Origin of the sequence: Pseudomonas sp. BN417 (genome assembly GCF_029871205.1) — a bacterium.
Taxonomy (GTDB): domain Bacteria; phylum Pseudomonadota; class Gammaproteobacteria; order Pseudomonadales; family Pseudomonadaceae; genus Metapseudomonas.
This window is the reverse complement of the sequence record NZ_SSOJ01000114.1, coordinates 56,864-114,392: the sequence shown is the minus strand read 5'-3', so window position 1 is coordinate 114,392 and position 57,529 is coordinate 56,864. Positions and strand designations below refer to the sequence as shown.

General features: G+C 63.2%; 48 protein-coding genes and 3 pseudogenes (1 of these 51 only partly in view). 25 read left to right on the top strand and 26 right to left on the bottom strand.

The features are described from left to right. Positions 1-19 precede the first annotated feature (19 nt). The 5 genes from E8F11_RS14005 to E8F11_RS13985 all read right to left on the bottom strand — a co-directional run bounded on the left by E8F11_RS14005 (position 20) and on the right by E8F11_RS13985 (position 4,554). Positions 20-991, bottom strand: a complete 972-nt coding sequence (locus tag E8F11_RS14005; RefSeq protein WP_280287409.1) for an IS110 family transposase — start codon at positions 989-991, stop codon at positions 20-22. 386 nt (positions 992-1,377) lie between these two features. Continuing rightward, positions 1,378-2,592 (bottom strand): pyridoxal phosphate-dependent aminotransferase, encoded by a 1,215-nt coding sequence (locus E8F11_RS14000; protein ID WP_280289410.1) that lies wholly within the window; start codon positions 2,590-2,592, stop codon positions 1,378-1,380. Further along, positions 2,589-3,227 carry a 4-carboxy-4-hydroxy-2-oxoadipate aldolase/oxaloacetate decarboxylase gene (locus E8F11_RS13995; RefSeq protein ID WP_280289408.1) on the bottom strand — a complete coding sequence of 213 codons (639 nt, stop codon included), beginning with the start codon at positions 3,225-3,227 and terminating at the stop codon, positions 2,589-2,591. Before E8F11_RS13995 ends, E8F11_RS14000 begins: the two co-directional genes overlap by 4 nt. Beyond that, positions 3,224-3,889 carry an RraA family protein gene (locus tag E8F11_RS13990; protein WP_280289407.1) on the bottom strand — a complete coding sequence of 222 codons (666 nt, stop codon included), beginning with the start codon at positions 3,887-3,889 and terminating at the stop codon, positions 3,224-3,226. The genes E8F11_RS13995 and E8F11_RS13990 overlap by 4 nt, the downstream gene beginning before the upstream one ends. After that, positions 3,886-4,554 carry an RraA family protein gene (locus E8F11_RS13985; protein ID WP_280289406.1) on the bottom strand — a complete coding sequence of 223 codons (669 nt, stop codon included), beginning with the start codon at positions 4,552-4,554 and terminating at the stop codon, positions 3,886-3,888. Before E8F11_RS13985 ends, E8F11_RS13990 begins: the two co-directional genes overlap by 4 nt. Before the next feature lie 105 nt (positions 4,555-4,659). Between E8F11_RS13985 and E8F11_RS13980 the strand changes: the two genes are divergently transcribed. The 3 genes from E8F11_RS13980 to E8F11_RS13970 all read left to right on the top strand — a co-directional run bounded on the left by E8F11_RS13980 (position 4,660) and on the right by E8F11_RS13970 (position 8,256). After that, positions 4,660-5,553, top strand: a complete 894-nt coding sequence (locus E8F11_RS13980; protein WP_280289405.1) for a LysR family transcriptional regulator — start codon at positions 4,660-4,662, stop codon at positions 5,551-5,553. A gap of 295 nt (positions 5,554-5,848) precedes the next feature. After that, the gene (locus tag E8F11_RS13975; RefSeq protein ID WP_280289404.1) at positions 5,849-6,667 is read left to right on the top strand and encodes an alpha/beta hydrolase; all 819 of its coding nucleotides are present in this window, start codon (positions 5,849-5,851) and stop codon (positions 6,665-6,667) included. A gap of 131 nt (positions 6,668-6,798) precedes the next feature. Next, the gene (locus E8F11_RS13970) at positions 6,799-8,256 is read left to right on the top strand and encodes an alanine/glycine:cation symporter family protein (protein WP_280289403.1); all 1,458 of its coding nucleotides are present in this window, start codon (positions 6,799-6,801) and stop codon (positions 8,254-8,256) included. A gap of 220 nt (positions 8,257-8,476) precedes the next feature. Here the strand turns inward: E8F11_RS13970 and E8F11_RS13965 are convergent, their stop codons facing one another. The 5 genes from E8F11_RS13965 to E8F11_RS13945 form a co-directional block, all read right to left on the bottom strand. Next, entirely contained in the window at positions 8,477-8,923 is a 447-nt protein-coding gene (locus tag E8F11_RS13965) for an FCD domain-containing protein (protein ID WP_280289402.1), read from the bottom strand. Between the two features lie 467 nt (positions 8,924-9,390). After that, positions 9,391-10,515, bottom strand: coding sequence for an agmatine deiminase family protein (locus tag E8F11_RS13960; protein WP_280289401.1), 1,125 nt, complete (start codon positions 10,513-10,515; stop codon positions 9,391-9,393). A 38-nt stretch (positions 10,516-10,553) separates the two neighbouring features. Beyond that, entirely contained in the window at positions 10,554-11,657 is a 1,104-nt protein-coding gene (locus E8F11_RS13955) for an extracellular solute-binding protein (RefSeq protein ID WP_280289400.1), read from the bottom strand. 2 nt (positions 11,658-11,659) lie between these two features. Continuing rightward, complete coding sequence (gene aguB / locus E8F11_RS13950) at positions 11,660-12,568, bottom strand: N-carbamoylputrescine amidase (protein ID WP_280289398.1); 909 nt, start codon at positions 12,566-12,568, stop codon at positions 11,660-11,662. After that, positions 12,565-13,623 carry an agmatine deiminase family protein gene (locus E8F11_RS13945; protein WP_280289397.1) on the bottom strand — a complete coding sequence of 353 codons (1,059 nt, stop codon included), beginning with the start codon at positions 13,621-13,623 and terminating at the stop codon, positions 12,565-12,567. The genes aguB and E8F11_RS13945 overlap by 4 nt, the downstream gene beginning before the upstream one ends. A gap of 133 nt (positions 13,624-13,756) precedes the next feature. Here E8F11_RS13945 and E8F11_RS13940 point away from each other — a divergent pair, with 133 nt between their 5' ends. The 3 genes from E8F11_RS13940 (at position 13,757) to E8F11_RS13930 (ending at position 16,043) form a co-directional block, all read left to right on the top strand. Further along, positions 13,757-14,629, top strand: coding sequence for a LysR substrate-binding domain-containing protein (locus tag E8F11_RS13940; RefSeq protein ID WP_280289396.1), 873 nt, complete (start codon positions 13,757-13,759; stop codon positions 14,627-14,629). A 469-nt stretch (positions 14,630-15,098) separates the two neighbouring features. Next, positions 15,099-15,338, top strand: a complete 240-nt coding sequence (locus tag E8F11_RS13935) for a S24 family peptidase (RefSeq protein WP_348529781.1) — start codon at positions 15,099-15,101, stop codon at positions 15,336-15,338. Positions 15,339-15,365: 27 nt separating this feature from the next. Continuing rightward, the gene (locus E8F11_RS13930; protein WP_280289395.1) at positions 15,366-16,043 is read left to right on the top strand and encodes a hypothetical protein; all 678 of its coding nucleotides are present in this window, start codon (positions 15,366-15,368) and stop codon (positions 16,041-16,043) included. A gap of 512 nt (positions 16,044-16,555) precedes the next feature. Here the strand turns inward: E8F11_RS13930 and E8F11_RS13925 are convergent. Beyond that, positions 16,556-16,756, bottom strand: a pseudogene (locus E8F11_RS13925) (DDE-type integrase/transposase/recombinase); the annotation flags it as partial. Positions 16,757-17,001: 245 nt separating this feature from the next. Further along, positions 17,002-17,340: pseudogene (locus E8F11_RS13920) on the bottom strand (transposase); the annotation flags it as partial. Between the two features lie 233 nt (positions 17,341-17,573). On the opposite strand from E8F11_RS13920, the gene E8F11_RS13915 reads away from it, so the two are divergent. The 18 genes and pseudogenes from E8F11_RS13915 (at position 17,574) to E8F11_RS13835 (ending at position 37,347) form a co-directional block, all read left to right on the top strand. Then, the gene (locus E8F11_RS13915; RefSeq protein WP_280289393.1) at positions 17,574-18,407 is read left to right on the top strand and encodes a phytanoyl-CoA dioxygenase family protein; all 834 of its coding nucleotides are present in this window, start codon (positions 17,574-17,576) and stop codon (positions 18,405-18,407) included. A 14-nt stretch (positions 18,408-18,421) separates the two neighbouring features. Next, positions 18,422-18,838, top strand: coding sequence for a RidA family protein (locus E8F11_RS13910; RefSeq protein WP_280289392.1), 417 nt, complete (start codon positions 18,422-18,424; stop codon positions 18,836-18,838). A gap of 44 nt (positions 18,839-18,882) precedes the next feature. After that, positions 18,883-19,179, top strand: a complete 297-nt coding sequence (locus E8F11_RS13905; protein WP_280289391.1) for an EthD family reductase — start codon at positions 18,883-18,885, stop codon at positions 19,177-19,179. A 158-nt stretch (positions 19,180-19,337) separates the two neighbouring features. Beyond that, positions 19,338-20,042, top strand: a complete 705-nt coding sequence (locus E8F11_RS13900; protein ID WP_280289390.1) for a TetR/AcrR family transcriptional regulator — start codon at positions 19,338-19,340, stop codon at positions 20,040-20,042. A gap of 204 nt (positions 20,043-20,246) precedes the next feature. Next, positions 20,247-21,380, top strand: coding sequence for an extracellular solute-binding protein (locus E8F11_RS13895; protein ID WP_280289389.1), 1,134 nt, complete (start codon positions 20,247-20,249; stop codon positions 21,378-21,380). A gap of 61 nt (positions 21,381-21,441) precedes the next feature. After that, a pseudogene (locus tag E8F11_RS30185) lies at positions 21,442-21,546 on the top strand (phosphate ABC transporter substrate-binding protein); the annotation flags it as partial. Between the two features lie 161 nt (positions 21,547-21,707). Next, the gene (locus E8F11_RS13890) at positions 21,708-23,195 is read left to right on the top strand and encodes an FAD-dependent oxidoreductase (protein ID WP_280289388.1); all 1,488 of its coding nucleotides are present in this window, start codon (positions 21,708-21,710) and stop codon (positions 23,193-23,195) included. Continuing rightward, positions 23,195-23,380, top strand: a complete 186-nt coding sequence (locus tag E8F11_RS13885; protein WP_280289387.1) for a hypothetical protein — start codon at positions 23,195-23,197, stop codon at positions 23,378-23,380. Before E8F11_RS13890 ends, E8F11_RS13885 begins: the two co-directional genes overlap by 1 nt. Beyond that, on the top strand, positions 23,377-24,048 hold the full coding sequence (locus E8F11_RS13880) for a c-type cytochrome (RefSeq protein WP_280289386.1): 672 nt from the start codon (positions 23,377-23,379) through the stop codon (positions 24,046-24,048). The genes E8F11_RS13885 and E8F11_RS13880 overlap by 4 nt, the downstream gene beginning before the upstream one ends. A gap of 489 nt (positions 24,049-24,537) precedes the next feature. Beyond that, a complete protein-coding gene (locus E8F11_RS13875; RefSeq protein ID WP_280289385.1) occupies positions 24,538-26,253 on the top strand; it encodes a DUF1302 domain-containing protein in 1,716 nt (571 codons plus the stop codon). A 15-nt stretch (positions 26,254-26,268) separates the two neighbouring features. After that, entirely contained in the window at positions 26,269-27,612 is a 1,344-nt protein-coding gene (locus E8F11_RS13870) for a DUF1329 domain-containing protein (protein ID WP_280289384.1), read from the top strand. A gap of 186 nt (positions 27,613-27,798) precedes the next feature. Next, entirely contained in the window at positions 27,799-30,261 is a 2,463-nt protein-coding gene (locus E8F11_RS13865) for a LuxR C-terminal-related transcriptional regulator (RefSeq protein WP_280289383.1), read from the top strand. Between the two features lie 375 nt (positions 30,262-30,636). Next, entirely contained in the window at positions 30,637-31,473 is an 837-nt protein-coding gene (locus E8F11_RS13860) for a phytanoyl-CoA dioxygenase family protein (protein WP_280289382.1), read from the top strand. A gap of 27 nt (positions 31,474-31,500) precedes the next feature. Next, entirely contained in the window at positions 31,501-31,905 is a 405-nt protein-coding gene (locus E8F11_RS13855; RefSeq protein WP_179058736.1) for a RidA family protein, read from the top strand. Between the two features lie 140 nt (positions 31,906-32,045). Continuing rightward, entirely contained in the window at positions 32,046-33,521 is a 1,476-nt protein-coding gene (locus E8F11_RS13850) for an MFS transporter (protein ID WP_280289381.1), read from the top strand. A 112-nt stretch (positions 33,522-33,633) separates the two neighbouring features. Beyond that, positions 33,634-34,965 carry an FAD-dependent oxidoreductase gene (locus E8F11_RS13845; protein ID WP_280289380.1) on the top strand — a complete coding sequence of 444 codons (1,332 nt, stop codon included), beginning with the start codon at positions 33,634-33,636 and terminating at the stop codon, positions 34,963-34,965. Between the two features lie 43 nt (positions 34,966-35,008). Beyond that, entirely contained in the window at positions 35,009-36,310 is a 1,302-nt protein-coding gene (locus E8F11_RS13840) for an NAD(P)/FAD-dependent oxidoreductase (RefSeq protein ID WP_280289379.1), read from the top strand. A 104-nt stretch (positions 36,311-36,414) separates the two neighbouring features. Then, positions 36,415-37,347, top strand: a complete 933-nt coding sequence (locus E8F11_RS13835) for an MBL fold metallo-hydrolase (RefSeq protein WP_280289378.1) — start codon at positions 36,415-36,417, stop codon at positions 37,345-37,347. A gap of 342 nt (positions 37,348-37,689) precedes the next feature. Here the strand turns inward: E8F11_RS13835 and E8F11_RS13830 are convergent, their stop codons facing one another. The 14 genes from E8F11_RS13830 to E8F11_RS13765 all read right to left on the bottom strand — a co-directional run bounded on the left by E8F11_RS13830 (position 37,690) and on the right by E8F11_RS13765 (position 56,461). Further along, on the bottom strand, positions 37,690-40,794 hold the full coding sequence (locus E8F11_RS13830) for an efflux RND transporter permease subunit (protein ID WP_179058741.1): 3,105 nt from the start codon (positions 40,792-40,794) through the stop codon (positions 37,690-37,692). Further along, positions 40,791-41,882: an efflux RND transporter periplasmic adaptor subunit gene (locus tag E8F11_RS13825; RefSeq protein ID WP_179058742.1), complete on the bottom strand. Its 1,092-nt coding sequence runs from the start codon at positions 41,880-41,882 to the stop codon at positions 40,791-40,793. The genes E8F11_RS13830 and E8F11_RS13825 overlap by 4 nt, the downstream gene beginning before the upstream one ends. A gap of 768 nt (positions 41,883-42,650) precedes the next feature. Beyond that, a complete protein-coding gene (locus tag E8F11_RS13820) occupies positions 42,651-44,009 on the bottom strand; it encodes a DUF1329 domain-containing protein (protein WP_280289414.1) in 1,359 nt (452 codons plus the stop codon). 331 nt (positions 44,010-44,340) lie between these two features. Continuing rightward, the gene (locus E8F11_RS13815) at positions 44,341-45,006 is read right to left on the bottom strand and encodes a hypothetical protein (protein ID WP_179058744.1); all 666 of its coding nucleotides are present in this window, start codon (positions 45,004-45,006) and stop codon (positions 44,341-44,343) included. Between the two features lie 34 nt (positions 45,007-45,040). Further along, entirely contained in the window at positions 45,041-45,697 is a 657-nt protein-coding gene (locus E8F11_RS13810) for a c-type cytochrome (protein ID WP_280289377.1), read from the bottom strand. Positions 45,698-45,706: 9 nt separating this feature from the next. Continuing rightward, positions 45,707-47,200 (bottom strand): FAD-dependent oxidoreductase, encoded by a 1,494-nt coding sequence (locus E8F11_RS13805; RefSeq protein ID WP_280289376.1) that lies wholly within the window; start codon positions 47,198-47,200, stop codon positions 45,707-45,709. Positions 47,201-47,372: 172 nt separating this feature from the next. Further along, the gene (locus tag E8F11_RS13800; protein ID WP_280289375.1) at positions 47,373-48,086 is read right to left on the bottom strand and encodes a hypothetical protein; all 714 of its coding nucleotides are present in this window, start codon (positions 48,084-48,086) and stop codon (positions 47,373-47,375) included. A gap of 75 nt (positions 48,087-48,161) precedes the next feature. After that, a complete protein-coding gene (locus E8F11_RS13795; protein WP_280289374.1) occupies positions 48,162-49,532 on the bottom strand; it encodes an FAD-dependent oxidoreductase in 1,371 nt (456 codons plus the stop codon). Positions 49,533-49,543: 11 nt separating this feature from the next. Beyond that, the gene (locus E8F11_RS13790) at positions 49,544-50,782 is read right to left on the bottom strand and encodes a thiolase family protein (protein WP_280289373.1); all 1,239 of its coding nucleotides are present in this window, start codon (positions 50,780-50,782) and stop codon (positions 49,544-49,546) included. A 17-nt stretch (positions 50,783-50,799) separates the two neighbouring features. Next, positions 50,800-52,359, bottom strand: coding sequence for an AMP-binding protein (locus tag E8F11_RS13785; protein ID WP_280289372.1), 1,560 nt, complete (start codon positions 52,357-52,359; stop codon positions 50,800-50,802). Positions 52,360-52,369: 10 nt separating this feature from the next. Next, a complete protein-coding gene (locus E8F11_RS13780; RefSeq protein WP_280289371.1) occupies positions 52,370-53,503 on the bottom strand; it encodes a DUF5938 domain-containing protein in 1,134 nt (377 codons plus the stop codon). 49 nt (positions 53,504-53,552) lie between these two features. Beyond that, positions 53,553-54,836 (bottom strand): acyl-CoA dehydrogenase family protein, encoded by a 1,284-nt coding sequence (locus tag E8F11_RS13775; protein ID WP_280289370.1) that lies wholly within the window; start codon positions 54,834-54,836, stop codon positions 53,553-53,555. Next, a complete protein-coding gene (locus E8F11_RS13770; protein ID WP_280289369.1) occupies positions 54,836-54,994 on the bottom strand; it encodes a hypothetical protein in 159 nt (52 codons plus the stop codon). The genes E8F11_RS13775 and E8F11_RS13770 overlap by 1 nt, the downstream gene beginning before the upstream one ends. 423 nt (positions 54,995-55,417) lie before the next feature. Then, positions 55,418-56,461 (bottom strand): AraC family transcriptional regulator, encoded by a 1,044-nt coding sequence (locus E8F11_RS13765; protein WP_280289368.1) that lies wholly within the window; start codon positions 56,459-56,461, stop codon positions 55,418-55,420. A gap of 117 nt (positions 56,462-56,578) precedes the next feature. Here E8F11_RS13765 and E8F11_RS13760 point away from each other — a divergent pair, with 117 nt between their 5' ends. Continuing rightward, positions 56,579-57,529, top strand: partial view of an acetyl-CoA C-acyltransferase family protein gene (locus tag E8F11_RS13760; RefSeq protein WP_280289367.1) — the 5' portion only. It continues 234 nt past the right edge of the window; only the first 951 of its 1,185 coding nucleotides appear in the window; the start codon lies at positions 56,579-56,581; its stop codon lies beyond the right edge, outside the window.

Sequence of the window (57,529 nt, the reverse complement as noted above, 5' to 3'; positions counted from 1 at the left end):
GTAGATACCGTCTTGGAACCTAGTGCGCAAGGGCCAGTTTTGCATCGAAAGGCTGGCCCGATTTCAGGACGCCATAAGCGATGTGCAGCAGCTTGCGCATCGCGGCGCAGACGATCTGCTTCCCGGCCTTGCCTCGACTTCGCAGGCGTTGTCCCAGCGCTTTGATCGCCGGGTTGTGGGTCAGCGCAACGATGGCCGGCATGTAGAGACCCGCGCGGAGTCGGCTGGAGCCCATCCGGGAAATGCAGGCGTAGGCCTTTTGGGTGCCGGACTCCCGCAGCTGCGGATTCAGCCCGGCAAACGCCGTGATGGCCCGGGCATTCTTGAATTGCAGCGGGTCTCCCAGCTCGGCCAGAAGCAGGGCCGCAGTCTTGTCCGCGACGCCGTCGATACTGGTCAGCAAGTCGCGCTTACCCCGTAAATCGGGATCGTCGTCAATGTGCGCCTGAATCGCCTTCAAGGTTTCGGCGATCTGCTGTTCGATGTGTTGCAGCACCGAACGAATCGAGTCCTGCACACTGACATCGGCGACGTCCAAGCGATTGCGCTCCATCTGGGCAATCTCCTGGAGGTCCTGCAGGCGCCGTACCAGGGCCCGCAGGCGGCGGATGGCCGGCGGTTCGGGCCGCCAGGCACGCAACTCGTCCACGTGCCGGGCGCCATAGTCGGCAATCAGCTTGGCATCGACCTGGTCCGTCTTCACCCGTTGCAGTTGGCTGCGGGCATAGAGGGCAATCTGCGCCGGATTGGTCACGCAAACCCGGTAGCCCAAGCCATGGAAGTATTCGGCCAGCGCCTCGTGGTAGGTCCCCGTGGCCTCCATCACGATCCAGGCCCCTGGTTCGCTGTATTTGAGCAGCCACTCCTGCAGTACCTGAAAACCCGCCGCGCTATTGGCCAGCTTGGCTTTGGTGCGGTACTTGCCGTTGGCCTGCTGGGTGGCGATATCGAAACTGTGCTTGGCAATGTCAATGCCAACGATGCCGGACATGCGAACTCCTCAATCTCTCCAGAAGGATCATCACTGCACTCGGCACGACCTTGTGAATGCGAGCTCTCACCTGAGGTGGGCTCTGGATACCGTTCGAGCTATTCGAGTGAGTGTGGAGGGCAGGAGCACTATCTACGTTGCTGGCTCGAGGCCTTAGGGTGGAAACGGCTTCCTGACCCTCCCCCGATGATCAGTCGGGAACTATCGCCCCATCACAGAGCGATAGTCGAGATACAAGGGTGGAAATCCCGGTAACGGATTTCCACCAGAAAGGCTATTGGCACGCTCGTAGGATGCGGTGGAGCGAAGCGATACCCATCAGCGACGGTCGATGGGTATCGCAAGCTCGCGGAACGCCGCCCGACTCATCCTGCGGCCTCGACCCATCAGCGAACCGCCCGGCAGAACGCCCGGATAGCCTCGCACGCCGCGCGCAGCGACGCATCATCCAGGGCATAGGCGATGCGGATGTAGCCGGCGAGGCCAAAGGCGCTGCCGGGCACCACCGCCACATTGGCCTCGTCCAGCAGGGCATGGGCCACATCCTCGTCGCTGAACAGTCCGCGTCCGCCTGGCGATACCTTGCCGATCAGCGCGGAGCAGTCGGCGAAGGCATAGAAGGCCCCTGCCGGCAGGTCGCAGCGGATGCCGGGGGTGTCGTTGAGCATGGCCACCATGAAGTCCCGACGACGCTGGAATACCTCGCGACTTTGGTGGATGAAGTCCTTCGGACCGTTCAGGGCGGCGACTGCCGCGTGCTGGGAGATCGAGCAGGCACCCGAGGTCTGCTGGCCCTGCAGTTTCTCCATGGCCTCCAGTAGCCAGCGCGGGCCGGTGGCGAAGCCGATGCGCCAGCCGGTCATGGCGTAGGCCTTGGAGACCCCGTTCATGGTCAGGGTACGCTCGGCCAGGCGCGGCTCCACCTGGGCGAGGGTGTGGAACTCGGCGCAGTCGAAGATCAGGTGCTCGTAGATGTCGTCCGAGAGGATCAGCACCTGCGGATACTCCAGCAGTACATCCGCCAGGGCGCGCAGTTCGTCGCGGCTGTACACGGCTCCGGTGGGGTTCGACGGCGAGTTGAGGATCAGCCAGCGGGTGTCCGCGCCGATGGCGCCCCGCAGCGCTTTCGCCGTCAGCTTGAAGCCGCCGTCGGCACCGCAGGTGACGATACGCGAGCGGCCGCCGCAGAGCTGGACCATCTCGGGGTAGCTCACCCAGTAGGGCGCCGGGATGATCACCTCGTCACCCTCGTTCAGCGTGGCGGCAAGCGCGTTGTGGATCACCTGCTTGCCGCCGCTGCACACCAGCGTGTTTTCCCAGCCCGCCTGCAGCCCGTTCTCGTCGCGGTACTTGGCGGCGACGGCCTCGCGCAGCAAACGCAGGCCCGCGACCTGGGTATAACGGGTGTGGCCCGCGTCTATCGCTGCGATGGCGGCCTGGCGGATGTGCGCGGGTGTGTCGAAGTCGGGCTCTCCGGCGCACAGGGAGATGATGCTGGCCCCTTCCGCGCGGCGTGCGGCGACACGATCAATGATTCGATAAGTTGCTGAGGGCTGAGCAGCCGCAAGACGGCGATTGAGGCTCTGAAAGTCCCGGCTCACTGGCCCACCTCCTGGCGCTTGAGGCCCATGAGCTCGACGGTGGTGCGCCCTTCGCGCAGCGCCGCCATCATCCGCGCTTCCTTGTCGGCACGTGCCTCGCCCTCGGCCAGGGTGCGCTCCACCTCGGCGCGGGGAATGATCACCACGCCGTCGTCGTCAGCCACCACCAGGTCGCCCGGCGCGACCTGGGCGCCGTTGAACGGAATGGGCGCGCCGATGGAGGGCGCGGTGGCCTTGACGGTGCCCTTCACCGACACGCCACGGGAGAACACCGGGAAGCCCAGCTTCTCGATGGCCTGGATATCGCGCACGCCGCCATCGATCACCAGGCCGACCACACCGGCCGCCTGGGCCGCCACGGTGAGCACTTCGCCCCAGTAGCCGGCGACGAAATTGCCGGTGCCCACCACCAGCACGCTGCCTTTCGGCGCACGTTCCAGGGCCAGGTGCAGGGCCAGGTTATCCCCCGGCGAGCATTCCAGCGGATAGGCCGGGGCGGCGATGAAGGCGCCGCGCCAGACGGGGCGGATCGCCGGGTCCACGGCGGTGGGCAGCCCGGAAGCTTCGTACAGTGTGGAGCTGCCGAGCGCCTTGGCGCGTTGGGCTACGGAGCCGATGTCGAAGTTGGCGCTCATTGGGATTTCCTCTGCAGGTCGTGGTAGCCGAGCGCGGCCCGGGCTTCTTTCAGGGTCTTGCCGCTGGCGATCTGCTCGCGGATCTGCGCTTCGACCTTCTCGATCTGACGGGCGCATTCGGCCACCTCGCGGGCGCGGCCACGGGGCACCACCACCACGCCATTGGCGTCGGCCACCACTATGTCGCGAGCACAGGCACGCGCGCTGCCGATGCTCACCGGCTGGTTCACCGCCACCACCTCGACGCGGTCCTTGCCGGTGCGCATGAAGCGCCCCCTGGTGAACAGCGGGTAGCCTTCACCCAGGGCCTTGTTCACGTCGCGGCAGACGCCGTCGATCACGGTGCCGGCGATGCCGCGGGCCAGGGCGTACTGGGTCATGATGTCGCCCCATACGGTGCAGTCGGTGCGCCCGCCGTTGGCGATCACCACCACGTCACCCGGCGCCACGTCGTCGATGAAGTCGCCCACGGTGCCGGGCGGCGTGCTGGCGCAGACGTACTGCACGGTGAACGCCGGGCCCACGGTGACCTGCTGGTAATCGGCCAGGGGCGCGATATCCAGGCACTGGCCGGGCAGGCCCAGCTTGTCCATGGCATCGGACACGGCCGGCGTATCCAGGCCCTCGAACAGGGCGACGAGTTCCTTGTCTGCTGCGTTCATGCGCTGGCCTCCGCCTTGATGGCTTCGAACTGGCTGTCGTGCATCACGCTCTCCACCGAGCGCCCTGCCCTCACCGCCTCCACCATGCCAGCCTGGCGGCGGTCGATGCGTTCTGCGAGCTCGAGCACTGCTTCGATGACTTCGACCGGAACGAAGACGGTGCCGCACTCATCGGCGATCACGTAGTCGTCCTCGTTTACCTCCACGCCGCCCATGCGAACCTTGCAGCCAGAATCGACCTGCACCAGGCGGTTGCGCGCGCTGATCATGGTCACGCCCCGGCCGTAGACCGGGTAGCCGATCTCCGCGCTGCCCTTGATGTCGCGACTGAAGCCGTCGATCACCGAGCCACGGATGCCCTTCTGGCGGGCCGCGTTGGCGAGGATGTCGCCCCAGCTGGAGATGCCCTCCACGCCACCGGCGATCACCAGCACGCGGTCATCGGTCTCGATGCACGCCACTACGGGCGTGATCAGGTGAACCGTGGGGTTGGCGTCCTGCTTGGGGGCCAGTTGCACGGTACTGGCGCGGCCGACGATCTTCGGGCAGTTCCAGAGCGGCCGCAGGCCGACGGTGGCGCCGGGCAGGCCAAGGAAGTCCAGGGCGTCGGACACTGTGTTGGTGTCCAGCGCGGACAGTCGATTCAGGGCGTTGGTTGCGTTCATGGGAAGCGGACCTTGTTGTGTGGAGGCCCGAGTATCGGCAGGCTATATCCATAGGTATATTCCTGATCAAGTAACGCTCCCATACGCCTAACCTATGGAATGACCATGATCAACTTCCGCCTGATCCGGCACCTCTGGCTGTTCCTCGCGGTGGCCGAGGAGCAAAGCTTCAGCCGCGCGGCCAAGCGCCTGGGCATGTCCCAGCCACCGCTGACCGAGCAGATCCAGATCCTCGAGCACGCGCTGAAGATCAAGCTGTTCGAGCGCTCGCGCCGGGGTGCGCAGCTGACCCCGGCGGGCGCGGCCATCCTCCCTGCCGTGCGCAAGTTCGCCGACCAGTTGGAGCGCCTGGAGCTGGCGGTGCTGGAAGCGGTGTCCGGCCAGGCGGGCGTGCTGACCATCGGCGCCATCACCAACGCCATGATCGATGTGCTGCCGCCCCTGATCGACCGTTTCAAGGCCGAGCACCCGCAGATCACCGTGGCCGTGCGCGAGATCGACAGCGCGGAAGCCATCCCCGCCCTGGAATCAGGAGATATCGACCTGGCCTTCGCGCGACTGGAGGGCAACCTCGGCAAGGACATCCGCTCCGTGCCGCTAACCGAAGACCGCCTGGCGGTCGCTATCCTCCGCGACCATCCGCTCGCCACCCGCCAGCGCCTGACCCTCGCCAGCCTCGCGGACGAACCGCTGGTGATGTCCTCGCGCCAGGTCAGCCCGAACTACTTCGACTACCTGATCGGCGTGTGCAAGGCCAATGGCCTCTCCCCGCGCGTGCTGCACGAGGTGCGTTCGGTCGCGTCGCAGATCGCCTTCGTCAGCTGCGGCCAGGGCGTGGCGCTAGTGCCCGCCTCGATGAAGAAGCTGGCGCCGGACAACGTGGTGCTGAAGCCGATCACTCCCAGGCTCGGCGTGGTGACCACCGCCGCGGTGTGGAATGCCGCACGGCCCAACCCGTTGGTGGACGCGATGGTGGCGCAGTTGAAGGTGGATGCCTGAATGGCGATGCCGTCGCCAGCGTAGTCTGAACCACCAGGTAGGGTGCGCCGCGCGCACCAGCGGTTGGGCGTGGCGCCGACTCTGATCCCGGAAACGGTGCGCATGGCGCACCCTACGGTCGAGCGAGTACGGACGTCATGCCACATGCATGCGGGAAGGCGTGGCTTCCCTCCATCCATAGGTTCAGCATATGGATTGCTTACCACCTTAGGAATTTACAGAAGGATCAGCTCACCCGAGAGTGAGGGGGCAGCGCAATCAACTGCGCCAACGCCTTGCCCCAGGAGCCGCCAACGTGTCCACAGAACAAGAATTCACCCGTTCCTTCGTGCCGCTGACCGTCGATGGGGTCGATTCAAGAATCGCCGCCTTGCACCGCGCCGGCGACAAGGCCCCCATCGTCTTCCTCCACGGCTTCGGCTCCACCAAGGAGGACTACGCCGACATCGTGCGCCATGCCGCCTTCAACGGGCATCCCTTCCTCGCCTACGACGCCCCGGGCTGCGGCGAAACGGCCTGCGCCGACCTGTCGCGCATCTCCATTCCCTTCCTGGTCAGGACCGCGTTGGACATGCTGGAGCACTTCGGCATCGAGCGCTTTCATCTCGTCGGCCATTCCATGGGCGGACTGACCTCGCTGATGCTGGCCCACCAGCACCCGGATCGAGTGCTCAGTTTCGTCGACATCGAAGGCAACATCGCCCCGGAAGACTGCTTCCTCAGCCGACAGATCCACGACTATGCGCAGGATGACGCCGAGCGCTTCTTCGACCACTTCATCGAACGCACCCGCCATGCCCCGGCCCATGCCAGCGCGCTCTACGCCGCCAGCCTGCGTCGCAAGGTGCGGGCCGGCGCGGTGCGCGGCATCTTCGAGTCCATGGTGGAGCTGTCCGACCACGGCGAGCTGATGGACAAGTTCCTCGCCCTGCCCTTCCCGCGCATGTTCATGTACGGCGAGCAGAACGCCTCGCTCAGCTACCTGGCGTACATCCAGAGCCAGGGCGTGCACCTGGCGGAAATCCGCAACTGCGGCCACTTCCCCATGTACTCCAACCCCACCGCCATGTGGGAACGCATCGCCCACCTGCATCGCCTCTGCGCTGCTGGTTGACGCACTCGGCGGCCTCGCGGCGCGCTGAACCCTCCCAACGCTGACGGATTCCCCTGCGCCCGCCCCGCCGGTCGCAGCGGCTTCCCATGCGTTCCGGAAACGCTCCACAGAACAAGAACGAGGAGACTCTCATGCTCGAAACCCTCAACGCCTTTCTCTCCGGCAAGGTCCTGATCGTCCTCATCGTAGGGCTCGGCGCCTACTTCACCATCCGCTCCAACTTCGTCCAGATACGCCACTTCCCCCATATGTTCGGTGTGTTCCGCGACAGCCTGCGCAAGAGCGCGGGTGAAATCAGCTCGTTCCAGGCGCTGATGCTCAGCCTCGCCGGCCGGGTCGGTGCAGGGAACATCGCCGGGGTCGGCCTCGCCGTCACCCTGGGCGGACCGGGCGCGGTGTTCTGGATGTGGCTGACCGCGCTGGTGGGCATGTCCACCAGCTTCTTCGAGTGCTCCCTGGGGCAGCTCTACAAGCGCTGCGACGCCAATGGCCAGTTCCGTGGCGGACCGTCCTACTACATCCAGCACGGCCTGAAGAACCGCGCCCTGGCGATGCTGATAGCCGCCCTGCTGCTGGTCACCTTCGGCTTCGCCTTCAACGGCCTGCAATCCCATGCGGTCACCCACTCGCTGAACAACGCCTTCGGTTTCAACACCACCTGGACGGGCGTTGCGCTGTCAGTGCTGCTGGCCCTGGTCTTCATCGGCGGCATCAAGCGCATCGCCGCCGTGTCGGACCTGCTGGTGCCGCTGAAGACCCTGGCCTACATCGGCGTCACCCTGTACGTGATCGTGGTGCAGTTCGAGCACGTGCCCGACATGCTGCTGACCATCTTCCGCAGCGCCTTCGGCCTCGACCAGGCGTTCGCCGGGCTGGTGGGCAGCGCCATCGTCATGGGCGTGAAGCGCGGTGTGTTCGCCAACGAGGCGGGCCTGGGCAGCGCACCCAACGTGGCCGCCGTCGCCAAGGTCGATCATCCCGCCTCCCAGGGCGTGGTCCAGGCCTTCAGCGTGTTCTTCGACACCTTCGTCATCTGCACCTGCACCGCACTCCTGATCCTGCTCTCGGGCTTCTATACGCCAGGCTTCGAGGGCGACGGCCTGGTGCTGACCCAGGACTCCCTGGCGGCCGTGGTCGGTGACTGGGGGCGCACCTTCATCAGCGTGGCGCTGGCGCTCTTCGTGTTCACCTCGATCCTCTACAACTACTACCTCGGCGAGAACAACCTGCGCTTCCTGTTCGGCAACAACCGGCCGCTGGTGATGGGCTATCGCGCCCTGGTGCTGCTGCTGATCTTCTGGGGCGCCATCGAGGACCTGGGCACCGTGTTCGCCTTCGCCGACATCACCATGACGCTGCTGGCGCTGGTCAACCTGCTGGCCCTGGCCATGCTGTTCAAGGTCGGCCTGCGCGTGCTGCGCGACTACGACGAGCAACGCCAGGCCGGTATCAAGGTGCCGGTGTTCGACCCCAGCCGGTTCGCCGACCTCGATCTGGACCCGGGCGCCTGGCCAGCCACCCAGGCCGAGGCGCGCAAAGCAGCCGATGGCCCGGAAAGCCTTGGCGAAACAGCGGTAGGCAGGAGCTGAGCGAGGTGATTGGGCGCTGCCGGGTTTCGGCAGCACCTTGCGTTATTGGCCAAGGCAGCCCAGGCAAGGACGTTGGCCAAATGGCGAATGTCCGTCCGCAAGAGGCAAATAGCGGACTCGAACCAGAGCCTGCTCAAGAGGCGTGCAACAGCACATAAGGGAAACGGCGCGATGTTCCTGTTTTGCCGGAGCCATCAGTACGTTAGCAACCGACGGCCAACTACGAAATCTTCATCTGCGAAGTCAGGTTCTGCTGCATGAAGTCGAGGAATCGGCGCTGGAACAGCATGGTGTGCTCGTGGGCCGCATTCTCGGCCGCGTCGGCGTCGCGGGCTGCGATGGCTTCGACTATTTCCTCATGGTCACGCCCCAGCTTCGTCTGGCTGGCGGAGCTGATGACGTAGTCGAAATGCAGGTGCAGGAGACGTTGGCCTTCGCCCAGGAGCTTCTCGTAATAGCTGGTGAGATAGGGATTCTTGCCGGCACGGGCAATTTCCATGTGGAGTGTCTTGTTCAACTCGGTCATCGCCTGGAAGTCACCCTGGGTGATCGAGTCCATGTAGGTCGCCTCGGCAGCACGAATCCGCGCCAGGTCCTCATCGGTGCGCTGCAGCGCCGCCAGTCGAGTCACGGCACGCTGGATCAGGTCCTTCGCTTTCCCCAGCAACGGCTGAGGACAGCAGATGAGTACGAGCAGCGTCGAATCGATTTTGTGTCGGGCTGAAGAGTGCCGATGCTGCTCGCACCCGCAGGTCGTTATCGCGATCTGCGGTCCCTCCCGGCATCGAATGCCCAGGTGCCGGGAGACCCCAGACAGACGTGACTTAGTCGAAAGCCAAAGCTTGAGACCTCGCCGCCGCCACACTGGCGGCTTTTTTCCGTTACGCCGTGACACCCCGTTTCCGGCCAAAGCTGTGCAAGCACGCCACTGATGAAGAGAGCGGCTCAAAGAGCGAGCGGATTTCGCCCAGCCACGCGAACCTCGGAATCGAGCGAGTGTTGTACACAGCCTCGGCGAGGAGCGGACCTTCAAGGCACCTGCGAGATCCGGAGGCGTCCTCGGGATGCCTTACCCCCCTGTCGAAAGACCCGTGCTGTTGACGCTTCATTCGACATGAGGCAAGGCGAGCGGCCTCAAACGAGCGGAAGATTCTTGGTGACGCAATGAATGCCACCACCACCGGCGGCGATCGGGTCGATGTTCACCTGCACCACCACCCGCCCCGGATAGAGCTTGGTGAGCAGGTCCTTGCAGTACTTGTCCGCCGCCGCGTCGCCGAACTGCGGGGCGATCACGGCGCCATTGATCGGCAGGTAGTTGATGTAGCCCGGAGCGAAATCCGGGTTGTTGCGGGTGTACTGGTTGCTGCGCACCGTCAGGGGTGGCGGCAGGGTGTGGACCACCAGTTTGCGCCCGTCGGCATCGGTGGCGGCATTGAGGATTTCCAGGTGCTTGCGCGTCACCGCGTAGTCGTAGGATTTCGGATCGTTGTCCAGGTTGGCGATCACCACGCCCGGCTTGACGAAGCGTGCGTAGAAGTCGACGTGGGCATCGGTGATGTCCTTGTCCTTGATGCCGGGCAGCCAGATGATCTTGCGCAGGCCGAGGTTGGCCTTCAGCTCGGCTTCGATTTGCGCCTTGCCCATGCCGGGGTTGCGGTTGCCGTTGACCCAGCAGCTCTCGGTGATGATCGCGGTGCCGTGGCCGTCCACCTCGATGCCGCCGCCCTCGCCCACCAGCGCGCTGCGGATGTAGTCGGACTCCATCTCGTAGCTCAGGGTGCCGGCCACGCGCGTGTCGTTGGCCGAGGTCTGCTTGTTGCCCCAGCCGTTGAAGTTGAAGTCCACCAGGCCCAGGCCGCCCGCGCCGTCGACCACGAAGCAGCCGCCGTAGTCGCGTACCCAGACGTCATCCAGCGGCAGGGCGAGGAACTCGACGTTGCTGGTGCCGCATTTGCTCCTGGCCGCGGACAGCTGGTTGGCCCGGCACAGCACGGTGACCGGCTGATAGTTGGCGATGGTCCTGGCCAGCAGCGCGATGGTGTCGTTCACCGCACCTGCCCAGTCCTCCCAGACGCGCGACGAGGCGGCGAAGGCCAGGATCACTCGCTCCTGCGGGCCGTGTTCGTCCGGCATGTACCAGCTGCCGGCAAGGGCTGCGGGCACGCGCGCGGCGCCCAGGCCCAGGCCGAGGGCGGCGACAGCGCCGATACCGCTGGCCGCCATCAGCTGCTTGATGAAGTCACGACGTGTAGACATGGTGCGTCCTCTGCTGGGTAGGTAGGCGGAGCCTGGTATCAGTCATGGATAGCCGTCTTGAAGGTGGTCCACGCGCGCATTCGCGCCCGCATGTCACGTTGCGGGACGTCCTTGCCGGGGATCAGCCGCGCGTAGGTGGCCTCGTCGACGTAGATATCCGGGTTGTTACGCATGTCGGCAGCCACCATGGGCCTCGCCTTGGCGCTCGAGGTGGGGTAGCCGGTGGCGTTGCTGATCGCCGCCATGTTTTCCGGGCGCATGATGAAGTTGATCAGCGCGTAGGCATACTCCGGGTGCCGGGCATCAGCCGGGATGGCCATGGTGTCCATCCACACCGTGGTGCCCTCCCGCGGGATGCGGTACTGGAAGCGCGTGGGCTTGCCCGCCTCGTCCGCCGCGCGCTGCGCCTGGGTCATGTCGCCGCTGTAGCCGAGGGACAGGCAGATATCCCCGTTGACCAGCTGGGTGACCGGCTGCGACTGGAACTTGCGGATATACGGCTTGATCGCCTTGAGTAGCGTCACCGCCTCGGCCAGTTCTTGCGGCTTGCTACTGCGCGGGTCATGGCCGAGGTAATTGAGCACCACGGCCAGAACCTCGTCGGGCGAATCGATCATCGAGATGCCGCAGTCGGCGAACTTCGCGGCCATCTCGGGCTTGAAGATCAGGTCCAGGCTGTTCACCGGCGCGTCGGCCAGGCGCTGCTCGATCAGCGCCTGGTTGTAGGTCAGGCCGATGGTGCCCCAGGTATAGGGCACGGTGGCGTGGCGCGAGTACGGGTAGCGGGTCTGCAACGCACGCAGGCCCGGCTCGATTTCCTCCAGGTGTTCGAGCTTGCCCTTGTCCAGCTTCTGCAGGGCGCCGGCGCGCATCAGGCGTTCGGCCACGGTGTCGCCGGGGAAGATCAGGTCATAGCCGCTATGGCCGGACATCATCTTCGCCTCCAGCGTCTCGCTGCTGTCCATCACGTCGTAGATGACCTGGATGCCGGTCTCCCGGGTGAAGGCGTCGAGGGTGTCCGGGGCGAAGTAGTCCGCCCAGTTGTACAGGCGCAGGACCTTGTCCTCGGCCTGGGCGGTCAATTGCGCGCAGCCCAGCCCAAGGCCCAGCGAGACGATCAACAGCTTCTTGATGGCGTTCATCTTCAGGCTCCCTGGCGCTGCCAGCGTTGGTGGGTTTGACGGCCATCCAGCCCCAGCAGCGGCCCATACATTTCCGGGCGGCGATCCCGGTAGATGCCCCAGTTCAGGCGCTCCTCGCCCATGGCGGCGAGGTCGAGCCGCTGCACCAGCACACCGCTGCTGTCGCGGTCGGCTTCGGCCAGCAGCTTGCCCTTGTGGTCGGTGATGAAGGACGAGCCGTAGAAGCGCATTCGCAGATTGGGGTCGGTGGTCGCCACCTCCTCGCCGACGCGGTTGGCGGCGATCACCGGCAGGATGTTGGCGGCGGCATGGCCACGCTGGGCCAGTTGCCAGTGATCGCGCGAATCCAGCCCGGCGGCGCCCGGCTCGGAGCCGATGGCAGTCGGATAGAGCAGCACCTCGGCACCCATCAGCGCCAGGCAACGGGCCGTCTCGGGGAACCACTGATCCCAGCAGATGCCGACGCCGATTCGCCCGAAGGCGGTATCCCAGACGCGGAAGCCGGTATCGCCAGGGCTGAAGTACTCCTTCTCCTGGTAACCGATGGCGTTGGGGATGTGGGTCTTGCGGTACACGCCCAGCAGGCGGCCATCGGCGTCGGCCACGCTGAGCGAATTGAAGAAGGCGTTGCCGGCACGCTCGAACCAGCTCAGCGGCAGCACCACCCCCAGCTCCCGGGCGAGGTCGGCGAAGCGCTTGAGCACGGCGCTGCGGCCATACTCCTCGGCCAGTGCCAGGTGCTTATGGTCCTGCTCGATGCAGAAGTACGGGGTGGCGAACAGCTCTTGCAGCAGGATCAGTTGCGCGCCCTTTGCGGCGGCCTCGCGCACCAGGCGCTCGGCCTCGTCGAGGTTGCTCTCCAGGTCCCAGCTGCAGGCGAACTGGGTGGTGGCGACGGTCAGCAGGCTCATGGCTTCACCCCGCTCAGCGGCCAGGCCGGCTGTTGCTGGGTGATGCAGTGCACGCCGCCGCCACCATGGGCCAGGTGGTTGATCTGCACGGGCACCACCTCCCGTCCCGGGAAGGCCAGGCGCAGGGTCGCCGCCGCCTCGGCGTCGGCGGCAATGCCATAGGCCGGCATGATGATGGCGCCATTGGCAATGTAGAAGTTGGTGTAGGACGCGCAGAACACCTCGGCTTCCTGGTCCACCGCTTCGCTGGCCTCGAACAGCTCCAGCATCTCGAAGCGCCGCCCCTGGGCATCGGTGGAGAGTTCCAGGGCACGACGGTTCTCGCGCACCACTTCGGCGTATACCGAGGACTGGTCACGGGTGGCGTCCACCAGCAATGCGCCAGGCCTGGCGAAGGCGCACACGCCATCGACGTGGCCGTCGGTCATGTCGCCGGTGACATGGTCCGGATCACCCGGCAGCCAGATGGTCTTCTTCACGCCCAGCAGGCGCGAGAAGATCTCCTCCATCTCGGCCTTGCTCATGCCGGGGTTGCGGTTGCCGTTGAGCAGCACCGATTCGGTGGTGATCAGCGTGCCCTCGCCATCCACGTGGATGGCGCCGCCCTCGTTGGTCAGCACGGTATCGAAGCACTCCAGGCCAAGGCCGTTGAGGATGCGCCGCGCCAGGCTCTCGTCCAGGTCGAAGGCGGACTTGCCGCCCCAGGCATTGAAGCGCCAGTTGACGCCGGCTGTGCCGAGGCGCGGATGGCAGACGAAGCTCGGGCCGGAATCGCGGCACCAGCTATCGTTGATCGCCAGTTCGACCAACTCGATGTTCGGCCCGCAGAGCTCTCTGGCCCGTGCCGCCGCCGAGGCGTCGACGACCATTTTCACCGGTTCGAAGCGGGCGATGGCATTGGCCACGCGGGCGAAGTCCACCTGCACGTCGGCTAGGGTCACGCCCCAACCGGTTTCCCAGAGCGCCTGGTTGTGCGGAAAGGCCATCCAGGTGGCGGCGTGCGGGGCCCACTCGGCGGGCATGAGCCAGCCGTTCTGCGCATCATTGATCTGCATAAAAATGCCTTCAGTTAAGATTATGTTATCACTGAAAACCGGGGCCCTGGTCGTGACGTGCATGCTAGGCCTGTAAATACATGCCAACAAACGATAGATTTTGCGGACTTCTGATTAGGCGGACTTATCAATCATGCTGAAACACTGGCCACCGCTGAACGCCCTGCGCGGCTTCGAAGCCGCCGCCCGCCTGGGCAGCTTCCACAAGGCGGCCGAAGAGCTGCATCTCACCCAGTCGGCCATCAGCCAGCAGATCCGCAGCCTGGAAAGCTTCCTCGAACAGCCACTGTTCTTCCGCAACGGCCGCAGCGTGGCGCTGACCGACGCCGGCTTCGACCTGCTGAGCACCACCCAGTCGCTGTTGCAGCAACTGGCCGTGGGCATCCGCCGCCTGGAGCAGTACCGCAAACCGAACCAACTGGTGGTCAACACTACCCCGGCCTTCGCCCGCCACTGGCTGGTGCCGCACCTGGCGGACTTCCACAGGCGGCATCCGCAGGTCGACCTGTGGCTGCTGACCACCGATGAGGCGCCGGACATGGCGACCCAGACCATCGACATCGCCGTGCGCGACGACCTCAGCGCCCAGGCCGAATGCAGCTTTCGCGTGCTGCTGGAGGACCGCCTCTACCCCGCCTGCCACCCGAGCGTGCTCGAGCAGGAGGCCAGCGCACGAACCACCCTGCACGGCGAACGCGAGATGGACTGGAGCCACTGGCAGGTACAGGGCGGGAGAGATGTCGGCCAGCAGAGCCAGGGCCTGAATTTTTCCGACCCCGGCCTGCTGCTGGATGCCGCCAGCCAGGGACTGGGCATCGCCCTGGTCAGCCAGTTGCTGGCAGGCCGCGCCCATGCCCAGGGCCTGCTGGCGCCGATGGCGGAACAAAGAGTGCGCGGGCCGAACTGGAGCTGGCTGGTGCACCGCGACAGCCAGGACGACCCGCTCACTCGCAGCTTTTGCGACTGGCTGCTGGAACGCTTCGCGGCGCTGGATCAGCACAGCTGAACCGAACCGGTGGATCGGAAAGCCGCCTGGGCGGGCGTTAGCCTGCACTCCACAACCCCTGTTCCCGGCCACCCCTGACGCAACGTCAGCGGCCATCCAGCAACGCAGGGCCGATCGGCCCGACGTAGCGGGGGGCGAGGCCTACTCTCGCATTCGACGCATCACTCCGGCACCCGGCCCACCGTAGGGTGCGCTGCGCGCACCGATTGCCGAATCGGCCCCTGCCCGACGCTCAACCGCTGGTGCGCACGGCACACCCTACCTGGTCAACTCCGTCGCTCTAGCCAGACAACTTGAGTCGTCACAGGCAGAGCCGGTGACTCATGACCACCTCCTCAGGACGTGGTTTCCCACGTTCAAATGAAGACGACAAAAGACCCGCTCCCCCTCCGGGGTGGGCCATTGATGCTGCGCATCTAGTGAACTCCCGGTGAACTGTTTCGCCTGCAAGCAACCCACCGGAGTTCTTATGAGTTTCAACAGAATCGGCGTGGTAAGTGCCGGCACCATGGACACCGGCATCGAGGCGCAGCCCGGGCACCTGGTGTTGGCTAAGCTGGACAAGGAAGAGAAAGCCACCTTCACGAAGCTGGTCAGCGATGCAGGCCAGCTGTACCTCAAGCCCCTGAATCCGGCCTACCCGCTGATACCTATCAAGGGGAACTGCAGGATCATTGGGGTGGTGAAAGAAGCGAAAATGAAGCTGTAGCCAACACATAACGAAAAGCAGGTCACTATGCGCGTTATTTTGCTGCTAATAGCCGGCCTCATCCTCACTGGATGCGCAGCCAACACAACGGAGGAGCGGCCTGCAGCGCCACTTGCGATTCCGTCTGATTCCCGTACACAACTGATCGTCAACTTCAAGGCCGGCAACCACGTTTTCAGGAACGCCTACTGGGATCAGTTCAAATCCCTTTGGCACGCGGCCATCCAGAGCGAAGCTTCGACCTACAGATATACCGTAACCGAGCAAGTCGGCCCCATTACGACCACGTCCGCTCCGGGCTTGCTCCTGGTAATCAAAGTGGACGACTTCCGCTATGTCACCGAGTCCGAGTTCGAGTCCGATTCTGAAGCCGAGCACGCCTGGGTGGATGCAAGGGTTATCTACCTGGATGCACAAACGGCCAAGGAGTACGGGGAGCGAAGTTACAACACCAGTTCCACTGCCTGGGAAGGAATCGCCTCAGCGACGACAGACGTACAGGTCCGGGCATTTGCCAAGGGCATCCTCAACGATATCCGATCCGCCAATACCATTTCCGAGCCCAGCCAGATCGCACCCAACATCTCAGCTGCCCGCGCAACTGACCACGCACTCACGCGAAGGCAGCAGCTCGATCAGCTCGACCGCGAAGGCCTGAGCTACGAGGAGTACCAGCGGCGGTATCGGGAGATTGTGGCGCAGTGAGGATCAAGCATGGATGAGGCAGTCGACCTGCTCAGGTACTGCTGGGCGCTCATCCAAGCCAACATCGACGGATGGCGCTCGAAGCAATTTGATGCGCCAGAGGCGTTCGGATCGATCGAAAGGAATTGCGGAGCCTTGGGTTCTCTCTGGACCTATCGCCCGAAGTAATGCAGGAAAGGACCAGCAGGGCTTCACAAGATTTTCACTAGCTCGGGAGCACAGTGAATCTCAGCTGAAGGATCAGCTCCAGCTTGAGCCCCGCCTACCCTCCCCCCCAGGCGGGGTTCTTTTTGAAGATCAAGTCCGTGGTCTACCCTTCCCTCTCCAACACTGGCCAGGCCATATGCGGCCGCATTGCCCCGTTCGGGCCCTTCAGCCGGATCGTCGTGCTGATCAACGCCCGCGCCAAGAAGGTCGCCCACGGTCCGTTCTTCCGCGCGATCTGGCCGCACCGGGCGAACTGTCGGACACCTTCGAGTGGTTCAAGGTCGACCGGGCCGTGGGCAACGTGCGGAACGACGATCCGAATGCAACAGCACCTGCTGTGGCTTGCCGCGCTGTTCGTAGGCCATGCCCAAGGCCTTGATCTCCAGGTCGGCATCCGGCTTGGCCGAGAATGCCCAGCCGATTATCCGTCGCGTATGCAGATCCAGCACTGCGGCCAGGTGGTGCCAGCGGCCTTGCGCCCAGACATAGGTGATGTCGCCACACCAGCGCTACTACACGGCGCCGGCGGAAGACCGCCCAGCCCTGCTGACTGAGCGCATTGAGCGATTCTATCGAGGATACGGAGCAGAGTATGCTCGTCTCGATCGATTGGCGCTGGATCTTCTTGGTCAATGCTCTCATTGGCATTGTGGCCGTGATTGTTGCATGGACGAGGTTGCCGCCCATTCCTGGACATGAAGTCGAGCGTCCAAATGTCCTCGCTGCACTTCTCGTAACAGGCGGCATCGGTATCCTCGCGAAAATTGGCGATGGTCTTGAAATCCGGCATCAGACGTCCGGTCAGCCACATCAATTCGACGTTGCGCTGCGCCTCTCGCTCAAGACGGCGACCGGATTGGATGCGATTGAGATAGCCGTAGATGTAGATCTTCAGGAGATCTGCAGGATGGTAAGCAGATCTGCCCGTTTCCGCCGGGACGACACCGTCGAAACCCAGCGTGCCGAGGTCGAGTTCGTCGACGAACACATCGACCACCCGCACCGGGTTGGTGTCCGCTAAGTAGTCATCCAGGCTCTCGGGAAGCAGCGTGCTTTGGCCTCGATGCTCTCCCTGGATAAAGCGCTTCATGGGCCGCCCCTCCTGAGTTTGCATCCATCAAATCACAGCAAGGTCGATGCCAACGTTTTTACACAACCTGGGCCAGAAGCTGTCACCCCTGGGTACCAAAAACTACGTAATCTGAAGCAATCCATGGATGGTCTTATTCGGTTTTGAGCATTAACATAACACTCGTTGCGTTAATTAGTTCACGCTGCTAGTCTCCCCTTCATCCGAGAGAAAACCTCAAAGGAGACAGCACCATGAACGACGAACTACGCACGGCGTTTCAGGAAGACGGGGCGGTCCTGATCAAGGGCCTGCTGAACCGAGAGCAACTGGCCCGTTGCCGGGCGGCCTTTGACTGGGCCTTGGAAAACCACGGCCCCCACGCTACCCGGATGTTCAATGGAACCGAGCAGCAGTCTCATGTGGACAATGCCAATCCGCTCGCCAAGGAACGGCTCGAGGACTTGGTTTCGTCCCTGCCGCTCGGCCAGCTGTTTGCCGACCTCTGGGGTTCGGAGAATGTCTGGTACTTCGCTGAGGAGGTGTTCCTCAAGGCCGGCGGACACGGCTCCCGCACGCTCTGGCACCAAGACACGTCCTACCTGCCCTGGGCCGGCAACCACTGGGGCAACGCCTGGATCAGCTTCGAGTCCGTTCCCCGGAAGAATGCGCTGGAGATTGTCCGTGGTTCCCATCGCGGCCCGCGCTTCGACGGAACTACCTTCAGCGACCCCAACGATCCGACCCAGCCCCTGCATGGCGGCGGCGCCCTGCCCCGACTCCCGGATGTCGAAGCCGAGCGCCGGCTGAACCCTGACGCCTATGAAATTCTCTCCTGGGCCACCGAGCCCGGGGACGTGGTGCTGCTGCACCCCGGCTCGCTCCACGGTGGCGCGCCGGTCGACGCGGACTTCCCGGATCGTCACACCTTCGTCTTCCGCTTCTTCGGCGACGACGCCACCTTCCAACCGCTACCGGGGCACAGCGATTCGGGCTACCCGAGACAAGGCGTCCTGTTCACTGAGCAGCTGTCGACCCTGAGCGCCGGCGAACCCTTCCGCCACCCGACCTTCCGCCAACTCGTATGAAAGGAGCGCCGCCGATGAATGCCCAGAACCTGAAGCGACAGTCCATCAATCCGCCACCAACCCAGGTGTTCTACGACAATTTCCACTTCTCCCAGGCGACCCGCGTCGGCGACATGATCTGGGTATCCGGCCAGGTCGGGATCGATGCCTCCCTGACACCGGGCAAAGACATCGAGGAACAGGCACACCTGGCGTTCCAGGCGCTGAAGTACGTCCTCGAGTCGGCCGGCGCCACCCTGTCCGATGTGGTCGAACTGATGACGTTCCACACCGAACTCCAGGACGACATGCCGGCGTTCACGAAGGTCAAGGACGAGTACTTCCCCGATCGCTATCCCTCCTGGACCGCAGTAGGCATCTCGCAACTGGCCCTGCCCGGGCTGCGCCTGGAGATCCGCGCGGTGGCTGTGGCAGGTTGCGGAAACGCCTGACCATTCCACTAAAACGTTCCTAACAACCCGCATAAGGACTTTCCATGGCCACCCTGACCGTGAGCTACCCCCTGACCACCGACTCTACCTTCGACCGGGACTACTACCTGTCCGCCCACCTGCCTCTGGCGCAAGCCGCTTGGGGCGAGTTCGGCCTGCAATCGGCAGAAGTCCTTTTCCCGGCTTCAGGCCCGCAGCCCCTGGCCGGGATGGTGATCCTGCGATTCGTCGACCAGGCGGCAATCGATGCAGCCCTCTCCTCGCCGAAGACGCTGGAAGTGCTAGGTGATGTTGCCAAGTTCACCAACATCACGCCGGTGATCTTCCGCGCCAACGACTGAGGCGGCCATCGCCAGGGTGACCTGATGCATCGGCGGTCACCCCTGCGCTCCCGGAGTGCTTTATTCCAATAATTTCCCTATGCTGGGCCGCGCACCAACCAGTCGCTGCAGCCGGGCAGCGACTCTTCAAACTGACCTGACGACCTTCCAGAGCCCCCATGTCCGACGCCAAAGCCCGCCCTCAACCCGTATCCCAACGCACGAGTGAAAGCGAGTCCGAACCCGTCGCGCGCCGGGGCCGACCGGTCGGCGACCACAACGCCAAGCGGGCCGAACTGCTGGCGGCGGCCATCACGGTGATCGCCCAGGAAGGCTACGCCGGCGCGTCGATGCGCCGGGTAGCGCAACACGCCGGATGCACGACCGGCGCCGTAACCTACTACTTCGCCAACAAGGAAGAAATGGTCGGCGCCGTGGCGCAAAACCTGTTCGACAGGGTGGACGCGCTACTGGAAATCAATCGCGAACAGCTCGATATCAAGTCGCTTATCGAGCAATGGCTGGAATGGATCAGTTCCGACGAGCCGGACAACTGGCTGGCCTGGCTGCAACTGCTGACCCACGCCCGTCACGAGCCGGCTTTCGCCGGGATCATCAAGCAGCGCTACGCACGCTTCCGCGAAGTGTTCACCTCAGTGCTCGAAGAGGGACAGAACCAAGGCAAGATCCGCGACGATATCCCTGCCGATCTGCTAGCCGACCAGGTCAGCGCCATCAGCGACGGCTGGCTGATGATGCTGCCGATCGAGCCAGAGCGCTTCAGCGCGGAACGCGGCCAGGCCCTGCTCAATGCGCTGATCACCCTGATCTCCCCTCCCAAGTCCACCAAGCGCCTGTCCAAAGCCAAGGCTGCAGCACAGTAATCCGCATTCCAACGGGTCCCGCACGGGGCCCATCTTCTCCCCATCTCCCATTTCTCCTTCCCTCTTAAATACGCCTCGCCAACCGGGTACTCCGTATTGCCTGCACACGCCCGCAGCTTTTTTCCTTGCACGAAATCGAAACTCATGTATTTTACGTAACACATGAAATAATAAATAAAACTCAACCATGTGGTGAGGGCGAGGATGGACCTGGGAACCAAGGAACAATCGCTGTCAAAGGGGGCACGACTGCCCTGTTACGACCATTGGGGAACGCCAGCCTGTATCAGGCTGCTGCTGAGTATCTGGCTGACGCTCATGGCGTTGCAGGTAAGCGCGGCGGACGTCGTACGGGTGCACAACTGGGCGGAGTACATCGACCCGGAAGTCCTCCGTGATTTCGAACGGGATACCGGCGTCAAGGTGGAGTACAGCCAGTTCGCAACCGCGGCCGAACTGGAGGCGGATCTGGCGTCTGGCAAGCTCTTCGACGTCATCGTCCCCACCGACTTCCAGCTCGAGCGATTGATCAAGGCGCATAAACTGCTCGAACTGGACCGGACGAAGTTGCCGAATCGGGCCGAGGTGAGCGACGAATTGCTCGCCAAGCTCTCCTCGAAGAACCGAGCCGATCGCTACGTCGCGCCCTACATGTGGGGTATTGCCGGACTCGTCATCCATGAACGGGCGGCCGCCCGGGCATTGCAGGCGCCGGTGGCTAACAGCTGGAGCCTCCTGTTCGACCCCGCCAGCGCCAGCAGGTTGAAGTCCTGTGGCGCTGTCCTGCACAACGAACCGGAGCAGACCCTTTCTCTATACCTCAACTACCGCGGCAGGAACCTCCGCAGCCAGAGCGCACGAGGCATCGAGAAGGCCACTCGCGAGATCAGCGACCTGGGTATTCCCTTGGGCCCGGCCAGCTTCACCGATCTGGTGAGCCAGCTTGCCGAAGGTCGGATATGCGCGGCCATCACCTGGAATGGTATAGCCTCCATGGCCAACCAGAAAGGCGAACTCCGATTCCACATTCCGCAGGAGGGCGGGCTGATGTTCATCGATAGCCTCGCCATTCCAAGCAATGCCCCCAGCAAGGCACTGGCCTACCGCTTCATCGACTACATGCTGCAACCCGGAAATGCGGCACGCAACGCCAGGGCCACGCACTTCACCCCCAGCCTCGACCTGACCCGGGAGCGCAACCGGCGCCTATTGCCGGAGATCACCCTACCGAGCCAGGAGGAAAAAAGACGGCTGTTCTTCCTGGAACGGTTGAGCGACTCGCAGAAGCGAGCAGTCGATGCGGCCTGGTCGCATCTGGATGGGCGCGACCCCACGTAAACGCGCACCATAGACGGAGTCCCTGAACAACGCGCCTCTGAGCTAAGCGCTGCACTACTCCGCCGATGACGCCGCAGTGGTCGCGCCAGTCGCCGCGGGCGAAAATACCATCGGCTACGTCGACAAGGCCGTCACCGACAAGGTGAAAGTGCTCTTCAGCTTGCCCCTAGCCTCGTCCACAAGCCACCACGCCAAGGCATGCGCCTGGCGTGGCCCCCCTGCCCTTCACGCTTGCTGCCACTCTTCGCTTTGCACCGTACCTGTTGTGAGTTATTTTACGTAACGATGGTTATTTAAATTAAAACAACAGAATTGACCGAGGCGAAGATGGATTCAGATAGCAATGAGTTGTCGTTGTCGGCGCGCCAGCGGCGCCTGCTCCTGCAGGCGATAGGAAGCGCGACCCTGGTGGGAGGGATAGCGCTCAGCGGACGAGCCTCGGCCCAGGTACTGCGGGCAGGACAGGACGCGGCTCTCGACGTGGTCATCATCGGCGCAGGGTTGGCTGGCCTGACTGCAGCTCGAGACTTGCAACGCGCGGGCTGCGAATCCTTCGCCGTGCTGGAAGCAAGAGATCGGGTGGGTGGACGCACCTACAACCACGACCTGGGCAACGGCGTCATCTCCGAAGCCGGTGGCCAATGGATCGGCCCGGGCCAGACCGCCATCTTCGACCTGGCCCGCGAGCTGGAGGTGGACACCTTCCCCACCTATTACCAGGGCAAGAACGTTTATCTGGTGGGCGGCGCCAAGTACGAGGAAGACCTCTCTAGCGGCCAGAACGCCAGTTCACCGATCGTGGAAGAGCTCGATCGACTGGCGCGGGGTGTTCCCAGCAAGGCTCCCTGGACGGCGGCAGATGCAGCAGCCATCGATAAGCTCTCGGTGGGGCAATGGCTGGCGCAAAAAGGAATCAGCAACGAGCAGCGGCTCAGCTTCGATGCCTCCATCGGACTGACCACCGGCACGCCTCCCTCGAACCTGGCGCTATTGCATTACCTCTCCCTCATCAACTCCGCCGACTGCAGCATGGAGAAGCTCGAAGGGTTCAAGGGCGGCGCCCAGGAAACGCGCTTCGTCGGTGGCTCCCAGGTCCTCAGCACGCGGATGGCAGAAGCTTTGGGCGACAAGCTCAGGCTGTCGTGCCCCGTGCGCCGGATCGTTGGCTGGGACCGCGATGTCGTCGAACTCCACACCGACCAGGGCATCCTTCGCGCCCGGCAGATCATTGCAGCCCTGCACCCGGCACTGTGCAATCAGATCGTTTTCGACCCGCCGCTTCCCGAAGGGCGCGCGCAGCTGCAACGCCTCTGGCCGTCCCACGCCCCTATGCGCAAGACCGTGCATGTCTACAAGCGCCCGTTCTGGCGCGAACAGGGTTTGAACGGGCAGATTACCCAGGCCGACGGGCCGCTGATCCTCTCTTACGACAACTCGCCCCCGGATGGCAGCGTTGGCGTCCTCAGCGCCTTCGTCAGGACCGCCCAGCTACCCCACGACGCCCAGCGCGCGGAAAGCACCCTTTCGGCCATCTATGCGCAGGTCCTGGGTACGGAAGCGCTACAGCCCACCCAGTTCCACGACCACGACTGGGGCAAGGTCGATCCCTGGACCCTGACCTGCGTCGCCTCGATTCCGCCCGGCTTCCTGACGAAATGGGGCCAATACCTTACCCCCCCAGTGGGCCGCCTGATCTGGTCCGGCACCGAAACGGCCGATATCTGGGCCAGTAGCATGGATGGCGCGGTGCGCTCCGGTCACCGGGCCGCACTGGAGGCACTTCAGGCACTGGCAAAAGCCGGGAGGAGAGCATGATGAAACTCACAACTGCCCTCTGGACCGCCCTGGCGGCGGCGGGCGTAGTGGCGCTCGCCGCGAGCATCGAGCATGACCCCCGGTCGGCAAATCACTTCGAGATATTCGGAACCCTCCGCTCCGGGCGCCAGGCCATCCTGCAGGCGCTCCACACATTCATCCAGGGCCTGGGAGTCGCGCGATGAAACGAGCATTTCTGATCGGCGCCGCAACCGTAGCGGCGGGTCTCACAGCGGCGGCAGCGGTGGTCGGACCTGAACTGTTGGCGGGCTATCGCTTCATGGATGCCCTCGATCGCTACTACGCCGGCTACGAGGCTAACGGCGGCGCCTGGCCGCAGATCCAGGATTCCTGCGCGCTCTGCCATGGTGTCAACGGACAGCCCCGGGATGGACAATACGCGGCCCTTGCAGGCCAGCCAGCCCCCTATATCGAAGCCCAGCTGCACGCCTTCGCCGCCGGTCGGCGACATAGCGCGCAGATGGGGCCGCTGGCCGCGAGCCTGACCGATGCCCAGATCAAGTCCCTGGCCGATTACTTCTCCCGCCAGGTAGCGGACACCACCGAAGCTCCCGAACAGGACAGCGCCCGGACGCAGAGCGGCCAGGCGACAGTCGCCGCCAAGGGATGCATCGCCTGCCACGGCGAGAACCTCTCGGGTGGGCCTCTCGGCCCGCGCATCGCCGGTCAGGGTGAGGGCTATTTGCTGGACCAGTTGAGGGCCTTCAAGCACGGGCAGCGCCAGGACCCGACCCAGGGGATGAATGCCATCGCCGGCATGCTCACGGACGACGAGCTCGAGGCCATCGCGCATTACCTGGCCGGATTGGCACCGCAACCGGACGCCAGATGATTCGCTGTCAGCCAATGTGGGCAAGGACGCCCACAACGACCGGTGCTCCTCCTCAAAACAGATCACCCCGCTCCATGGGAGACTTTCCCGCATCAGTCTTCCCTGATCTGCACGTCTAAGATTCTCGTGGCGAACTGGATAGCAGGATGAAGTCGATCCGATAGGGTGCGTCGCGCGTATCAGCGATTTGATACGGCACTGGAGTCGATTCCCAAGCAGGTGCGCATAGCGACGTACCCTGAGGTCTGGAGCAGGAGCGGGACTTCTGCCTCATATACCGGGTCGCATCGAAACGTCGGTCTGAGCGACTCGCTCCAAGTGGCCCGGCAGCGCCGGGGGGTATTAGCGAATACCCACTAAGAGGCATTCACCTCGTCGAGCACCGTCTGTGAATCTGCTGCCGCCAACCGGCGCCACTTCACAGGAATCGCTATGAAAACAAAAACAAGAGAAAGATGGCGGCAGTCCATACCGCTTCCGATAGTTACCATGCTCTTGGCTTCCCAAGCTCAGGCCGTGAGCTTCAACGTCGGGGATATCCAGGGAAATTTCGACAGCACCCTATCCATCGGTACCAGCTGGGGACTGCGCGATCCGGACAAGGACTTCATTGGCATTGCCAACGGCGGCACGTCATCGACGACGACGGCCGATGATGGCCGACTGAACTTCAAGAAACACGAGGTGATCTCCAGCATCTTCAAGGGGGTCCATGATCTTGAGCTGAAGTACGGTGATTCCGGCCTTTTCGTGCGCGGGAAGTACTGGTACGACTTCGAACTGAAGGACGGCCACCAGCACCTCTACGACATCGATGACCACGGCCGTGCGCGCAGTGCCAAGGCTTCCGGCGCAGAGTTCCTCGACACCTTTGTCTACACCGGCTTCGAGATCAACGACCTGGCTGGCACCGTGCGCCTGGGCAAGCAAGTGGTCAGTTGGGGGGAGAACCTGTTCATCCGCGGCGTCAACCAGATCAACCCTGTCGACGTGGCGGCCTTCCGCCGCCCAGGTGCGGAGATCAAGGAAGGGCTGATCCCTGTCAACATGTTCTATGTTGCCCAGGACCTGAGCGACAGCCTGTCTATGGAGGCTTTCTACCAGCTGGAGTGGGCCAAGACGGTCATCGACAACTGCGGCACCTTTTTCTCCAGTACTGACGTCGCCGCCGATGGTTGCAACGACAAGAATCTGATTTCCGGCAGCGACTTCGATCCCGCCAATACCATCTTCCTTCCGCGCCTGAAAGACCGCGACGCCCGGGATAGCGGCCAGTACGGGGTGGCCCTGCGGTGGTTCGTCCCGCAGCTGAACGACAGCGAGATCGGCCTCTATGCCATGAATCTGCACAGCAGATTGCCGGTATACAGCCTGGTCAACAGCGCTGTGCTGGACCCGGCCGACCCGGCCTTCGATCCCAACTTGATCGGTAACACGCCCAACACCGGTTACTTCATCGAATACCCCGAAGATATGCGCCTGTATGGTCTGAGCTTCCAGACCACCCTGGGCGCCACTGCGGTTACCGGTGAGATCAGTTATCGGCCGAACATGCCTCTGGCGCTCAATAGCACCGACCTGACCTTCGCAGCCCTCGGTCTGGACTCGATCCTCGGCCCAACGAGCCCGGAGGTGATACAGGACGGTCCCCTCACCCCCGGCGCCGACCTGGCCGGCTACAAGCGCATGCCGGTCACTCAATTCCAACTCGGTGCTGTCCACTTGATCGAGCAGGTCGCAGGTGCGCAACGCCTCGCTCTCGCGGGCGAGGTGGCCTACAACCGAATCAACGGCCTGAAGAGTGGTCCGGGTGAGCTGCGCTTCGGCCGCGACTCCATCTATGGCTACGGTGAGGTCGCAACGCCTGGCGTGTGCGAGACCGTGCTCAACCCCGACAATCCGCGCTTCTGCAACGGGCACGGTTACTTCACCAGCAGCTCATGGGGCTATCGCCTGGCCGCCAGCCTTGAGTACAGCAACGTCTTCGCCGGCATCAACCTCATTCCCGAGATTGCCTGGTCCCATGATGTCGACGGTTACGGCCCCAACTTCAATGAGGGTTCCAAGTCGGCGTACCTGGCGCTTAACGCCAACTACCTGAACCGTTATGGCGCTTCGCTCTCCTACGTCGATTTCTTCGACGGGCGATACAACCCCAACACCGATCGTGACTACGTCGCTGTCAGTTTCAGCGCCAGCTTCTAATTCAAGGATAACGCCATGAAAAAGCACTTTTGGTCGCCCGCTTACGTCCTGGCCATAGCCCTGTCGACCGCCTCTGCAGGCGCTGCCGACCTTATCGGCCTCACGCCTCTGGGGGCTGAAAAGATCGGCAATCAGGAGGGCACTATCCCGGCCTGGACCGGCGGATTGCCGACCGATGCGGCGAGTGTCAATGACAGGGGCTTCCAGGCAAATCCGTTCACCGGGGAAAAGCCACTGTTCGTCATCACTGCGGAAAGCGCCGAGAAATACCGCAAGAACCTGAGCGAAGGCCAACTGGCAATGCTGCGTCGCTATCCGCAAACCTACCGCTTGCCGGTCTACCCGAGCCACCGCACCCTGGCTCTGCCACAACGCATGTACGATGCCGCTGAGACCAATGCCAAGGTCGTCCGACTCGGCGCCGATGGTCTGAGCATCGAGAACTTCACGACTGGCCACTATCCCTTCCCGCAGCCCAGGACTGGTACGGAGGTGATCTGGAACCACCAGACCCGCTACCTAGGTGGCAATTTCCGACGCTGGATCACCCAGGCCACCCCCCAGGTAAACGGCCAGTACACCATGGTTCACCTCGAGGAAGAGGTCGTCGAACCGGCCCTGGCGGAGGGCATCGACCCGCAGCGCGCGCGCAATCTGCTGCAGTTGTTCAAGCAAACGGTCACGTCCCCCGCGCGCATGGCCGGCAACGTGTTGCTCGTCCATGAGACTCTGGACCAGGTGAAGGAGCCGCGCCTGGCCTGGGTCTACAACGCCGGTCAGCGCCGCGTAAGACGCGCGCCCCAGGTCGCTTACGACGGGCCAGGCACCGCCTCCGATGGCCTGCGCACCACCGATAACCACGACATGTTCAACGGCGCGATGGATCGCTATGACTGGAAGCTTCTGGGCAAGCGCGAGATGTACATCCCCTACAACAGCTACGAGCTGGACTCGCCTGCGCTCAGGTATGACGAAGTCATCAAGCCTGGGCACATCAACCAGGACTTGACCCGTTATGAGCTGCACCGGGTCTGGGTGGTCGAGGCCACCCTGCGCGAAGGACAGCGCAACATCTACGCCAAGCGCGTGTTCTACGTGGACGAGGATAGCTGGCAAATTGCCTTGTCCGAGCACTACGACGGTCGTGGCCAGCTCTGGCGTGTCGGCGAAGGCCATGCCAAGCACTACTTCAACCAACAGCACATGGGCTACACGCTCGAAGTGCTGTACGACCTGCTGGCCGGCCGCTATGTCGCGCTGGGCATGAAGAACGAGGAAGATCGCAGCATGGAGTATGGGTTCACGGCAAGAATGAGCGACTTCACGCCTTCGGCGCTGCGCAAGAGCGGGGTCCGTTGAGACTTTACCCGTCCGGGGCGGAACGCCCTGGACGGAACTCAGGATCAAGCAACCCCAGATGAATGACGAGTGGAAGCATTGCCACTCGGCGCGTTTCTCCTGAAGCACGTGCCGGGATGGTGGTATGAATGCTGTCATCAGGACTCTCTCACACCCTCTCAACCAGGAATCAGGCGAGCAGAAAACATGACCCATCCTGATGAAGTATCGAAGGCGCCCGGCCTGCTTGTGCGCCCTCGCCTATTGGAGAACCTGGATTCTGGTCGACGCATTCGCCTGCTTTGCGCTCCGGCGGGGTTCGGCAAGAGCGAACTGGCCCGACAGTTCGCTGCACGTCTGCCTCATTGCCCAGTGGTGTGGCTCGACCTGCACAGTGCTGAGAAAGGCCTTGAGAATCTCCGTGCCCAGTTCGCCGAGGCCCTGGACCTCGATGAACTGTCGCCATCGGTGGAAGAAGTACTGAAGCACCGGAAACAGGGCCTCGTCGTGCTGGATGGCTACTGCCCGGAGAAAACCACGGACAAATGGCTCGAGCACCTGTTCGAGCACTGCCCAACCACACTCCAGTGGCTGGTCTGCACACGTCGACTTCCCTCCTGGAGAGTCGGCAGGTGGCTGTTGGCCGACGAACTCACCCTGCTGGGTGCAGAGGAACTGGCGCTGACCGAAGCCGAGATAAAGCTGCTGCTCTCTCAGCTGAAGCTGAGCCGACGTATCTCCGCAGTGGAACTACAGCGACAGAGCGACGGATGGATAGCAGGCATCAGTCTGCACCTGTTGTCTCTGCGGTCGGGAGTCGACAGGCCCTTCGGCCTGCTACATCGCAATTCACTGGTAGAGGATTATCTTGACAGCGAAGTCCTGGAGCACCTGCCGAAGGAGATGCTCTCTCTTCTGCGCGTCATCGCCCATGCGCCATTCGTCGACGGCCCGCTCTGCGCATTCCTGGCCGATGATCCCATGGCCTTGCGCAAGCTGCGTAGCGAGCAGGTTTTCCTGCGTCGTCTACCGGGCTCCACGGACCACTTCACTCTGTTCGCACCGCTCAAGCGACTTCTGCAAGAGCGCTATCCCGACCAGGCCCCTCCCTTGCTCGCCGCTAGCCAATGGCTGCACCTGGCCGGCGCCCACGTCGAAGCCTTCCGCTACGCGCTGGCCATCCCGGACGCCTCACGCGGGCTGGTCTCAATGGGCCAGATCGCCACACGGGAGCTGCTCATCGGGCAGAACCTGAACTACCTCCTGGAAGGTATCGATCAGCTCGGCATCGCCTGGATCGAGCAGAACCCGCAAGCTCTGGAAGTCGTTTCCAGGGCCCTGCTGCTAGGGGGACGCCTGGAACAGGCCGAGCGCACCATCCAGCTCATCGCAGAGCAAGACTTCGACCTGCACCTTGCCCTGAGCGCCGAGCTGGCTCTGCATCAGGGGCACGCGCAGGAGGCGCAGAGAATTGGATGCCGAGCTCTGGACCGCCTCGCGAGAAATGAGCGCTGGGCGCAGATGATTCTCTGCTTCTCGTGCCTGACGCGTGCCAGCCTGACCATGGGTGACGTCGTGACGGCCAAGCGCCTTCAACACCAAGGTATCGAGCTTTCCCGCCGCAAGGGAGAAACGCTGTTCGAGTGCCTGCTGATACTGGACGAAGTGCTGATCGAGGAACTGGCCGGCAATCTGCCTCGGGCCCTGCAGGCCCTGGACCAATTCGATCAACTATTGGTCCAGGGCCCGGGCTCGGCACTCCTGCAAGGTGCGGCGTTGATCCGGCGCGGCTGGCTCCTGATCCTGACGGGACAAGAGCGGCAGGCTCGCGAGGCCTTGGAAGAAGGTCTGTTGCTCTCCTGTGCAAGCCGTAATCCGGTGGCTTGCCACGCCCCGGCGATACTTGCGCAGCTCGATGCCAACAATGGCGACTTCGCAACTGCACAACAGCGACTAGCGGATGCGCAACGACTGATGCACTCCTGGAACGTTGCCGAAGTGATTTACAGAGGCGTCCTCGACCTGTGCACCGCCAGGATCTGGATGAAGGCCAATCACTACGAATCGGCATCCCGATTGCTCTCCCGCGTACGTGAGCAGTACGAAGGTGAGCATGCCCTCACACCGCCCAGTGCCTACCCCGACCTTTACGCCCTGGCGGGTTTCCTTCAAGCAGAAGTGCTGTGCTCCCGGGGTTCTTTCGGCGAGGCCAACACGCTGCTCGACCAACTGCTGCAACGCGCCGAGGGCAATGCTTTCAATATCATCGTCTGCCAGGCCCAGCATGCCTTGGCTGAAGTTGTCCGCCTGAGGGGGGATCTGCACAAGGCAGAACGGCTCCTGGCCTCGGCTGCCGCCATGGCCATAAGCCAAGGCCAACACAACCTGCTCATGGGAACCCATCTGGAAGCCATGGGGTCCAGCCTGCAAGCGGGGCCGGTCGCAGACTTGCAGACGGCCCCAGCGCCGGAGATCGAGCTGCTGAGCCGGCGCGAGTTGGCAGTACTCAGCCTGATCGCCAAGGGCTACTCCAACTTCGAGATCGCAAAAATCCTCTCGCTCTCCCCTTACACCGTCAAAACCCATGCCAAGCACATCAATTCAAAGCTGAAAGTCAGCAGCCGGACGATGGCGACGGCCCGTGCGAAAGCCCTTGGGCTTTTGCTCTGACCCAACGGAATCGACTTCGCCGACACGCCTGAGCCCGGCCATCGTGTCGGGCGACCGCATCGCGGACGCCCTGGCCAACTACCCCACCTCGCTTATCACGGGCTGTCGCACGCCGTCGCCCAAGGGCGTCGACACGGCTCAGAAAGATGCTCCATCACAGCGCACCCGACTGACGGCCTGAACATCTTCCTGCCGGACTACTACGCCTCTCCGAAGCCGGAAAGAACGACGGCCCCCGGCCGGCGCCAGCGTGATGCCCCCCAGACCGGCACTGCAGGGGGGTAATGGCAAATACCCACTTGGAGGCATTCACCTCGCCAGGTCATGTCTGGGAGTCTGGCTCCACCCCGACAAATAAATAGAAGGAGACACCTCATGCTCATCGATCAATCGATTCGCGAAGCCTTTCGCAACGACGGCGCCGTCCTCATCGAGAACTGCCTCGACCAAACGGAACTGGCGCAGTGCTACGAGGCGTTCAAGTGGAATGTCGCCAACCCGGGGCCGTACAAGTTCCAGGCGCTCGACGGGACCAAGCTGCAGACCCACATCGACAACGCCAACCCGGCCGTCAAGGACAAGTACGATGACCTGGTGATGGCGCTCCCGCTCGGCAAGCTGTTCCAGGAGCTCTGGGGCTCGGAGCATGTCTGGTACTTCGCCGAGGAAGTGTTCGCCAAGGAAGGAGGCAAGAGCGGTCGCGGGCCGTGGCACCAGGACACCGCGAACCTGCCCTGGGCCGGGGAGCACTGGGGCAATGCCTGGATCACCTTCCACAAGATCCCCAAGAAGAACTCCCTGGAGATCGTGCGTGGTTCACACCGCGGCATCCAGTACGACGGGGCCAGCTTCGCCAATGCAGAGGATCCGACTGACCCGCTCTACGGTGACGGCTCCCTGCCCCGCCTGCCGCACATCGACAAGGACCTCGCGGAAGACCCCAACGCCTGGGACGTGCTTTCGTGGCCGATCACGCCGGGTGATGTCGTCTTGCTTCACCCACACTCGCTACACGGGGGGGCCGCTGTCGATGCCGACTGCCCGGACCGCCACACGCTGGTGCTGCGCTTCTTCGGTGACGACGCCAGGTTCCGCTGCCTGCCGACATCGAACCCGAAATACGCACGCAACGGCGTCCTTTTCTCCGAAGAGATGGCCAAGCTCAACGAGGGCGAACCGTTCCGCTCGCCCATCTTCCGCCAGATCATCTGACTGAACATCGCAAGGAGTATCTCGACCATGAATCGACAGATGATCAACCCGCCACACACCCAGGAACTCTACGACCGGCTTCACTTCTCACAAGCGACCCGTGTCGGTGATCTGATCTGGGCCTCCGGCCAGGTGGGAGTCGATCGGCTCACGCAGGCCGTGGGTGAAGGGATGGAGGCCCAGGCCAGGCTGGCGTTCGACAACGTGAAAAGCGTCCTCGAAGCTGCGGGCGCCAGCATGGCCGACATAGTCGAGCTGATGACTTTCCATACCGATCTCCGGGGCGACATCCAGGAATTCATCAAGGTCAAGGATGAGTTCATCCCCGAGCGATTTCCCTCGTGGACAGGTATCGGTGTCAGCCAGCTCGCCCGCCCCGAGTTCCTGATAGAAATCCGCGTCGTCGCAGTGGCCGGCAGCGGTACCGACTGATGCTGCCCTATGAGGCAGCCGCTGAATAGCGCTTTGACGCACTGACGCTATTGCTGGCGCCTCAACGTCCGCAACCGCGCGTCAGTGCAGCTTCATCAAGAAGACAACAGAACAAATACAAAACGCTGATGGAGACGAACATGAATCGCTTTGACGGCCCGGAGCAATCCGCCCCCCCCGAATACCCGCTGAACCTGACGGCGCGCCTCGACCGCCTGCCGGTAATGGCCACTCACTACGTCTGGGCTCTGTTACTCGCGGCCAACCTTATGCTGGAGTACTACGACAACGCCATCTTCGCCTACTCGATACCGACCATCAAAACGCACACCAACCTGAGCTTGGAGCAGATCGGCGTCATCAGCAGCGCTTTCTTCGTGGGAATGGTCATCGGAGCGCTGGTGGGAGGAAGGCTCTCGGACAAGTGGGGACGCCGTTCGGTCCTCGTCTGGTCCACTGTCCTCTACTCCTTGGGAGCACTGGCGACAGCGTTCGCACCGAACTTCGAGATCATGCTGATCTCCCGTGTGGTTACGGGTATCGGCGTACAAGCGGCCACATCGGTCCTGCTTGTGTACATCGCAGAGATGTTTCCGAGCAAGGCACGTGGCCGCTTCGTGTCCATCGTGACACTGGGGTTCGTGGTCTCCGGAGTGGGGGCGGCGGCACTCGCCATGTTTGTTCTACCCCATGGGGGCCCCAATGCCTGGCGCTACCTGCTCATCGCAGGCAGTGTCGGTCTGCTGATCGCTCCCATTGTGCGTTTCGTCCTGCCGGAATCGGTCCGCTGGTATATCTCGCGGGGGCAGATCGACAGCGCCGAGAAGATCGTCCGCAAGCTGGAAGCACGGGCCTTGCGCAACGGCCCGCTGAGCGAACCACAGGTAGCGAACCTGGAAAGGATCAAGGAGCCTTCACTACCGCAGCTCCTGAGAAACAAGGCCGTGCTGCGCACCATGGCCGTCGTCACCCTGGGCTATTTCGGCTCGAGCCTGGCCTACTACCTGTTTGCGAACTGGGGTGTCTACGCACTCATCCATGGCCTCCAATACTCCGAGGACGATGCATACCAGACCATGTTCGTCTGGAACTTGGTCTATTGCGTCACACCGTTCCTCACCTACCTGTTCCTGGACCGGTTCGAGCGCAAGACAACCATCCTCGCCACCTCCATCCTCAGCGCGATACCGCTCGTGCTGCTCGGTCTCTCGACCAACAGCTCGGTGGTCATAATCGCAGGCGGGGCTACTGCCATCATTACCGGGCTCGTCGTCAACGCCTACTACACCTATATCCCAGAAACCATTCCCACCCAATTGCGTGCCCTGGGCAGCGGGATCGTGATGTCCGGCGGCCGGTTCGGCGGGGCCGCCTCCGGTGTCCTGGGCGCAACGCTCTTCTCCGCCGGGGGTATCGAGAGCGTGATGCTCACCGCAGCGGCCTGCTACATCATCTTCGCCATCCCCGTCGTCCTCTATGGGCCTCGTACCACGAAGCGTTCACTCGACCTGGTCACTGGCCAGGAGCTCGGCGCTATCAACGGTTCGCAGCCGGGCTCTGGAGCAAGCAGAACACTGGCCCCCCACCTGCCCGTCTCAAGAGGGAAACTTTCATGACCGATCTGTACGTCGCTGCGCTGCCTGAGGCCGCGCTCGCCAGCGTGACCGTGGCCTGGGCAGTGTGGCCAGGCAAAGCGTACACGCTGAAACATTCAAAAGAGGCAGAATGATGACCCGACTCGATGACAAGTATCGAACCCTCGGCGGATGGGAAGAGAAGCCGAAGGACCTGCAGCCGGATCTCGTGGGCAACGTCACCGCAGATGTGGTGATCGTTGGCGCTGGGCTGGCCGGGCTTTGCGCAGCCCTGGAGCTGGCCAGGCAAGGCGCCCGCGTGGTCGTCCTCGAACGTGAGTTCGCCGGCTTCGGCGCGAGCGGTCGCAACGCGGGCTATCTGGCTGGCGGGCAAGGGCTCGGATACGAGTTCTTCCTCAAGAAGATCGGCACCGAAAAAGCGAGACAGGTCGTCCAATTCTACGAGGAAGGCGTCGCTTTCGCCGAAGCGAAGTTCAAAGAGTACGAGATCGACTGCGACTACCTTCAGTCGGGGTTGATCCGTGCAGGCATCGACCCCTCCCAGGAAAGGCGGTTGCGCGAAAACATGCAGATCGGCGCCGAGCTCGGCTGCGCTTCGGAGTTTCTGGATCAGGCCGATATGCGCGCGCGCGGCATCCCGCCAGCGTTCCTGTTCGGTAGCTACGTGCCACGCGGCGGCACGCTCAATCCAGGCAAGTACGTCCTGGGACTGCGGCGTGCGGCGATTCGGGCGGGCGTGAAACTCCACGAGAACACGCCACTGCTGTCATACACCGAAGGTCCGGTCATCAAGGTGAACACTCCGCGCGGTAGCGCGAGCGCACCGCTGCTGATCTTCGCCACCAACGCCTATACGCCGCAGCTCGGTCTGCTCGCCAACAAGGTGGTGCCGTTGCGGGTCTCCGCAATCGAGACGGAACCTCTTTCGTCGGTGCAATTGGCGGCACTGCGCTGGCCAGGACGCGAAGGCATAACGACCGCGCACTGGACCATGGAAAGTCACCGCCTGACGGCCCGCAATACGCTCGTGTCGACCACCAAACGGCTGCGCTACGCCTACGGTTCAAAGACACCGAGTGAGCCTGAGCACCGTCACTATCAGGCGCTGAGGGCTGCTTTGCATGAACGCTTCCCGACCTTGAAGGGCATCCCCATCAGGAGCTGCTGGAGCGGCTACATCAGTTTTGCCAACGATACGTTGCCCGTCATCGGCACAACCGGGGCCAATCGGAACATCTACTACGCCGCAGGATGTTCCGGTCATGGTCTCGGCACCCAGGGTCTGGTCGGACACATGCTCGCCGAGCGGATTCGAGGCATCGAGAGCCCACTGCTGACGATGCTGATGCACCACGAAACGCCATCGACATTGCCCGAGCCGCTGCGCTGGTGTGCCGTCAACGGGGCATTTGCCGCAGCCAACCGGATGGACGAACGCCTCAATCGCAAAGTGCGCACCGCCTGAGCGGTGCTCGCCCCTCATCTCCTCTCCACGTAGAGAAACTCACATGACAGATCTGTACGACGTCGCCGTGATCGGTGCCGGTTTTGCCGGTGTGACCGCGGCCCGCGACCTGAGCATCGCAGGCCACTCGGTGGTGCTGCTCGAAGCACGCGAGCGCATCGGCGGCCGCACCCATCTGGGTGAAGCATTCGGCCGCCCGCTGGAGCTGGGCGGCACTTACGTACACTGGACCCAGGCGCATGTCTGGCGTGAACTCACGCGCTACGGTATCGGCCTGGTGACACCCCTGCCGATTGCCAAAGCCTACTGGCTGGCCGATGGCGAGGTGCACTGCGGAACCCCGGCTGAATTCACCCGGTTGACCGACCCGCTCATCACCCGGTGCTTCGCCGATGCACGTGCGCACTTTCCACGGGTGGACCGCATCGAAGCCTGCAACGTTAGCGCGGTTGACCAGCAAACCATCGGCGACCGGATCGACTCGATGAACCTTTCCGCCTATGACCGTGATCTCCTGGTCAACGTAATGGCGACGCTAATCGGCTCCGAGAGCGAACAGGGGCTTGCCCAGTTCCTGCTCTGGAGCGCGATCTATTTCGGCGACTGGAAAGCCTTCATGGAAGTGGCCGGGCACTGGCCGATCGACGGTGGAACCGGACGACTGCTCAACGCGATGGCCGCCGACTCGAAGGCCGAGCTCCTCCTGAGCACGCCGGTGACTGCGGTCGAGGACAACGGGGACCAAGTCATAGTGACCACCCGTGACGGGCAGCGTATCCGGGCGCGGCATGCCGTCGTGGCACTCCCTCTCAACACCCTGGACGACGTCTCCATCGAACCGCCGCTTGCTCAACCTGTGCGTGCCATGATCGAGCAGAAACACCCGATCAAGCCCAGCAAGATCTGGGCGAGGGTCAAGGGCGAGATCGAGGCCTTTCTCGCCCACGCCCCGGTCGGCAAGCATCCCATCAGTACCGCCCGGGCCGAATGGCGCCACAATGGCGACACGCTAGTGGTGTGCTTCTGCTCGGATGCGTCGGCACTTGATGGCAATGACCCTGAGGCCGTACAACGCGCACTGCGGGTCTTCGTCCCGGATATCGAAGTGCTGGAAACCGCTTGGCATGACTGGGCAAGCGATCCCTTCTCACAAGGCGGATGGGTTCATCACCGGCCTGGCAACCTGACCCAGGTGGTTCCACAGATGCGAAGGCCCCACGGCCGAATCCATTTCGCAGGCGGGGACATCGCGGCGATAGGTGTCGGTGGTATCGAGGGTGCCATCGAGACTGGCGCCAAGGCTGCCTGTGACATTGCTCGCGCATTGGGTAGCGCAGGCCATTGACCGGACCTGTTGTCGATGGGACTGGCGTAGTGTAAGGCCGCCGTCCCATCGCATCCCCGCATGGGGCTTCACAGAAGAATTGCCAGCTCAGGAAGAAATTCGCCATGGCTCCTGCAGTAACCCATTCCGCTTTGCGGGAATGCATCCGACGTCTCGATTTCGGCCGCGTCTCTGTCTTCTTCGGCGAGAAGAGCGGGAAGTATCCCGACGGTAACCAGGTGCTCATCCGTGGCTCCGACACGCGTGCGGCCTTCGACACGCCCATCGTTTCGAACTACATCGGCCCCGAGTTCGACGCCACTGAACTGGTGGTCATGGGCCACGTGCACGAAGACCATATGGCCGGATTGCACCGCCTTCCCGACGCCAGGGTGTACGTGCACGAAGCCGACTTGCAGGCAGCGCGTAGCTGGAGCGGCATGGCTGCAGCCTTTGGCATGACGGACGAGCTCCAGATCTCGCAGACGCTGGACAAGTTCCAGCGAGATTTTTTCTATACACCACGACCCGACGCACAGGGTTACGAGGACGGCATGTCCTGGAATGTCGGCCAGTCGACGATCCGGGCATTCCACATGCCTGGCCATACCGCTGGCCACTCGGTTCTGCTGGTCGAACCGGAGGGCATTGCCTTCATCGGCGATATCGACCTGACCGGCTTCGGCCCGTACTACGGCGATGCCTGCTCGAACCTTCGTGACTTCCGCCGCAGCCTGGCTCGGTTGCCGGAAATTCCGGCCAAGGTCTGGGTCACCTCCCACCATCGCGGCGTCTACACGGAGAGAGCGCGATTCCTGCGGGACCTGGCCGCCTACACGGCAGTGCTCGATGAGCGCGAGCAGCGGCTTCTGGCATGGTTGCGTGAATCACCGAAGACGCTGGGGCAGTTGGTAGAGCGCCGGATGCTTTATCCGCCGGGGTTCGAGGCGGCATGGGTCGTGGACGCCGAGACCCGCACGATTTCGCAGCACCTGGTCGAACTTCTGGCCGACGGGCGGGTGCAGGTGGACGAGCAAGACGTCTATCGGCTTGGATGAACGCATCGCTCCAGCGTAACGCCGCCCGCACCAACCTACGCCAGTGCTCGACTCCGTAGATTGGTCCGAGCGCGGCGAGACCGACATCGCCGGTTTCCCAAGCCCTGGCAAAGTCACGGCAACGTGCCGTAGACAGAGCAACAGGGTTGACTACTCCAGATTTCCCGTAGCAACGCATCAATCGGTTTTTCGGCTCCGCGCGAGGAAGCCGGGACGGTGCCGACTTTTCAACTGGATCCTCCCAAAGCTGATGCCTAAAGCATTTCTGGGTCAGGGTTATCAGATGCAGCACAGTGAGACCTGCCAATCATGTCTGAACACTGTGCCGAAACTGATGCCCGATTATGTATGTTGCAAGGGCTCGGGCTCTAGCCGACTGCACCGACCTGTCTCCCATTGCAGCAGGAGGGAAATGGCGCAAGGGAGGACCGTCAGGGTCACGACCGTCGCGATGGCGAGCCCGCCGATCACCGCGAAGGCCATCGGCCCCCAGAAGATCTGCGGCGCGATGGGAATCATGCCGAGGATCGCCGCGCAGGCCGTCAGCACGATGGGGCGTGCCCGGTGCGTCGCGGCGTGCACGATGGCCTCGCGTGGCGACCGGCCCGCGCCGACATTGATGTCCACTTCCTCGATGAGGATGATGGCGTTGCGGACGATCATGCCGACCAAGGCGATGACGCCGAGCTGCGCCACGAAGCCCATGGGCGTTCCGGTCGGCAGCATGGCCAGGACCACTCCGATCAGGCCGAACGGTGCCATCGCCAGGGCGAGGAACATCCGCGAGAAACTGCGCAGCTGCAGCATCAGCAGCACGCACATCACGAGTGCGGTCACCGGCAGTACGGCGGCCAGCGAGGCGCTCCCCTTCGCGGCTTCCTCGACGGCGCCGCCGGTTTCGACCTTGTAGCCCTTGGGCAGGCCGGCGGCAAATTGCGCGACGGCGGGCGCGAGCGCCTGCACGACGGTCGCCGCCTCGACGCCCTCACGAACGTCGCCCTGAACGGTGACCAGCGGGAGACGCTGCCTCCGCCAGATGATCGGATCCTCGACGCCGTAGCTGAGCCTGGCAATCTGCGACAGCGGGACGGCAAGCCCCTGGGCCGAGCGGATCTGCAGGTTGGCCAGGGTCGCGAGGTTCGTGCGCTCACCGATTTGCGCGCGAACGATCACGTCAACGAGACGATCCTGGTCGCGCACGGTGGTCACGGTCGTGCCAGAGAAGATCGACGCCATGGCACTGGCGATCTCCTCGGAGGAAAGCCCCAGCGCCCGTGCCTGCGTCTGGTCGATGGCGACGATGACGCTCCGTTGCGGCTCGCCCGACAGCAGATGCACCTCGCGGGTATCCGTGTTGGTCGAGAGCAGGTTGGCGAGCTGTCCGGCCAGGTCGCGCACCTTGCTCTGGTCGGGCCCCGTGACGCGGTACTTGAGGGGCCAGCCAACCGGCGGGCCGAGCTCGAGAGGTGTCGCCCGCGCGATGAGCCCTGGGAACTCCGTCTTGAACAGCCCGGCGAGCTTGGCCTGCAGTGCGTCACGCTCCTTGATGCCCTTGGTCACCACCACCGCCTGGGTCACATTGTCGTTCTGCAGTAGCACCTCCATAGGGAGGTAGAAGCGGATCGCACCGGAACCGACATAGGTCGAGAACAGATCGACACCGGGGTCTTCCTTGAGCAGCTTCTCGAGCTTCAGCGCCTCCCGCTCCGTCGCCTCCAGCGACGCGTTCTGCGGCAGCGTCAGGCTGACCAGGAGCTCCGGCCGGTCGGAGGGCGGGAAGAACTGCTGTTCGAGCTGGCCCGAGGCGACAAGCGACAGCGCGAAGGCGACGCCAGCCGCGGCAAGCGTGATCGCGCGATGTCCCAGGGCCCAGGACAAGGCACGCTGGTAGAGCCCCATGATCCGGCCGTTGCCATGGCCATGATTCGGTAAGGATTTCGGCAGGAGCAAGGTGCCGAGCAAGGGCGAGAAAAGGACGGCGACCACCCAGGATGCGGACAGCGAGATCAATACCACCATGAACATCGAATAGCAGTATTCACCCGCGCTCGAAGCGGCGAATCCGACCGGGATGAAGCCGGCGATCATCACCAGCGTGCCCGTCAGCATTGGAAAGGCAGTCGAGTCGTAGGCGAAGCTCGCCGCTCGCTTGAGGCTCCAGCCCTCCTCCAACTTTCCAATCATCGCCTCGACAGTGATCATCGCGTCGTCGACGAGCAGGCCAAGGGCGATGATCAGCGCACCGAGCGAGATGCGCTGCAGGCCAATGCCAGTCAGCTCCATGCCGATGAAGGTCAGAGCCAGGACGAAGGGAATCGAGATGCTGACGACGAGGCCGGCGCGGACGCCGAGCGAGAGGAACGAGACAGCGAGCACGATCGCAATCGCTTCGGCCAGCACCTTCAGGAAACCGCTCACGGCCTGCTTGACAACGGTAGATTGATCGGCGACCTGGAGCATCTCGATGCCGTGGGGCAACGCCCTCCTCACCTCGTCCATGCGGTCCCGCACCGCTTGTCCGAATTCGAGCAGGTTGCCGCCGGAGGCCATGGAGATGGCGACGCCGAGCGCCTTCTCGCCGTTGACGCGGAACTGCGGCGATGGCGGGTCGGCCGGGATACGCCGGATAGTAGCCAGCTCAGTCAGCGGCACGAACCGGTCGTTCGCCCGCAGCGTCATGGTCCGTAGGCTCTCCTCGGAGACGAAGCTGCCGCTCACGCGCAGAGCGATCTTGTCGTCCGCCAGGCGCACTGTTCCGGCGGGGCTGACAGCGTTCTGAGCGCTCAGGGCCCTCAGCACCGCCTGCTCGTCCAGCCCGAAGGCGGCCAGCAGGCTGGGGGAGAATTCGACGGCGATCTGTTCCTCCTGCACGCCCAGGAGCTGCACCTTGCCGATGCTCGGGATGCGCAGCAATTCCGCACGCACGCCCTCGAGGTAGTCGCGCAACTCCCGATCCGAGAATCCCTCGGCCGTGAACCCGTAGATCTGGCCATAGGTGTCGCCGAACTCGTCGTCGAAGAACGGACCCTGGACCCCGCTGGGGAGGGTCGCGGCGATATCGGCCATCTTCTTGCGCACCTGGTACCAGGCGTCGGGGACGATGTCTGCCGGCGCATCGTCGCGCAGGTTCACCATGATCACCGTCTCGCCCGGGCGCGTGTAGCTGTCGAGCCGGTCGAGCCAGGGGATCTCTTCGAGCTTCTTCTCCAGGCGATCGGTCAGCAGCTTCGTCGTGTCGTCGATGTTCGCGCCGGGCCAGCGAGCGGCCACCACCATGGTCTTGATGGTGAAGGCCGGGTCTTCGTTGCGGCTCAGCTTCGAATAACTCATCGCGCCGCCGAGCAGCGTGATCAGCATGAGGAAGAAGATCAGCGGCTTTTGAGCGATCGACCAGGCCGAGAGATTGAAGCCGCCCTGCCCTTCCGGACCTGCCTTGTTCGAACTCATTTGGCCACCTCGCCGACATCGTAGGTGACTTTCTGGCCGGGCCTGAGTTTGCTCACACCCGCGGTGACCACGGCATCGCCTTCGCTGAGCCCGGACTCGACCAGCGCTTGCGTCGCCGTGTAGCGCGCCACCACCACCGGTTTGCGGACAAGCTCCTGGCTGGTGGGCTGGACCACGAACACTGCAGCGTTGCCAGCCTCGCTCGTCAAGGCCGAGGACGGCAGGATGATGAGCGACTTACCGGGCAGGATCAGGCGTCCACTTACCGTGGCGCCCAGCGCCATGGTAACGGGGGCGTCGGGCAGCGCGATACGGACGCGGTAGGTGCGGGTCGCCGGGTCCGCGGTTGGACTCGCATCGCGGACCCGGCCGATCACCTTGACCGAGGGATCGGAGAGGAGCGCCACTTCGACTTGCACGTCGGAGGGCACACTGGTGTAGATCCGCTCGGACACGTTGAAGACGGCATCGCGTTCATGGGTGGAAGACAGCTTGATCGCCGGCTGGCCAGCATCGACGACCTGCCCGGCATTGACCAGTACCGCGCTGACGATGGCGTCGTCGGGCGCACGGAGCTCTGTGTAGGTCAGCTTGTTGCGGGCGGTCTGCAGTCCCGTTCTGGCGACCTTGAGCTTGGCGTTGGCGGCGCGCCAGTTGGCCTCGGCTTCCTCGACCCGCGCACGCGCGACGAACTGCTTCGCGAAGAGGGTGCGCTGCCGATCGAGCTCCGACCTCGCCAATCCCTCCGCCGCCTCGGCACTCTTCACCTCGGCCTCGGCGGTCAGCACTTCGTTCTGGACGTCGTTCGGATCGAGTGTCGCCAGAACCTGCCCCTTGACGACACTCATGCCGATCTCCGCGGCACGGGTCGCGACGCGGCCGTCGATGCGGAAGCCGAGGTTGGTTTCGACATTCGCCTGGATCTCGCCCGTCTGGGCGACCTCATCGCCGATTGAGACAGACTTCGCGATGACCGTGCGGACGGGACGCGGCGCCTCTGTCGTTTGTATTTCTTCCTGACACCCCGTCAGTGCCATAGCCAGGCTGCAGGTATAACCGCAGAACAGGAATGTCTTGAGTAGCTTCATCTCGGGTCTCCTCGCTCAAGGACGAGCAATGCTGAGCGCCGCGCACGCCCGGACCACCGGGGGTGCGTCGCTGAAATCGGTTCTTGTGAACGGCGATGGAAGACATTCCAGCTCTGCAGGCGTCGGTGATGAGCCCGCCGATACCCGGGGACCCGCGCACCGGCGCAGCGCCGATCCGAGGCCTCGGGGCGCAGTGCATCGCTGAGGGCGAATCTCGGCATGGGCCCTCATCGATCGCGGGTGATCGACGAGCACGTTGCCCTATTGACCGGCTCAACGTCACGTAGCGGAAGGCCCGGCTCCAGGTGGCCGGACGCCCGCGCCTTAGACCCAGGCGACAGCCTTCGGCGGCCGGGATGGGCGCCGCAGTGGGGTTACCGCCGGCCAGGGTCGCCATGTTCGGCGCAACTGTCGTTCATGGGTCCTCAATGCCACGCGCGCGCGGGTCGCGGATATCCGGATTGTTTGCGGACCATTTCCATGGCACGCCCCCCTGAAGCCTCTGTTGTTTCGCTGGACTGTAATCCTCTGCATAATTTAACACAACGACTGTTTTTATTAATATGGATCGCACAACGCACAGTCCGCTCCCGGCTCCGGACAAGCGCAAGCATCCCACGTGCTGAACCGGTTCCCGTCCGCCAGCAAGGCCCTCCCCTTTCACCAGTTGGGCTTGCACACGCCCCTACCCGCCGCCGGGAAACGCGCAAAAAAACCGCCCCGAAGGGCGGTAAAGGAGCGGGCTTGTGGCCCATAGTGGAAAAACCGTCAACGAATGCCCGTGCTGCGCAGCGCGGCCGCGGTGTATTCGGCAGTGCTGGAGGTGAAACCGAACTGGAGCGGCTCCTTCTCCTCATTGTGCATGCCGGAAACGATGTAGCGGCCGTTGATCAGGTCATACAGCGCTTCGGTGCCCAGCCAGGGGATCTGCAGGTCGTACATTGGACTGATATGGCCTTCGGCGGCGCGCCAGAGGGTGCCACGCGCGTCGTAGTGATCGGCCAGGGCGATCTGCCAACTGTCTTCGTCAACGAAGAACACCCGCTTGGCGTAGATGTGCCGCTCGCCTGGCTTGAGGGTGGCCTCGACCTGCCAGACGCGATGCAGCTCGTAGCGGGTCAGCTCGGGATTGATATGCCCGGGCTTGATGATGTCTCTGTACTTGAGGTCCGCCCCGTCGAGCCGGTAGCTGTTGTAGGGGATGTAAATCTCGCGCTTGCCGACCAGTTTCCACTCGTAGCGATCCGGTGCGCCGTTGAACATGTCCTGGTTGTCGGCGACGCGCTGGCCATCAGCAGCCGGATAGGGACCGTCATAGGAAACCTGCGGCGCACGGCGTACGCGTCGCTGCCCGGCGCTATAAAACCACGCCAGGCGCGGCTCCTTGACCTGGTTGAGGGTCTCGTGCACCAGCAGCACATCACCAGCCAGACGCGACGGAGCAGTCACCAACTGCTTGTAATAGAACAGCACGTTTCCTGGGTTCGCCGGATCAAAGTCGGCAACGCGATCACGGAAGGTGAACTGATCTTTGAAGTGCACCGGCACAAAACTGCCATCGGCCAGCGGTGTGGCCTGCACATGGCTGCGCTTGGCGCTGCCGCCACGGTAGCGGGTGATGTGGTTCCACACTACTTCCAGGCCATCCTGCGGGATGGCAAAGGGCACCGCGGTGGAGAAGTTCTCCAGACCGTTACCGCCGTCCACCATTCTGGTTCTTGTCGCATTCTCCCTGGCCGCCTGATAGACAAAGTCAGGCGCATTGGCGGAGCGGTGACTACGGTAGACCGGTAATTGGTAGGTGCCTGGATAGCGTTTGAGCATCGCCATTTGCCCAGGCGTCAGTTGGTCCTGGTACTGCGCCATGTTCTGCACGGTGATAGTGAACAGTGGCTGCTCTGTGGCGAAGGGGTTACTGAGAAATCCCGCGGTATCTCGGTTGCCGGCACCGCTGGACAGTCCCCCGTCCCAGGGGGGGATGGTACCCGCAGCATTACCCGCCTTTTCGGCTCCCAGAGGCGTGAGCGACGCGCCCAACTGGGCAGCCTGCTCGACACTGACCGCCCCCAGGGCGAACTGACCGATCAGGCCAAGGCTCAGCGCCAGCGAACAATTTGAAAAGACCATCTTTCCCATGCTTTCGCTACCTCTTGTTGTTGTGCTTCGTGAGTAAGCGCTGGAGTTTCTGAATACCTGCACGCCCCCCTCGCACGTCAATCACGTATCTCCGGGCGAGGCATGTAGGAATCAGCACTCCGCTCAATCCTTTGAACTGATGAAAAAGGGCTGCCTGCTTCAGATGGGGCGATCGTTACAACCCAGGCTCTGACAACAACGCTATCGTTGCCGTACAAAGGTATCGCCAGCATGAAGTGGAGCGTTTCTTACGGGGACAAGTTGGTGCTGTGTAGTGAGCCGCCAGACAATGGTGGCTCACTACAGTCAGACTCCAGGTCACTTACCTGGCGTGGACAAACGATTGAAACGAATTGTTCTTCGCCCGCTCCAGCGCGCCGTAGGCGTAGTACTGCTGGATTATCTGGCAACCCCAAACGGTCAGGGCGTAGATCATGAACTCCATCTTGTCCTCGTCGCCCGGGATTGGGAGGAAGTCATAGACGACCGCCACGGCCAAAGCAGCCGCCGTAGTCAAGGCATTGAGCAGAGCGTGCATGAACTCGCCAGCGCGCAGCAGACGCCAAGTGAAATAGCAGAGATAGAGGGTGTAGCAGGCCCACATGATCAGGTAGAAATACGGCAGCAGCCCTTTAACGAAGTCGGCCAGTACCAGCACGAAAGTGGCGGCGAAGGTGACCCCGAAAATCATGATGTCCTTGGTAACCGAAGGCCTGTAGTTATGGGTGACCGCCATCAGGCCAAGCGTGGCCACAATCGGGACGCCGAAAGCGCGGGAAAAGGCATCGAGGAAGAAAGAGATGCTGTAGCCAACCTTGAAACCCGTCACAAGGAATAGCAGTAGATTCGAAGCAGAGAAGGCCACGATCAGCCACTCAAATCCGAGCAGATAGTTCTTCCGAATGCGCACATACTTGAGGCCGTAAACCACACCGCAAGTGATCAAGAAAACGCTAGAAAGCAGCGCAAGAACTTCCTTAATTTCCATAGCAATAACCTCTATCAAATACTCTACCGTTGGTTCACTTCGCCACAGGGACGAGCGCCGCGAGATAGTGGGAAAGTGCCTGACGATCATCCGCGGACAAGGTCGAGACGATGGCTGTCATCGCGCCCGTCGAATCCTTGCGCCTCCCTTCCGCAAAGGCATTCAGTTGGGCCAGCAGGTAGTCATGCCCCTGTCCGGCCAACCGCGGGAACTGGTCGCGCCCCATCAGCCCTTCGCCGTGACACGCCGCGCAGCCTCCGTTCACCACCAGCTTCTGCCCCTTCTCCCGCAGGACGGGATCAGCCTTGAAGGAGCTGTTTTGCGCAGCCGACTGCTTGGCGAAGTACGCCGCCAACTGCTGGACGTCGGCCTCGCTCAGGGTCATAGCCAGCGGCCCCATGTTCGGATTGGCCCGCGCGCCACTGGCGAAGTTACGCAGTTGGTTGGCCAGGTAGGCAGCAGGTTGACCAGCCAGGCTGGGATACCCCTGATGCTGCGACTTGCCTTGAGCGCCATGACAACCTAAGCAGGCATCGACCAGGCGTGGCCACTGGCCGCCATCGACTTCCTTGGCCTCTGTGGAGGTGCTGATGTGGTCCATCAGACGATAGAGATCGAAGGCATCCCGACCGTAAAGAGCCAGCAGCCCGGCAATGACTACGACTACAGCCAGCGCTATCAACTTCTTCATCTTCTTCTCCTATACCCGACGCAGGGCGTTGAGCGCCTGCAAGGCACTCTGGTGGCCCGAACGCACGGCGCCATCCATGTAGCCAGCCCAGATGTCAGCGGTCTCGGTACCGGACCAGATCAGATTGCCGCAGGGTGGTCGCAGCGCCTCGCCATGGGTCGTCCAGAAGCCCGGCGGGATGGCCGATACGCAGGTGAGCGTCCAGGGATCGTCACGCCCCCAGTCCTGGTCGTGGTACGCCACGGGATGCAGCGCCTCGTCGCCCCACGCCTTGGCGAAGATTTCGGTCAGAGTGCGCTTGGCCGTTTCATGATCCGAGGGCAGATTGGCGTTGGAGAGGAAGGCATTGATAATGCCGATCTCGCCATTGGGCGGCGAGTTGTCCCAGGCCCAGATCACGGAGCCGTCAAGCATCATGATGTGCCCGTTCAAGCCCTTGTCGCGCCAGAACGGCCGGGAATACACCATGGCCATCTTGCGCGCCGGCGAATGCGCGGGCCAGGCACGTTGCAGCGCTGCGCGCGCCGCCGGCAGGGCCGGCTCGAACTGCACCTGGTTGCACAGGGCCGGGTGGATGGCCACGATGACCTTACGTGCGCGAATCGGCCCCTGGTCCGTGTGCAGGGTCACGACCTCGCTACCCCAGTCGGAAATCCGGCGCACCGGACTCCGCAAACGCACCTTGTCGCCCAGTTGCTCGGCCATCCTGGTGCTGAGGATCTGCGAGCCACCGACGAAACGCGTGCCTTGCGCGCTGTCCTTGATCGAATCAAGTTTTTCGTAGTCGCAACCGGCCGAATTGATCATGGACAGGAAATGCAACAGCCCCATTTTGGCCGGGGTGACGCCACCGGTCAGCGTCATGCTGGCATCCCAGCCAGACCGATCCTCCGGCTTGATGTTTTGCTGGGCCAACCAGTCGCCGACCGAGAGCTTGTCCAGTTCAGCTGCCCTGGGGGATTTCCAGGGGGCCCCCGAGGGTACCTCGCGAGACATCTCGCTCAGCTTGCCAGCCACGGCCATGTCGGTGCCGAAGGTCCCTTGAAGATCGACTTCCAGCCGACCGTCACCGCCGATAACGACCGTACGTCCTTCGTAGAACGTCGGGAAGGTGCCAACCTCCAGCTGACGCGCGAGGTCTTCAACGGCGGTCTGCCCCGGCCCGATCCACTGGCCACCGACCTCCGAGACATAGCCATTCACCTCGTAGTTGAGGGTGCGCCCCCCTACCCGATCCCGCGCTTCCAGCACCAGGAAGGACTCGCAGCCAGCCTGTTGCAGGTCACGGGCGGCGGTCAGGCCAGCCAGACCGGCACCGATGATGACGACGTCCAGCACGTCGTCCTGCCCGGTCGACACCATCGCGTCGCCTGACGTCTCGCTGGCATGCGCCAGCCCCGTGGTCAGGCCGAACCCACCAATCGCTGCAGTGGCACCCGCCAGCTTCAGCAACTGCCGTCGCTTGAGATCGAGAGAAGAATTTGAGTTGGGCTTGTTCGCCATACTCGTAGCCTCACGTATTTTTTATTGAAGTCGTCGTTCTTGTTACGGCATGGGAAAGACGGCAGCGAACAGCCAAAATGACCGACGATGGCCTGCCGCGAGATTCACCGGGTCGCCCCGACGATCGATGTGCTTATTGGAATTCAACGAACCTCGGGGCCTGGCCCGGGGTTCACCCCGTGGCGAGGATGTAGGTCGATCGGCGCAGCAACTGCGTGCCGAACAGGATCATCCACATCGGGAAGATCAGGACGACCAGGACCAGAAGGGCCGCCGAGAGTCCGGTCAGCTGCGGGAAGAAGCCGGCCAGGAAGAACAGTCCGAAGCACCAGCCGACGACGCTGAGGGGCAGCAGCACCGACCGGCCCCAGCCCGCGCGCTTGAGATGGCCACCGACCACCAGGCCCCAGAACAGCACCACGGGCCCCTCGCACCACCACAGGCCTTGCTGGCTGCCGACAGCGATGCTGGTCCAGATGACTTCCGCCGCCTTCGCGGCTTCACCACCCGCCGCATGAGCGTCGGCCAGCGGGTTCAGCACGGAAAGTTGCAGGGCTGCGCCGATGACACCCAGGGTCACGTAGAGGGCGATGGCGAGCACCGCGATATCCCCGAGGGTGCCCGCCTCTTCACGAAAGATGCTCCAGAGGTAGCCGCCGATCACCAGCACCGGCAGATAGAACCCGAGGATGTCAGCGAGCATGGACAGTCGGAAGAACTCCCGGATCTCTGCCGGGAACCCCAGCATCGCCGCGCCGTCGAGTGAAACGCTCATGTCACCCTGGGTGACCATCAACATGAAGCCGACATTCAAGTAGGCAAAGATGCCGCCGAGGATTGCGGCCCAGGCGGTGACGCGCACTGCCTCTTTTGAGTTGCTATTCATCATTGCTCCGCGCAAGCAGAAATGTTGTGTTCGGAACTGTGGGGACATCTCCGCGACGCCAGCTCCGGTTCTCGGTCAGTTAGCGGCGCCGCCCTGCACCTTGCGATTCACCCAGTTGTCCATCAGGTTCGCCGCCCCCAGCGCCAGCTTGACGGCGCACCACTGCAAAGGCTCGGGGAGAGTCGAGGGCGTCTTGTGGCGCAACGCCACCAGCAGAGGATGCTCGACACCGCCTATTCGCTCGGCGAGCAGGTATCCCATCAACGACTGGGTGGCGACGCCGTGCCCGGAACACCCGGCGGTATAAATGACGTTCTTCTGGGCGCCGGTCTCACCAACAACCGGCAGCGCGTCATAAGCCATGCTGACGTACCCGCTCCAACTCGACTGGATGCCGAGGCCGCGCAAGGTCGGGAAGCGTTCGTTCAGCGCCACCGCCAACGCTCGATAAGCGACTTCATCCGGCACATTCGGGGTTTGCGAGCCATACGCATAACCGAGCCGTTTTGTCGTGATGAGGAGCGTGTTGCGGGCGGTCAGGCGGTGGCTCTCCATCGTCCAGTGCGAGGTAATCAAACCTTCCCTGCCCGGCCAGCCCAGGGAGGTCAGTTGCGCCACGGACAGCGGTTCGGTCTCGATCGCCGAGACGCGTAGCGGTACCACCTTGTCCCTGAGAAGGCCAAGCTGTGGGGTATAGGCGTTTGTGGCTAGCACCAGGTATGGAGCGCTCGCCGTGCCCCGCCTGGTCGCACACCTGATGGTCGGACCTTCGGTGTAGGACAGCAGCGGCGTGTTCTCGTAGAGCCTCACACCGGCCTGGAGCGCCGCACGCCTGAGCCCCATCACGTATTTGCCGGGGTCCAGGGTACCGCCATGCCGCTGGGCGTAACCGAACAGGAACGCCGGCGGAATACCCCGGGCGCGCATTTCGGCATGGTCCAGGAACTCCGTCCTGGAACCGAGTTCAAGGCCTAGCTCCATAGCCTTGCGAATTTTCTTCTCCTGAGACGGATGAACGCCGACGCGAATGTTTCCCGAACGGTTGTAATCGCAGTCGATGCCGAGCTCGTCGAGCCTCCGCTCCACGTAGCTGACACCCTCGTCGTAGAAGCTGACGATCTTCCGTGCCTGCTCTATGCCGACGCGGTGGAGGAAGAACTCGAACTCGATGCCCAGGCTGCCTCCGAGATAGCCCGCGTTGCGCCCACTCGCGCCGAAGCCGGCAAATTCTTGCTCGAGGACGATGACCTTCGCACCGAGAGCAGTCAGCTCCAACGCAGTGGACAGTCCAGCAAAGCCAGCGCCGACCACGATCACATCGGCGCTGACATCGCCCTCCAGCTCTGGCTGCATGTCAGCCGGCCTTTCCACCCACCCACCGAGCCGACGAAATTGCGCGACTCCACAGCTGGCCTTGTTTTCCGCGTCTCGACGGGTTGCTGACATGACACGCCCTCCTATCGGCTCAGGATGTGAACTGCGACGGCGCCTTCCTCGACGCCGATCAGGCCGCCACCGTTCTCCTGGATCGCGTGACGCGCGCCCTCGACCTGACGGCCCCCCGCCTCGCCACGCAGCTGGGTGGTCAGTTCGTAGAGCTGGCCGATGCCGGTTGCGCCGAGCGGGTGCCCCTTGGACTCCAGGCCGCCGGACGGGTTGATCGGAATCCGGCCACCCACGGTGAAGTCACCGCGCTCGGCACAGACCCCGCCCAGCCCCATGGGAGCCAGACCGAGGTTTTCCGCCTGGATGATCTCGCCCATGGCGGACGCGTCGTGGACCTCGGCCACATGCATGTCCTGGGGCCCCAGGCCGGCGATCTCGTAGGCCTGCAGCGCGGCTAGGTGGCTGACGTGCTTCTCCGGCTCGTCGATGCTCCGCAGGGTGAAGCTGCGGATCACGCTGGCGGCGATGCGTACGCAACGCCTGGGATCGGCCCCGATACGCTTCAGTCCCGCCTCGGTGCAGATGATCGCGGCGGCGGCGCCGTCGGTCATCGGTGCGCACATCGGCAAGGTGATCGGATAGGTGATCGGCGGCGCCGCCAGCACTTCCTCGATGGTGAAAGGCTTGCGGAACTGCGAGTAAGGGTTGTGCACCGAGTGGTTGTGGTTCTTCGCGCACACAGCAGCGATCTGCCGCTGGGTGGTCCCGTAGGTCTTCATGTGCCAGCGGCAGAAGCCCGCATAGATGGACATGAATCGGCTGTACGGACGCTCGGACTCCGAACCGGGCGGCGGCACTACTCCATCCCCCATTTTCGACAGGATGGCGAAGTTCTCCTCGGCGCGGGCAACATCCCATCCGGCCTCGAACAAGGCGAAGGACTTCGCCTTGTCGGCTACCACCATCTTCTCGCAACCCAAGGCAAGCGCCACATCGGTGGCGCCTGCGCGCAGGCTCTGCACGGCCAGGTGAACGGCGGTGCTGCCCGAAGCGCAAGCGTTCTCGACGTTGTAGGCCGGCACCCCTTCGATGCCGATCTTGCTCATGATCACCTGCCCCGGAATGGACAATTGACCCTGCAATGCGCCGTTGGTGATACCGGCATAGAAGACAGCGCCAATATCGGAGCGTTGGGCTCCAGCATCGGCCAGCGCGCCGTTGAGCGCCTCCAGGGCCAAGTCCTGGAGGCTGCGATCCGGATGACGACCGAACTCGGTCATGGCGATGCCGGCAATGTAAATGGGTTCCATCAGAAGACTCCTCGACTTCAGATCTGCCGGTTGGCGCCTTGCCAATAACGGGCACGCAGGTCTTTCTTGAGCACCTTGCCAACCGGGCTGCGCGGCAGCGCCTCAATGATCTCCACCGACTTCGGCGCCTTCACCGAGCCCAGCTTTTCCTTGCACAGCGCAATCAGGGCTTCGGCGTCGACGGTCTGGCCCTCGTTCAGCTCGATGACGGCCTTGACCGCCTCACCCCATGTCTCGTCGGGCACGCCGATCACCGCGCAGTCACGTACGGCAGGATGGCTCCAGAGCACCTGCTCAACCTCGCTCGGGTACACGTTGAACCCGCCCGAGATGATCATGTCCTTCTTGCGGTCGGTGATGTGCAGGTAGCCATCGGCGTCGACATGGCCGATATCGCCGGTATGCAGCCAGCCGTCGATGAGGGTCTCCGCCGTTTTCTGCGGGTCCTTGTAGTAGCCCTTCATGATCAGGTCGCCGCGCACGCAGATCTCACCCGTTTCGCCCTGGGCGAGAATCTCGTTGTCGTCGTTCATGATCTCCACGCGGATCAGGGGGTTGGGCCGTCCGACAGAAGACAGCCGCTCATCGCTGGCCGCTTCGCCATTCACGAAGTGCTCGCCCGGCGTCAGGTGTGCGATCGCGCCCGGCGCCTCGGTCTGCCCATAGCCCTCCATCATGACCGGGCCGAAGACCTCGATCGCCTTGCGCAACTTCTCCACCGACATCGGTGCGGCGCCATAGAGGAAGTAGCGAAGCGAAGAAAAGTCGACCTTCTTGTTCAGGTCGGGAATATCCAGCAGCCGGTAGATGACCGTTGGCGGCAGGAAGAACTCCGTCACTCGGTATTGTGGGATCGCCGCCAGCAGAAGTTGCGGTTCCGGCTTGGTGATGATCACAACCGCGCCGCCCCTGGCCGTGCAGGGCATGGACAGCATGCCGGCGGTGTGGGTCATCGGCGCTGCCGCCAGGTTCACCGGCCGGATATTGGCGGGATACGGCGTGTTGATCATGAAGTGCGCAAAGCTGGTCTGCACGCTGCGATGGGTGTTCATGACGCCCTTGGGCAAGCCCGTGGTGCCACCCGTAGGTCCGAGCCAGATCACATCGTCCGGATCGACGGCGACACGTGGATCGGTCGCCGGCTGTTGCGCGATGAATTGCTCCAGCGATTCGGCCCCCTCCACTTCGCCATCTATGCAGACCCACTGACTGATCTTCGGCAGCTGCGGCCGCAGGGTAGCAATGGTCTCGGCAAATTCGCGCTGGAAGAACAGGATCTCGCAATCGAACGCGTCCAGTACGTAGCGGTTCTCCTCGGGCGCGTTGCGCGCGCCCACCGGAATCCAGCACAGGTTGGCGCGCCACAGACCCAGGGCACAGAGCCAGGCGGTTACATCGTTGGCTGCCCAGACCGCGCCCTTCACCCCGGACGCGAATCCACTGGCCAGCAGTGCGTTGGCGATGCGGCAGGACATTTCCCCCGCTGCGGTAAAGCTCGTGACCACGCCGTCCTGGATATAGGCAGGCCCCTGCGGATTGACCCGCCAGCCACGGTCAAAGAAATCAATGATTGCCATCTTGGTCACTTCACAGCTGGGTGATGGTTGCGCGAGCCAGGCCGCGCTGCTCGAGGAAGCCGAGCATGTAGCGGTGCCCGAAGGCCTTGGAGGACGAGGCAAAGCCGACTTTGGCAACGTCGTTGTCCAACAGCTTGACCGCTGCAGCCGCGTGCAGCGCACCGGTGGCGATGTAGGGGGTGATGCCATGCACGGTGGCACGGACCGCCGACAACTGACCGCGACCGATGGCGAAATCCACGGTGCGCTGCAGAGTGCTGCGCTCGCGCGGCGGCATGCTCGGGGTAGTGGAGTCCACCAGCCCCTGAATCACCGCGTCCTGCTGCTCCTTCGGCAGGTGCTTGTATTCGGCCTCCCACTTCTGGCCCAGGGCATGGACGGTCTTCATCACCGGGTTGTCGTAGAAGCCCACGCAGGACATGCAGCTGCGCACGCGCCCATCATTCTGGAAGTAGATTGGCAGCGAGGTGCCACCCCAAGGCAGGCAGAACACCGACTCGAGCAGGCTGGGGCAAACGACGTTGAAGCTGGAATTGGGCGCGTACGGAACCAGATCCTTCTCCCACAGGTAGCCGCCCGGATGGCGGAAGCCTTCGAAGATGGTGGCGGTGGAACCTACGGTCACGCCAGCGGCACCAGTACGCGGCCCGCGGGTCAGGGTGGCGGTCTCCAGGGAGTCGACGCCGGGGGTTTCCAGGGCCAGCTCGGCGGCGATCTCGGCGAAGGTGTACATGTAGGCCAACGAGGGCGACAGCAGCAGGCCGGCCTGGCGGTACAGCTCGCCGAACTGGTCGCGCAGGGCACGGATGTGCTCCTGCTCACCGGCCGGGTCCAGGTAATGGCAGCCGGCTTTCAGAGCCGCCTCGGCGGTGGTCAGACCGAAATTGACGAACGGACCGACGGTGTTGCAGACAACTTTTGCGCCCTTGAAGACGGCAGTCAGGGCCTCGACCTCGTGCGGGCACTCGACGATCTCGTAGGTGGCCGACTCCAGACCTACGACGCGTTGCGCCATCATCTCCTGGGCACGCTTGGCATTCCGGGCCACGGCAGTGAAGGGAATCTTCTGGTCAATCAGCCAGTCCATGGTGAGCATGCCGGTGTAACCACTGGCGCCATAGACAACGACAGGATATTTGGCCATTTGGGGTTCCTCGCTATTGTTCTTGGATGGATTGAGTCGGGTGGTTGAATCAGTTCTGGGCCCAGCCTTCGGCGTAGAGCTGCTGCGCAAGCAGCCCCAGACGCATGGTCAGGATGCGGTTCTCGCCGTCTTCGATCAGGGAGGACTGGGTGTCGCGCAGCAGTTTCTCGATGGGATACTCGAGGGTGGTGCCGTTGCCACCGAACAGGCGGAAGGCCTCTTCGGCCACCGCCAACGCTTCCTCGGTCACGGTGACCTTGGCGGAGGCCGTGGCGTACGGGTGGGTTTGCGGCGACAGGCGCGCGAAGCTCAGTGAGCGACGGGCCACCGCTCGGGCGGTTTCGACACGGCGGAGCATTTCGCCCAAGCGCAGGCGGGTCATCTGGTGGTCGATCAGCATGCGGCCGCCCTGGCGGCGCTCATGGCAGTACTGCAGTGCATACTCGAAGGCTGCACGGGCGACGCCCGTGAACACTTGGCTCATGTGGGTGCCGGCATAGGACCAGGAGGAGCTGACCGCACCGTAGTAGCCGTCTTTCTCGGCGATGGCGAAGCGACGCGGGACGCGCACGTCATCGAAGTAGATCTCACCCTGGGGCAGTGAGCGCTGACCGATCTTCTCCAGGGGCTTGCCCTTGGAGACACCCTTGATATCCAGCGGGACGATCACCGCGATGCCATTGGGCAGGCCATCGTCGCCGTAGAAGCCGTCGCCGTAGTCGGCGCACATCAGTCCGAATGCCACCTGCGCGACAGCGCCGTTGGACACCCAGGCCGAGCTCTGGCCATTGATGATGATCTCGTCGCCAACGACCTTGGCGGTCAGGTTGCCGATGTTGGCCGGCGTACCTACGGGCCAGTCGCGTTTGATATCGAGCAACTGGTTGTCGCTGCCGCGATCCGGCTGGGTGGCCATCCAGCAACCGATGCGGCCCTGGCACAGGTCGACCAGCTCGGCGTTGCCGGCAGCGACGGCCATCTGCAGCGGGAAGCCCGCACAACCAAGGGACACCCCCAGGCCGGCATCGCCCCACCCCAGCTCTTCACCGATCAGGGACTCGATCCGCACCGCCATCTCCGGCGGCAGTTCCGCCAGCAACGCGGGGTCCAGCCCCAGCTTGGCGAACTCGCTGAACACCGAGTAGTAGGGAGAGCCCGGCGCAGCCACTTCTTCGGCGGTCATCCGGTCCAGCTCGCGACCTAGCGGGCGCAGCACTTCCTTGGCGAACCGGTGTACGGACGCCTGGATGGCGGCCTCTTCCTCGGAGAGCGGCGTCTCGAAACCGGACAGCCCGACTGCCGGAAGGGTGAGGTTGGGCTTAAGGCTAATCATCAGGCCACCTCCGCCGAAGCCGGCACACGAGTCAGCGGGCGCTGCACGCCCAGGCAGTTGGATTGAATGGCGAACGAAGCAACGATCGATTCGCGGGGAAAACCTCTGCAGACGGCGAAGCCGTCGTTAGGACGGGAACCTGTCTTGAAGCTTTTCATGCACGACCTCCAGGGGGGTCTCTTGTTGTTTTGCTGAACTGTAATCCTGTGCTTATTTTTACGCAACACTTGTTATGCAAAACACCTGTTACGCCAACATAGCCAAGCAACATCCCCTCTCGAGGCGAGCAATCGCAGGGCGTCAGCCAAGCCAGCGCAAACCGACCAGGCAGAGGCAATTGCCATCAGCCGGAGGAAAGGAGTCGAGTGGCGCCCTGCCCGCTCAGTGGACTGGCGGCATAGCGGTCATGGGGCGACAGATGGCGCAGCGCAGGCGGAACCTGCCCGGCAGTACGTACCGGTGCAGATTCAGGTGGCGGTATGGGAGAAGGTCAGACAGAAGGTCTGTCGGATGCCGTAAAAGTGGTGAGCTGCATCGAACGATTCACGGAGCGCAACAAGACAGCCCTTGTCGCGTTGTGCTCAGTTCCTGCCAGCGGCCTTTGTGGCCCGGTAACTACCAGGACTCATGCCGGTCCACTGGCGAAAGGCCCGATGAAACGCGCTGGGCTCCTGGAATCCACAGCGGATCGCGATCTCGGAGATGCTCAAGGCCTCGTCGTTGAGGTACTCGAAGGCCAATGCCCTACGCACCTCGTGCTTGATTGCCTGATAGGAAAAACCCTCGCGCTCCAGTTGCCGGCGAAAAGCGGATTCGCTCATCGACACCTGGCTTGCCATCTGCGTCTGGGACGGCCAGTCCAGTTCTGGAGACATTTTGAGGCGGCGATAGACGTCGGCGGAAAGCCCCGATCGATTGCGGAATCGCACCACCACACCCTCTGGCGCGTAGCGGAGGAACTGCTTGAGGCTGGTGAAGTTGCGGATCACCGGCAGCGACAGTTGGGCGGAACCGAACTCCACCTCGGTACGCCCGGCCTCGAACTCGATCCAGGGTCCCCAGAGCAGGGGTTCGGCTCCGTGGGGAGGCGGAGGATGGCCAAACTGGGTACGGTCGAAATTGAGCCTGCGCCCCACCAGCCAGCAGGCCACGCCAATGACCATGCTGAGGTAGATCTCCTCGGCGACGCCCCGGATGGCTGGATCGTCGATACGGGTCTCCAGGACGATGGCGGTGCGGTTGCCGCGCAATTCCAGATGCGCGCGGATATCGCGGAGGAACAGGTTAAAGCCGGACAGGCACTGGCGCAGCGCACGCCCCAGATCCGGTTCATGGAGCACGCTGCGGCAGATGATTGCGAACGCGCCACGAGGCATCCCGCCCGAATCGAAGGCGAAAAACTCATCTCCCAGCTCCTCGGTGAGCAGCAGCCACAGTCGTGTTACCGAGTCCGCCGGCACCCGGCGCAAGGGTTCATCGAGCCACGAAGGCTCGATGCCAGCTTCGCGAAGAATCGCCTCCACACGCTTCGGTGCCTGCGCCAATCGGTGCATGGCGGCCTTCACGAAATAGGCGGCCACAGAGTCATTCGTCCGGACGATGTGCTCTTCAGCGTTGCCCGTCATAGTCCTTGTCCATCAGCTGATATGTCCAAATTCGACATCCGAGTGCGCGCAATTCCGGCATAGGTGGGCAGGCCACTGCCCCCTAGACTTCCAGCCATCAATCCAGGAGCGTCTCAGATGAACAGACCTGAAGTTTTCGTTGTCAGTGCGGTGCGTACCGCCATCGGTACCTATGGCGGCACCCTGAAGGATACCCCGCCCGCGCAACTTGCCACACTCGTCACCCGAACTGCCCTTGCACGCGCCAACTGCGATCCGCAGCAGGTGGAACATGTCGTGTTCGGCAACGTCATCCCTAGCACGCCCAAGGACGCCTACATCAGCCGGGTCGCCGCGCTGCAGGCAGGCATTCCAAAGGAAACACCAGCCTTTGGCGTCAATCGCCTGTGCGGTTCGGGCCTGCAAGCCATCGTTAGCGCCGCCCAGGGCCTACTGCTGGGTGACGCGCGCATCGCCATCGCTGGCGGTGCCGAATCCATGAGCCTGGCCCCTTACCTCGTTCCGAGCGCGCGCTGGGGTGCGCGCATGGGCGACAGCAAGATGCTCGACTTCATGCTCGGCGCCCTGCAGGACCCGCTGCACGGCATCCACATGGGCATCACCGCCGAGAACGTCGCCAAGCTGCACGGCATCACCCGTGAAGACCAGGACGCCCTGGCCCTGCAGAGCCAGCAGCGCGCAGCCCGCGCCATCGCCGAGGGACGTTTCGCCAGCCAGATCGTTCCCGTGGAAATCCAGACCCGCAAGGGCGTGACCCAGTTCGAGATCGACGAGCACGTGCGCGGCGAGGTGACCCTGGAGCAACTGGCGAAGATGAAGCCGGCCTTTACCGAAGGCGGCACCGTTACCGCTGGCAACGCCTCCGGCCTCAACGACGGTGCCAGCGCGCTGCTGCTGGCCACCGGCGATGCGGTGAAGGACCAGGGCCTGCAGCCCATGGTTCGGGTGGTGGCCTATGCCCACGCAGGTGTCGAGCCGACTGTCATGGGCCTGGGACCGATCCCGGCGACCCGCCTGGCCTTGCAACGCGCGGGGCTGACCGTGGCGGACCTCGACGTGATCGAGTCC

What these genes read in the sequence shown, in the direction of transcription:
- E8F11_RS13825 (WP_179058742.1), bottom strand. Translation starts at nt 41,882, where the DNA reads ATGAAGCTACTCAAGACATTCCTGTTCTGCGGTTATACCTGCAGCCTG.
- E8F11_RS13910 (WP_280289392.1), top strand. Translation starts at nt 18,422, where the DNA reads ATGAATGCCCAGAACCTGAAGCGACAGTCCATCAATCCGCCACCAACC.
- E8F11_RS13840 (WP_280289379.1), top strand. Translation starts at nt 35,009, where the DNA reads ATGACAGATCTGTACGACGTCGCCGTGATCGGTGCCGGTTTTGCCGGT.
- E8F11_RS13780 (WP_280289371.1), bottom strand. Translation starts at nt 53,503, where the DNA reads ATGGCCAAATATCCTGTCGTTGTCTATGGCGCCAGTGGTTACACCGGC.
- E8F11_RS13860 (WP_280289382.1), top strand. Translation starts at nt 30,637, where the DNA reads ATGCTCATCGATCAATCGATTCGCGAAGCCTTTCGCAACGACGGCGCC.
- E8F11_RS13955 (WP_280289400.1), bottom strand. Translation starts at nt 11,657, where the DNA reads ATGAACGCCATCAAGAAGCTGTTGATCGTCTCGCTGGGCCTTGGGCTG.
- E8F11_RS13820 (WP_280289414.1), bottom strand. Translation starts at nt 44,009, where the DNA reads ATGGTCTTTTCAAATTGTTCGCTGGCGCTGAGCCTTGGCCTGATCGGT.
- E8F11_RS13960 (WP_280289401.1), bottom strand. Translation starts at nt 10,515, where the DNA reads ATGTCTACACGTCGTGACTTCATCAAGCAGCTGATGGCGGCCAGCGGT.
- E8F11_RS13915 (WP_280289393.1), top strand. Translation starts at nt 17,574, where the DNA reads ATGAACGACGAACTACGCACGGCGTTTCAGGAAGACGGGGCGGTCCTG.
- E8F11_RS13945 (WP_280289397.1), bottom strand. Translation starts at nt 13,623, where the DNA reads ATGCAGATCAATGATGCGCAGAACGGCTGGCTCATGCCCGCCGAGTGG.
- E8F11_RS13935 (WP_348529781.1), top strand. Translation starts at nt 15,099, where the DNA reads ATGAGTTTCAACAGAATCGGCGTGGTAAGTGCCGGCACCATGGACACC.
- E8F11_RS13850 (WP_280289381.1), top strand. Translation starts at nt 32,046, where the DNA reads ATGAATCGCTTTGACGGCCCGGAGCAATCCGCCCCCCCCGAATACCCG.
- E8F11_RS13770 (WP_280289369.1), bottom strand. Translation starts at nt 54,994, where the DNA reads ATGAAAAGCTTCAAGACAGGTTCCCGTCCTAACGACGGCTTCGCCGTC.
- E8F11_RS13995 (WP_280289408.1), bottom strand. Translation starts at nt 3,227, where the DNA reads ATGAGCGCCAACTTCGACATCGGCTCCGTAGCCCAACGCGCCAAGGCG.
- E8F11_RS13800 (WP_280289375.1), bottom strand. Translation starts at nt 48,086, where the DNA reads ATGAATAGCAACTCAAAAGAGGCAGTGCGCGTCACCGCCTGGGCCGCA.
- E8F11_RS13880 (WP_280289386.1), top strand. Translation starts at nt 23,377, where the DNA reads ATGAAACGAGCATTTCTGATCGGCGCCGCAACCGTAGCGGCGGGTCTC.
- E8F11_RS13865 (WP_280289383.1), top strand. Translation starts at nt 27,799, where the DNA reads ATGACCCATCCTGATGAAGTATCGAAGGCGCCCGGCCTGCTTGTGCGC.
- E8F11_RS13890 (WP_280289388.1), top strand. Translation starts at nt 21,708, where the DNA reads ATGGATTCAGATAGCAATGAGTTGTCGTTGTCGGCGCGCCAGCGGCGC.
- E8F11_RS13905 (WP_280289391.1), top strand. Translation starts at nt 18,883, where the DNA reads ATGGCCACCCTGACCGTGAGCTACCCCCTGACCACCGACTCTACCTTC.
- E8F11_RS13940 (WP_280289396.1), top strand. Translation starts at nt 13,757, where the DNA reads ATGCTGAAACACTGGCCACCGCTGAACGCCCTGCGCGGCTTCGAAGCC.
- E8F11_RS13885 (WP_280289387.1), top strand. Translation starts at nt 23,195, where the DNA reads ATGAAACTCACAACTGCCCTCTGGACCGCCCTGGCGGCGGCGGGCGTA.
- E8F11_RS13855 (WP_179058736.1), top strand. Translation starts at nt 31,501, where the DNA reads ATGAATCGACAGATGATCAACCCGCCACACACCCAGGAACTCTACGAC.
- E8F11_RS13765 (WP_280289368.1), bottom strand. Translation starts at nt 56,461, where the DNA reads ATGACGGGCAACGCTGAAGAGCACATCGTCCGGACGAATGACTCTGTG.
- E8F11_RS13985 (WP_280289406.1), bottom strand. Translation starts at nt 4,554, where the DNA reads ATGAACGCAACCAACGCCCTGAATCGACTGTCCGCGCTGGACACCAAC.
- E8F11_RS13980 (WP_280289405.1), top strand. Translation starts at nt 4,660, where the DNA reads ATGATCAACTTCCGCCTGATCCGGCACCTCTGGCTGTTCCTCGCGGTG.
- E8F11_RS13815 (WP_179058744.1), bottom strand. Translation starts at nt 45,006, where the DNA reads ATGGAAATTAAGGAAGTTCTTGCGCTGCTTTCTAGCGTTTTCTTGATC.
- E8F11_RS13990 (WP_280289407.1), bottom strand. Translation starts at nt 3,889, where the DNA reads ATGAACGCAGCAGACAAGGAACTCGTCGCCCTGTTCGAGGGCCTGGAT.
- E8F11_RS13930 (WP_280289395.1), top strand. Translation starts at nt 15,366, where the DNA reads ATGCGCGTTATTTTGCTGCTAATAGCCGGCCTCATCCTCACTGGATGC.
- E8F11_RS13835 (WP_280289378.1), top strand. Translation starts at nt 36,415, where the DNA reads ATGGCTCCTGCAGTAACCCATTCCGCTTTGCGGGAATGCATCCGACGT.
- E8F11_RS13790 (WP_280289373.1), bottom strand. Translation starts at nt 50,782, where the DNA reads ATGGAACCCATTTACATTGCCGGCATCGCCATGACCGAGTTCGGTCGT.
- E8F11_RS13875 (WP_280289385.1), top strand. Translation starts at nt 24,538, where the DNA reads ATGCTCTTGGCTTCCCAAGCTCAGGCCGTGAGCTTCAACGTCGGGGAT.
- E8F11_RS13830 (WP_179058741.1), bottom strand. Translation starts at nt 40,794, where the DNA reads ATGAGTTCGAACAAGGCAGGTCCGGAAGGGCAGGGCGGCTTCAATCTC.
- E8F11_RS13900 (WP_280289390.1), top strand. Translation starts at nt 19,338, where the DNA reads ATGTCCGACGCCAAAGCCCGCCCTCAACCCGTATCCCAACGCACGAGT.
- aguB (WP_280289398.1), bottom strand. Translation starts at nt 12,568, where the DNA reads ATGAGCCTGCTGACCGTCGCCACCACCCAGTTCGCCTGCAGCTGGGAC.
- E8F11_RS13795 (WP_280289374.1), bottom strand. Translation starts at nt 49,532, where the DNA reads ATGTCAGCAACCCGTCGAGACGCGGAAAACAAGGCCAGCTGTGGAGTC.
- E8F11_RS13870 (WP_280289384.1), top strand. Translation starts at nt 26,269, where the DNA reads ATGAAAAAGCACTTTTGGTCGCCCGCTTACGTCCTGGCCATAGCCCTG.
- E8F11_RS13775 (WP_280289370.1), bottom strand. Translation starts at nt 54,836, where the DNA reads ATGATTAGCCTTAAGCCCAACCTCACCCTTCCGGCAGTCGGGCTGTCC.
- E8F11_RS13785 (WP_280289372.1), bottom strand. Translation starts at nt 52,359, where the DNA reads ATGGCAATCATTGATTTCTTTGACCGTGGCTGGCGGGTCAATCCGCAG.
- E8F11_RS13970 (WP_280289403.1), top strand. Translation starts at nt 6,799, where the DNA reads ATGCTCGAAACCCTCAACGCCTTTCTCTCCGGCAAGGTCCTGATCGTC.
- E8F11_RS13805 (WP_280289376.1), bottom strand. Translation starts at nt 47,200, where the DNA reads ATGGCGAACAAGCCCAACTCAAATTCTTCTCTCGATCTCAAGCGACGG.
- E8F11_RS13845 (WP_280289380.1), top strand. Translation starts at nt 33,634, where the DNA reads ATGACCCGACTCGATGACAAGTATCGAACCCTCGGCGGATGGGAAGAG.
- E8F11_RS14005 (WP_280287409.1), bottom strand. Translation starts at nt 991, where the DNA reads ATGTCCGGCATCGTTGGCATTGACATTGCCAAGCACAGTTTCGATATC.
- E8F11_RS13810 (WP_280289377.1), bottom strand. Translation starts at nt 45,697, where the DNA reads ATGAAGAAGTTGATAGCGCTGGCTGTAGTCGTAGTCATTGCCGGGCTG.
- E8F11_RS13895 (WP_280289389.1), top strand. Translation starts at nt 20,247, where the DNA reads ATGGACCTGGGAACCAAGGAACAATCGCTGTCAAAGGGGGCACGACTG.